54 protein-coding genes and 2 tRNA genes (2 of these 56 running past the window's edge) are annotated in these 57,671 nt (G+C 52.7%); 32 read left to right on the top strand and 24 right to left on the bottom strand.

Annotated elements, in window-relative coordinates; all coding sequences use genetic code 11:
• On the bottom strand, positions 1-165 hold the start of the coding sequence (dcuC, locus tag WN16_RS00840; protein WP_003839905.1) for an anaerobic C4-dicarboxylate transporter DcuC. It extends 1,203 nt beyond the left edge of the window; 165 of the gene's 1,368 nt are visible here — the first part of the coding sequence; the start codon lies at positions 163-165; its stop codon lies beyond the left edge, outside the window.
• A 360-nt stretch (positions 166-525) separates the two neighbouring features.
• Between dcuC (WN16_RS00840) and nanR the strand changes: the two genes are divergently transcribed.
• From nanR to nanQ, 5 genes are all read left to right on the top strand, one after another.
• Positions 526-1,317 (top strand): transcriptional regulator NanR, encoded by a 792-nt coding sequence (nanR, locus tag WN16_RS00835; RefSeq protein WP_003844825.1) that lies wholly within the window; start codon positions 526-528, stop codon positions 1,315-1,317.
• Between the two features lie 259 nt (positions 1,318-1,576).
• Complete coding sequence (gene nanA / locus WN16_RS00830; RefSeq protein ID WP_003844827.1) at positions 1,577-2,470, top strand: N-acetylneuraminate lyase; 894 nt, start codon at positions 1,577-1,579, stop codon at positions 2,468-2,470.
• Positions 2,471-2,581: 111 nt separating this feature from the next.
• The gene (locus WN16_RS00825; protein WP_044701332.1) at positions 2,582-4,072 is read left to right on the top strand and encodes an MFS transporter; all 1,491 of its coding nucleotides are present in this window, start codon (positions 2,582-2,584) and stop codon (positions 4,070-4,072) included.
• Between the two features lie 106 nt (positions 4,073-4,178).
• Complete coding sequence (nanK, locus tag WN16_RS00820; RefSeq protein ID WP_044701331.1) at positions 4,179-5,048, top strand: N-acetylmannosamine kinase; 870 nt, start codon at positions 4,179-4,181, stop codon at positions 5,046-5,048.
• Positions 5,049-5,050: 2 nt separating this feature from the next.
• The gene (gene nanQ, locus WN16_RS00815) at positions 5,051-5,518 is read left to right on the top strand and encodes an N-acetylneuraminate anomerase (RefSeq protein ID WP_003025108.1); all 468 of its coding nucleotides are present in this window, start codon (positions 5,051-5,053) and stop codon (positions 5,516-5,518) included.
• 58 nt (positions 5,519-5,576) lie between these two features.
• On the opposite strand, the gene WN16_RS00810 is transcribed toward nanQ, so the two are convergent.
• The 5 genes from WN16_RS00810 to gltB all read right to left on the bottom strand — a co-directional run bounded on the left by WN16_RS00810 (position 5,577) and on the right by gltB (position 15,408).
• Positions 5,577-6,857: a cytosine deaminase gene (locus WN16_RS00810; protein WP_003839918.1), complete on the bottom strand. Its 1,281-nt coding sequence runs from the start codon at positions 6,855-6,857 to the stop codon at positions 5,577-5,579.
• The gene (codB, locus tag WN16_RS00805; protein ID WP_003844832.1) at positions 6,847-8,097 is read right to left on the bottom strand and encodes a cytosine permease; all 1,251 of its coding nucleotides are present in this window, start codon (positions 8,095-8,097) and stop codon (positions 6,847-6,849) included. Before codB ends, WN16_RS00810 begins: the two co-directional genes overlap by 11 nt.
• A 137-nt stretch (positions 8,098-8,234) precedes the next feature.
• The gene (locus tag WN16_RS00800; RefSeq protein ID WP_044701329.1) at positions 8,235-9,317 is read right to left on the bottom strand and encodes a PDDEXK nuclease domain-containing protein; all 1,083 of its coding nucleotides are present in this window, start codon (positions 9,315-9,317) and stop codon (positions 8,235-8,237) included.
• Between the two features lie 199 nt (positions 9,318-9,516).
• The gene (locus WN16_RS00795; RefSeq protein WP_003025096.1) at positions 9,517-10,935 is read right to left on the bottom strand and encodes a glutamate synthase small subunit; all 1,419 of its coding nucleotides are present in this window, start codon (positions 10,933-10,935) and stop codon (positions 9,517-9,519) included.
• A gap of 12 nt (positions 10,936-10,947) precedes the next feature.
• On the bottom strand, positions 10,948-15,408 hold the full coding sequence (gene gltB, locus WN16_RS00790) for a glutamate synthase large subunit (RefSeq protein WP_003839922.1): 4,461 nt from the start codon (positions 15,406-15,408) through the stop codon (positions 10,948-10,950).
• A gap of 684 nt (positions 15,409-16,092) precedes the next feature.
• Here gltB and WN16_RS00785 point away from each other — a divergent pair.
• The 4 genes from WN16_RS00785 (at position 16,093) to mtgA (ending at position 21,153) form a co-directional block, all read left to right on the top strand.
• Positions 16,093-17,022, top strand: a complete 930-nt coding sequence (locus tag WN16_RS00785) for a TIGR01212 family radical SAM protein (protein ID WP_003839924.1) — start codon at positions 16,093-16,095, stop codon at positions 17,020-17,022.
• 195 nt (positions 17,023-17,217) lie between these two features.
• Positions 17,218-19,554 (top strand): aerobic respiration two-component sensor histidine kinase ArcB, encoded by a 2,337-nt coding sequence (gene arcB, locus WN16_RS00780; RefSeq protein WP_003025089.1) that lies wholly within the window; start codon positions 17,218-17,220, stop codon positions 19,552-19,554.
• Positions 19,555-19,783: 229 nt separating this feature from the next.
• Positions 19,784-20,437, top strand: a complete 654-nt coding sequence (elbB, locus tag WN16_RS00775; RefSeq protein WP_003839926.1) for an isoprenoid biosynthesis glyoxalase ElbB — start codon at positions 19,784-19,786, stop codon at positions 20,435-20,437.
• Positions 20,434-21,153: a monofunctional biosynthetic peptidoglycan transglycosylase gene (gene mtgA, locus WN16_RS00770; protein ID WP_003025087.1), complete on the top strand. Its 720-nt coding sequence runs from the start codon at positions 20,434-20,436 to the stop codon at positions 21,151-21,153. Before elbB ends, mtgA begins: the two co-directional genes overlap by 4 nt.
• 130 nt (positions 21,154-21,283) lie before the next feature.
• Here mtgA and npr read toward each other — a convergent pair whose 3' ends face one another.
• The 11 genes from npr to WN16_RS00715 form a co-directional block, all read right to left on the bottom strand.
• Positions 21,284-21,556, bottom strand: coding sequence for a PTS phosphocarrier protein NPr (npr, locus tag WN16_RS00765; RefSeq protein WP_003025086.1), 273 nt, complete (start codon positions 21,554-21,556; stop codon positions 21,284-21,286).
• The gene (gene rapZ, locus WN16_RS00760) at positions 21,553-22,407 is read right to left on the bottom strand and encodes an RNase adapter RapZ (RefSeq protein WP_044701328.1); all 855 of its coding nucleotides are present in this window, start codon (positions 22,405-22,407) and stop codon (positions 21,553-21,555) included. The genes npr and rapZ overlap by 4 nt, the downstream gene beginning before the upstream one ends.
• Positions 22,408-22,452: 45 nt before the next feature.
• The gene (gene ptsN, locus WN16_RS00755; RefSeq protein ID WP_003025083.1) at positions 22,453-22,944 is read right to left on the bottom strand and encodes a PTS IIA-like nitrogen regulatory protein PtsN; all 492 of its coding nucleotides are present in this window, start codon (positions 22,942-22,944) and stop codon (positions 22,453-22,455) included.
• An 83-nt stretch (positions 22,945-23,027) separates the two neighbouring features.
• Positions 23,028-23,315 carry a ribosome hibernation promoting factor gene (gene hpf / locus WN16_RS00750; protein ID WP_003025078.1) on the bottom strand — a complete coding sequence of 96 codons (288 nt, stop codon included), beginning with the start codon at positions 23,313-23,315 and terminating at the stop codon, positions 23,028-23,030.
• A 22-nt stretch (positions 23,316-23,337) separates the two neighbouring features.
• Positions 23,338-24,771 (bottom strand): RNA polymerase factor sigma-54, encoded by a 1,434-nt coding sequence (gene rpoN / locus WN16_RS00745; RefSeq protein WP_003025074.1) that lies wholly within the window; start codon positions 24,769-24,771, stop codon positions 23,338-23,340.
• Between the two features lie 46 nt (positions 24,772-24,817).
• Positions 24,818-25,543, bottom strand: coding sequence for an LPS export ABC transporter ATP-binding protein (gene lptB, locus WN16_RS00740; RefSeq protein ID WP_003025073.1), 726 nt, complete (start codon positions 25,541-25,543; stop codon positions 24,818-24,820).
• Positions 25,544-25,549: 6 nt separating this feature from the next.
• Positions 25,550-26,098 carry a lipopolysaccharide ABC transporter substrate-binding protein LptA gene (gene lptA, locus WN16_RS00735; protein ID WP_003025070.1) on the bottom strand — a complete coding sequence of 183 codons (549 nt, stop codon included), beginning with the start codon at positions 26,096-26,098 and terminating at the stop codon, positions 25,550-25,552.
• Entirely contained in the window at positions 26,067-26,642 is a 576-nt protein-coding gene (gene lptC / locus WN16_RS00730; RefSeq protein WP_003025068.1) for an LPS export ABC transporter periplasmic protein LptC, read from the bottom strand. Before lptC ends, lptA begins: the two co-directional genes overlap by 32 nt.
• Entirely contained in the window at positions 26,639-27,205 is a 567-nt protein-coding gene (kdsC, locus tag WN16_RS00725; protein ID WP_044701327.1) for a 3-deoxy-manno-octulosonate-8-phosphatase KdsC, read from the bottom strand. Before kdsC ends, lptC begins: the two co-directional genes overlap by 4 nt.
• Before the next feature lie 20 nt (positions 27,206-27,225).
• A complete protein-coding gene (gene kdsD / locus WN16_RS00720) occupies positions 27,226-28,212 on the bottom strand; it encodes an arabinose-5-phosphate isomerase KdsD (protein WP_044701326.1) in 987 nt (328 codons plus the stop codon).
• Between the two features lie 13 nt (positions 28,213-28,225).
• On the bottom strand, positions 28,226-29,203 hold the full coding sequence (locus WN16_RS00715; protein WP_003839941.1) for a calcium/sodium antiporter: 978 nt from the start codon (positions 29,201-29,203) through the stop codon (positions 28,226-28,228).
• A 215-nt stretch (positions 29,204-29,418) separates the two neighbouring features.
• On the opposite strand from WN16_RS00715, the gene mlaF reads away from it, so the two are divergent.
• The 7 genes from mlaF (at position 29,419) to murA (ending at position 34,267) form a co-directional block, all read left to right on the top strand.
• Positions 29,419-30,219 carry a phospholipid ABC transporter ATP-binding protein MlaF gene (gene mlaF / locus WN16_RS00710; protein WP_003025057.1) on the top strand — a complete coding sequence of 267 codons (801 nt, stop codon included), beginning with the start codon at positions 29,419-29,421 and terminating at the stop codon, positions 30,217-30,219.
• A gap of 19 nt (positions 30,220-30,238) precedes the next feature.
• Positions 30,239-31,021: a lipid asymmetry maintenance ABC transporter permease subunit MlaE gene (mlaE, locus tag WN16_RS00705; protein ID WP_003025053.1), complete on the top strand. Its 783-nt coding sequence runs from the start codon at positions 30,239-30,241 to the stop codon at positions 31,019-31,021.
• Positions 31,022-31,025: 4 nt separating this feature from the next.
• The gene (gene mlaD / locus WN16_RS00700) at positions 31,026-31,583 is read left to right on the top strand and encodes an outer membrane lipid asymmetry maintenance protein MlaD (RefSeq protein ID WP_003025050.1); all 558 of its coding nucleotides are present in this window, start codon (positions 31,026-31,028) and stop codon (positions 31,581-31,583) included.
• Positions 31,584-31,601: 18 nt separating this feature from the next.
• Positions 31,602-32,237 carry a phospholipid-binding protein MlaC gene (gene mlaC, locus WN16_RS00695; RefSeq protein ID WP_003025047.1) on the top strand — a complete coding sequence of 212 codons (636 nt, stop codon included), beginning with the start codon at positions 31,602-31,604 and terminating at the stop codon, positions 32,235-32,237.
• Positions 32,237-32,530, top strand: coding sequence for a lipid asymmetry maintenance protein MlaB (mlaB, locus tag WN16_RS00690; protein WP_003025045.1), 294 nt, complete (start codon positions 32,237-32,239; stop codon positions 32,528-32,530). The genes mlaC and mlaB overlap by 1 nt, the downstream gene beginning before the upstream one ends.
• 169 nt (positions 32,531-32,699) lie before the next feature.
• Positions 32,700-32,954 (top strand): BolA family iron metabolism protein IbaG, encoded by a 255-nt coding sequence (gene ibaG / locus WN16_RS00685; protein ID WP_003025040.1) that lies wholly within the window; start codon positions 32,700-32,702, stop codon positions 32,952-32,954.
• A gap of 53 nt (positions 32,955-33,007) precedes the next feature.
• Entirely contained in the window at positions 33,008-34,267 is a 1,260-nt protein-coding gene (murA, locus tag WN16_RS00680; protein WP_003839949.1) for a UDP-N-acetylglucosamine 1-carboxyvinyltransferase, read from the top strand.
• A gap of 56 nt (positions 34,268-34,323) precedes the next feature.
• Here the strand turns inward: murA and sfsB are convergent, their stop codons facing one another.
• Together sfsB and ispB are read right to left on the bottom strand one after the other, a co-directional pair.
• Positions 34,324-34,608, bottom strand: coding sequence for a DNA-binding transcriptional regulator SfsB (gene sfsB / locus WN16_RS00675; protein ID WP_003839952.1), 285 nt, complete (start codon positions 34,606-34,608; stop codon positions 34,324-34,326).
• 223 nt (positions 34,609-34,831) lie between these two features.
• Positions 34,832-35,803, bottom strand: coding sequence for an octaprenyl diphosphate synthase (gene ispB / locus WN16_RS00670; RefSeq protein ID WP_003025033.1), 972 nt, complete (start codon positions 35,801-35,803; stop codon positions 34,832-34,834).
• Between the two features lie 258 nt (positions 35,804-36,061).
• Here ispB and rplU point away from each other — a divergent pair, with 258 nt between their 5' ends.
• The 4 genes from rplU to cgtA all read left to right on the top strand — a co-directional run bounded on the left by rplU (position 36,062) and on the right by cgtA (position 38,931).
• On the top strand, positions 36,062-36,373 hold the full coding sequence (rplU, locus tag WN16_RS00665; RefSeq protein ID WP_003025032.1) for a 50S ribosomal protein L21: 312 nt from the start codon (positions 36,062-36,064) through the stop codon (positions 36,371-36,373).
• A gap of 19 nt (positions 36,374-36,392) precedes the next feature.
• Entirely contained in the window at positions 36,393-36,650 is a 258-nt protein-coding gene (gene rpmA, locus WN16_RS00660; protein WP_003025030.1) for a 50S ribosomal protein L27, read from the top strand.
• 127 nt (positions 36,651-36,777) lie between these two features.
• Positions 36,778-37,743, top strand: a complete 966-nt coding sequence (locus WN16_RS00655; RefSeq protein WP_003844844.1) for a DMT family transporter — start codon at positions 36,778-36,780, stop codon at positions 37,741-37,743.
• A gap of 15 nt (positions 37,744-37,758) precedes the next feature.
• Complete coding sequence (gene cgtA / locus WN16_RS00650; RefSeq protein ID WP_003025024.1) at positions 37,759-38,931, top strand: Obg family GTPase CgtA; 1,173 nt, start codon at positions 37,759-37,761, stop codon at positions 38,929-38,931.
• A gap of 105 nt (positions 38,932-39,036) precedes the next feature.
• Here cgtA and dacB read toward each other — a convergent pair whose 3' ends face one another.
• Positions 39,037-40,470 (bottom strand): serine-type D-Ala-D-Ala carboxypeptidase, encoded by a 1,434-nt coding sequence (gene dacB, locus WN16_RS00645; protein WP_003025021.1) that lies wholly within the window; start codon positions 40,468-40,470, stop codon positions 39,037-39,039.
• Between the two features lie 248 nt (positions 40,471-40,718).
• Between dacB and greA the strand changes: the two genes are divergently transcribed.
• A complete protein-coding gene (greA, locus tag WN16_RS00635) occupies positions 40,719-41,195 on the top strand; it encodes a transcription elongation factor GreA (protein ID WP_003025019.1) in 477 nt (158 codons plus the stop codon).
• A gap of 153 nt (positions 41,196-41,348) precedes the next feature.
• On the opposite strand, the gene yhbY is transcribed toward greA, so the two are convergent.
• On the bottom strand, positions 41,349-41,642 hold the full coding sequence (yhbY, locus tag WN16_RS00625) for a ribosome assembly RNA-binding protein YhbY (protein ID WP_003025016.1): 294 nt from the start codon (positions 41,640-41,642) through the stop codon (positions 41,349-41,351).
• Between the two features lie 125 nt (positions 41,643-41,767).
• On the opposite strand from yhbY, the gene rlmE reads away from it, so the two are divergent.
• The 4 genes from rlmE (at position 41,768) to glmM (ending at position 46,708) form a co-directional block, all read left to right on the top strand.
• Positions 41,768-42,397: a 23S rRNA (uridine(2552)-2'-O)-methyltransferase RlmE gene (gene rlmE, locus WN16_RS00620; RefSeq protein WP_003025015.1), complete on the top strand. Its 630-nt coding sequence runs from the start codon at positions 41,768-41,770 to the stop codon at positions 42,395-42,397.
• Between the two features lie 99 nt (positions 42,398-42,496).
• Positions 42,497-44,431 carry an ATP-dependent zinc metalloprotease FtsH gene (gene ftsH, locus WN16_RS00615; RefSeq protein ID WP_003025013.1) on the top strand — a complete coding sequence of 645 codons (1,935 nt, stop codon included), beginning with the start codon at positions 42,497-42,499 and terminating at the stop codon, positions 44,429-44,431.
• A gap of 98 nt (positions 44,432-44,529) precedes the next feature.
• A complete protein-coding gene (gene folP, locus WN16_RS00610) occupies positions 44,530-45,378 on the top strand; it encodes a dihydropteroate synthase (protein WP_103790830.1) in 849 nt (282 codons plus the stop codon).
• The gene (glmM, locus tag WN16_RS00605; protein WP_003025008.1) at positions 45,371-46,708 is read left to right on the top strand and encodes a phosphoglucosamine mutase; all 1,338 of its coding nucleotides are present in this window, start codon (positions 45,371-45,373) and stop codon (positions 46,706-46,708) included. The genes folP and glmM overlap by 8 nt, the downstream gene beginning before the upstream one ends.
• 44 nt (positions 46,709-46,752) lie before the next feature.
• On the opposite strand, the gene dcuC (WN16_RS00600) is transcribed toward glmM, so the two are convergent.
• Both dcuC (WN16_RS00600) and iadA read right to left on the bottom strand, forming a co-directional pair.
• Entirely contained in the window at positions 46,753-48,219 is a 1,467-nt protein-coding gene (gene dcuC / locus WN16_RS00600; protein WP_003025006.1) for a C4-dicarboxylate transporter DcuC, read from the bottom strand.
• A 10-nt stretch (positions 48,220-48,229) separates the two neighbouring features.
• Entirely contained in the window at positions 48,230-49,363 is a 1,134-nt protein-coding gene (iadA, locus tag WN16_RS00595) for a beta-aspartyl-peptidase (RefSeq protein WP_044701321.1), read from the bottom strand.
• A gap of 148 nt (positions 49,364-49,511) precedes the next feature.
• Between iadA and WN16_RS00590 the strand changes: the two genes are divergently transcribed.
• From WN16_RS00590 to WN16_RS00580, 3 genes are all read left to right on the top strand, one after another.
• The gene (locus WN16_RS00590) at positions 49,512-50,405 is read left to right on the top strand and encodes a LysR family transcriptional regulator (protein WP_044701319.1); all 894 of its coding nucleotides are present in this window, start codon (positions 49,512-49,514) and stop codon (positions 50,403-50,405) included.
• Between the two features lie 167 nt (positions 50,406-50,572).
• Positions 50,573-50,905, top strand: coding sequence for a preprotein translocase subunit SecG (secG, locus tag WN16_RS00585; protein ID WP_003025000.1), 333 nt, complete (start codon positions 50,573-50,575; stop codon positions 50,903-50,905).
• A 9-nt stretch (positions 50,906-50,914) separates the two neighbouring features.
• Positions 50,915-51,001, top strand: a tRNA-Leu gene (locus tag WN16_RS00580).
• Between the two features lie 202 nt (positions 51,002-51,203).
• Here the strand turns inward: WN16_RS00580 and argG are convergent.
• Complete coding sequence (argG, locus tag WN16_RS00575; RefSeq protein WP_003024998.1) at positions 51,204-52,547, bottom strand: argininosuccinate synthase; 1,344 nt, start codon at positions 52,545-52,547, stop codon at positions 51,204-51,206.
• A gap of 333 nt (positions 52,548-52,880) precedes the next feature.
• On the opposite strand from argG, the gene WN16_RS00570 reads away from it, so the two are divergent.
• The 4 genes from WN16_RS00570 to infB all read left to right on the top strand — a co-directional run.
• Positions 52,881-52,957 (top strand) — tRNA-Met (locus WN16_RS00570).
• A 207-nt stretch (positions 52,958-53,164) separates the two neighbouring features.
• Positions 53,165-53,617, top strand: coding sequence for a ribosome maturation factor RimP (rimP, locus tag WN16_RS00565; protein WP_003024996.1), 453 nt, complete (start codon positions 53,165-53,167; stop codon positions 53,615-53,617).
• Positions 53,618-53,645: 28 nt separating this feature from the next.
• Entirely contained in the window at positions 53,646-55,133 is a 1,488-nt protein-coding gene (nusA, locus tag WN16_RS00560) for a transcription termination factor NusA (protein WP_003024992.1), read from the top strand.
• A 24-nt stretch (positions 55,134-55,157) separates the two neighbouring features.
• Positions 55,158-57,671: the 5' portion of a translation initiation factor IF-2 gene (gene infB, locus WN16_RS00555; RefSeq protein WP_003844847.1), read on the top strand. The gene runs 177 nt beyond the window's last position; only the first 2,514 of its 2,691 coding nucleotides appear in the window; its start codon is at positions 55,158-55,160; the stop codon falls past the right edge of the window.

Here is a 57,671-nt window from a genome sequence, read left to right as displayed (position 1 = left end):
GCCACTGCTCTTATCGTCAGCGACCAACACGCCGTAGCCCAGCCAGACACCGCAGATCATCAGGAAGATCCCGGCGGCGGCCAGCACGACCTGCGGTTTGTAGTTTTTGAGGATCAGGTAACCCATCGTTAATAAAACGATGACAGAGATAATGATGCCGAACATTGTTTCACTCCATGCCAGAGAAGAAGATAAATCCGGTAATAACGCTGTTATCCCAACGGATGTTATATTTTTCTGGGCATTTTTTATGGAGTGAATATCTTATTTTTAATTCGAGGGTTTAATTATTTATCGTTATAAAATAGATGGTTATGATAAATTATCACGTTAATGTTCATAAATTTCATGAAGATGATATAACTCTATTCAATTAAAAATAGGCGGAAGATACTCGCTTAAAATAATATTGCTGTTACGTATGTTATCAATAAGCCAGCGGGGGCGGATCGACCATCATTTCACCCTGCTTTCGATCCTGTGTTAGGATAAACCCGCTGTTGTTTGTCACCACGACTTAGCTGAATGGACCCTATGAACGCATTTGATTCGCAAGCTGAAGACTCTCCATCCACCATTGGCCGTAGCTTACGCAATCGCCCGCTGGCGCGTAAAAAACTGTCTGAAATGGTTGAGGAAGAACTGGAGCAGATGATTCGTCGTCGGGAATTTGGCGAGGGCGAACAGTTGCCGTCTGAACGGGAGCTGATGGCCTTCTTTAACGTGGGTCGTCCTTCTGTACGAGAAGCGCTGGCCGCGTTAAAACGCAAAGGTCTGGTACAAATCAACAACGGCGAGCGCGCCCGCGTTTCGCGTCCTTCAGCTGATACCATCATCAGCGAGCTGTCTGGTATGGCGAAAGATTTCCTCGCACATCCCGGCGGCATTGCCCACTTCGAGCAGTTGCGACTGTTCTTTGAATCAAGCCTGGTTCGATACGCCGCCGAACATGCGACGGATGAGCAAATCGACAGGCTGGCGAAAGCGCTGGAGATCAACAGCCAGTCGCTCGATGACAATACGTTGTTCATCCGTTCGGACGTTGATTTTCACCGCGTACTGGCGGAGATCCCGGGCAATCCCATCTTTATGGCGATCCATGTTGCGCTGTTAGACTGGTTAATTGCTGCCCGTCCGGCCGTTGCCGATCAAGAGTTGTATGAGCACAATAACGTGAGTTATCAGCAGCATATCGCTATTGTTGACGCGATTCGTCAGCGCGATCCTGAAGAAGCAGACCGCGCACTGCAAGAACATCTCAATAGCGTTTCCGCAACCTGGCACGCCTTCAGCAAAAGTAAAAAATTGCGTAAGTAATCGCGATCCTGACGATCTTTTAAACCCAAAATCATTCAAGTTGCATCAAGGCGGCAAGAGAGCGAGTCCCCTGGAGCATAGATAACTATGTGACAGGGGTGAGCGAACGCAGCCAACGCAGAGGCGGCTCGAAGGATGAAGTGTTTAGTGAGGTAGATCGCACTATAAGCGTTCTCTATTGTATTGCTGCTTATTTGATCTGGTATAACAGGTATAAAGGTATGCAGTCAGATAACACTAATCATCGTCAGAGGTCGTTATGGCAAGAAATTTAAAAGGCGTAATGCCAGCGTTGTTAACTCCATTCGATAACCAACAGAAACTGGACATCGAGAGCCTGCGCCGTCTGGTGCGTTTCAACATTGGGCAGGGGATCGATGGGCTCTACGTTGGTGGCTCAACGGGTGAGGCCTTTGTCCAGAACCGCGCTGAAAGAGAGCAGGTTCTGGAAATTGTTGCTGAAGAAGCAAAAGGCAAGGTGACGCTGATCGCCCATGTTGGCACGGTGAGCACCGAAGAGAGCCAACAGCTGGCGAGCGCTGCGCATCGCTACGGATTTGATGCGGTTTCGGCCGTCACGCCGTTTTACTATCCGTTCAGCTTTGAAGAGCACTGCGATCACTACCGCGCAATTATTGATTCCGCCGATGGCTTACCGATGGTGGTCTATAACATCCCGGCACTGAGCGGCGTAAAACTGACGCTGGATCAGATCAACACGCTGGTGACGTTGCCGGGCGTTGGCGCACTGAAGCAAACTTCTGGCGATCTCTATCAGATGGAACAGATCCGCCGCGCTCATCCCGATCTGGTGCTTTATAACGGTTATGACGAGATCTTCGCTTCTGGACTGCTAGCAGGCGCAGATGGTGGTATCGGTAGCACTTACAACATCATGGGATGGCGTTATCAGGGAATTGTGAAAGCGCTCAAAGAAGGTGACATTCGCACGGCGCAAAAGCTGCAAACCGAGTGCAATAAGGTTATCGATCTGCTCATTAAAGTTGGCGTGTTCCGCGGCCTGAAAACAGTACTGCACTATATGGATGTGGTTTCTGTTCCACTGTGCCGTAAACCCTTTGCTCCAGTAGATGAACGCTATCTGCCGGAACTGAAAGCGCTGGCAAACCAACTGCTGGCGGAAAAGGCGTAATCGCGGGTCGCCGGGGGCGCTTCGCCTTGCCCGGCCTGGATTTTTCGACCGTAAGCCGGGTAAGGCAAAGCCACCACCCGGCACAACAACAAAGATCGTCGGGAGAGTAAAATGAGTACTTCTACCCAGAGCATCCCGTGGTATCGCCATCTCAATCGGGCACAATGGCGGGCATTCTCCGCCGCCTGGCTGGGATATTTGCTTGATGGTTTTGATTTTGTATTAATCGCCCTTGTACTGACGGAAGTACAAGGTGAATTCGGACTGACGACGGTGCAGGCGGCTAGTTTGATCTCCGCCGCCTTTATCTCCCGCTGGTTTGGCGGGTTAATGCTGGGGGCAATGGGCGACCGTTACGGACGTCGCCTGGCGATGGTCACCAGCATCATTCTGTTCTCCGTGGGGACGCTGGCCTGCGGCTTCGCACCGGGGTACACCACCATGTTTATCGCCCGTCTGGTTATCGGTATGGGAATGGCGGGTGAGTACGGCTCCAGTGCAACCTATGTTATTGAAAGTTGGCCTAAACACCTGCGAAATAAAGCCAGTGGCTTCCTGATTTCCGGTTTCTCTGTTGGCGCGGTGATCGCCGCGCAGGTCTACAGCCTGGTGGTTCCGGTCTGGGGGTGGCGTACGCTGTTCTTCATCGGCATCCTGCCAATTATCTTCGCCCTGTGGCTGCGTAAAAATATTCCGGAAGCGGAAGACTGGAAAGAGAAACACGAAGGCAAAGCGCCAGTGCGCACGATGGTGGATATTCTCTACCGGGGCGAGCATCGGGTAATTAATATTCTGATGACGATCGCCGCTGCAACCGCGCTGTGGTTCTGCTTTGCTGGCGACCTGCAAAATGCGGCTATCGTGGCGGTCCTCGGCCTGATATGTGCGTTTATTTTCATTAGCTTTATGGTGCAAAGCAGCGGGAAGCGCTGGCCGACGGGCGTCATGCTGATGGTGGTCGTACTATTCGCCTTCCTGTACTCGTGGCCGATTCAGGCACTGTTGCCAACCTATCTGAAAACCGAACTGCTGTACGATCCTTCCACGGTGGCCAGAGTGCTGTTCTTTAGCGGATTTGGCGCGGCGGTCGGCTGTTGCGTCGGCGGTTTTCTTGGCGACTGGCTGGGTACGCGTAAAGCCTATGTCTGCAGTTTGCTGGCCTCGCAGTTGCTGATTATTCCGGTGTTTGCGATAGGCGGTTCAAACGTCTGGGTACTGGGTTTGCTGCTGTTTTTCCAGCAAATGCTCGGCCAGGGGATCTCCGGGATCTTACCAAAATTGATTGGCGGCTATTTCGATACCGACCAGCGTGCGGCGGGCCTGGGCTTCACCTATAACGTGGGCGCACTGGGTGGGGCTCTGGCACCGATCATCGGCGCGCTGATTGCCCAACGTCTGGATCTGGGCACGGCGCTGGGATCGCTCTCTTTCGGTCTGACATTTGTGGTGATCCTGCTGATTGGTCTCGATATGCCGTCCCGCGTACAGCGCTGGCTGCGTCCTGAAGCGTTACGTACGCATGATGCCATTGATGGTCGACCGTTTAGCGGGGCTGTGCCGTTCGGCGGTGACAAAAGCACCATGGTGAAATCCAAAAGTTAATCCCATTGCCCGGTGTTGAACCGGGCTATTAGCGTAAGGGAAGAAGTATGTCGTTACTTGATCAACGGGATAAAAAGCGTATCACCGCGATGCAGAAGGCGGTGTCATGACCACATTGGCAATTGATATCGGCGGTACCAAACTGGCTGCCGCGCTGTTAGACAGTAATCTGCAAATTCGCGAGCGGCGTGAATTGCCGACGCCCGCCAGCAAAACGCCGGAGGCGCTGCGCGCTGCGCTGCAAGCACTGGTTACACCGCTACAGGGGCGTGCTAATCGGGTGGCGATCGCCTCGACGGGGATTATCCGTGAGGGGGCTTTACTGGCGCTGAACCCGCATAACCTTGGCGGGTTGATGCATTTTCCGCTGACACAAACGCTGGAACAAATCACCGGCCTGCCGACGCTGGCAGTCAATGACGCACAGGCAGCGGCCTGGGCGGAATACCACGCTATGGCGGATGAGATAAGCGACATGGTGTTTATCACCGTGTCGACAGGCGTCGGCGGCGGCGTGATCAGCAACGGCAAATTACTCACCGGGTCTGGTGGTCTAGCTGGACACTTAGGACATACGCTGGCGGATCTCAATGGACCGGCCTGCGGCTGCGGGCGTGTGGGCTGCGTCGAGGCGATTGCTTCCGGTCGAGGGATCGCGGCTGCAGCCGAAGGTACGCTTGCTGGATGCGACGCCAAAACCATTTTTAGCCGCGCCGGGCAAGGAGATGAGCAGGCAAGCAGGTTGATCCATCGCTCGGCGCGTACTTTGGCAAGGCTTATCGGCGATGTGAAGGCCACGACCGATTGCCAGATTGTGGTGATTGGCGGCAGCGTTGGGCTGGCTGAAGGATATCTGGCGCTGGTTGAACATTATCTGGCACAAGAGCCCTTGGCCTATCACGTGGAATTACTGGCGGCGCATTACCGCCATGACGCTGGATTACTGGGGGCCGCGCTGTTGGCCCAGGGAGAATGATGATGATATCAGATGAGTTGCGTTCACTGCCTTCTGCCGGATTACATCCGGTCTTACAGCAGGCATTAACGCTTGCCATTGCGGCGAATCCGCAGGAGAAAACGCCAGGGCGCTACGCGTTGCAGGGCGATACTATTTTTATGAATGTCATGCAGTTTGCGACGCAGAGCCCAGAGCAAAAGAAAGCGGAACTGCATCAGCAGTACATTGATATTCAGGTGCTGTTGTCTGGCGAAGAACGCATTCTGTTCGGGATGACCGATTCTGCTCGCCAGTGCGATGAGATGCATGTTGAGGATGACTATCAGTTGTGCAGCGAGATTGCCGATGAGCAGGCGATCGTACTGAAGCCGGGAAGATTTGCGATTTTTATGCCGGGCGAGCCGCATAAACCGGGCTGTATGGTGGGGGGGCCGGGGGAAATCAAAAAGGTCGTGATCAAGGTGCGCGCCAGCTTATTACAAGCCTGACGATGAGAGACCGTGTCGGATGGCAAGGCTTGCGCCATCCGACACTGGATAGAACAACTTAGCGCTTAAACGTCACCGCTTCCGGCTGCGTCAGATGCAGCGTGGTCTGGCTTGGCACTGTCTCAGCAATGACTCGCCCGTGACGAATGGAATAACGGGCAGGTGTCTGGCGACGAACCGCGTCAAACCCATTTTCTGCCGCTAAAATCACCAGATTTCCGGAGTTTCCCACGTTCAGACCGTAATCCTGCAGGTGCAAGGTTTTCGCACTGTGGGTGGTAACCAGGTTCAGCCCATCGTTGATCTGTCCGTATCCCATCAGCTGACACACATGTAATCCCATATGCAGTACCTGCAGCATATTGGCGGTGCCCAGCGGATACCACGGGTCGAAGACGTCATCATGGCCGAAGCAGACGTTGATCTCTGCTTCCAGCATCTCTTTGACGCGCGTTACGCCGCGACGTTTAGGATACGTATCAAAGCGCCCTTGCAGGTGAATATTTACCAGTGGGTTCGCGACAAAGTTAATGCCGGACATTTTCAACAGGCGAAAGAGGCGGGAAGCATACGCGCCGTTATAGGAATGCATTGCCGTGGTATGGCTGGCGGTCACGCGTTCGCCCATATTGTCACGATGCGCCAGCGCCGCGACGGTTTCAACAAAGCGTGACTGCTCATCGTCAATTTCGTCGCAGTGCACATCGATAAGCCGATCGTATTTCTGCGCCAGAGCGAAAATTTTGTGCAGCGACTCAACGCCATATTCACGCGTAAATTCAAAGTGGGGGATCGCGCCAATGACGTCTGCGCCCAAACGCACGGCTTCCTCTAATAGCGCTTCACCGTTGGGGTAAGAAAGAATGCCCTCTTGCGGGAACGCGACAATTTGCAGCTCTACCCACGGCGCGACTTCTTGCTTCACCTCCAGCATGGCTTTCAGTGCAGTCAGCGTCGGATCGGAAACGTCAACGTGCGTGCGGACATACTGGATGCCGTTGGCCATCTGCCACTTCAGCGTCTGCATGGCGCGCGCTTTGACGTCTTCGTGCGTGAGCATTGCCTTACGTTCGGCCCAACGCTCAATGCCTTCAAATAACGTACCAGACTGGTTCCAGCTCGGCTCGCCTGCGGTTTGCGTGGTGTCCAGATGGATATGTGGCTCAACGAACGGTGGAATGGCCAGGCCGCCTTCGGCATCAAGCACTTCGCCCTGCGGTAACGTGGCGGTGTCCTGTGGCTCAATCCGGCTGAAGCGCCCGTTTTCAATCGTGAGCTGCCACAATCCTTCGCGTCCCTGTAAACGTGCCTGACGAAGGGTGATGTTATTATTCTGCATGGCTGACCTCTGGTGATTTAGCAAGGCTGCGATTGAAAAGTGGATTCAGCAGGATATAGCTGAATACGCCGCCAAGTACGGCGTTGACGGGCACAATACCGGGAATATAGTGACCTGCGGCAATGCCCAATGCAACGGACAGGATCGCTATCCAGTTTACGGAAATAAATTGCGCTTTGCTGAAGTCGGCATAGCGACGATGGTTCAGCAGATAGTCGGCGATGATCACCCCGCCAATCGGGGGAATTGCTGCCGACAGAAAAGTCAGCCAACCGACAAAGTTATTGTAAAGCCATAGCGCACACAATGTGCCGATAATACCGTTAGCCACCGACAGTGTACGGCTGGAAAGGCCGGTAATATTGGCAAATCCCAGACCTGAGGCATACAGCGCATTGTCGTTAGTCGTCCAGATGTTCAGACCGAGCACTACAATCGCGGGCAGCAGCAGTCCCTGGGCAATCATCACGTCAGAGATATCCGCCTGTCCAACCGCAGCCGCGCCCGCAGCGCCGAAGATGAACATCAAGGAGTTGCCAAGGAAAAACGCCACCATGGCAATCAGCACCGCGCCTTTGGCGTTGCGACCAAAGCGAACGAAGTCGGCGGTTAATGTTCCTGCGCTGACAAACGAACCGACCACCAGCGCCAGGGCGGTGGAGAAATTCAGCGGCGTCTGCGGCACTATCGCTTTTAAATGGTCTAAACCGCCGACATCACTCACCGCCAGCCAGACGGAGTAGCTGCCAAGAACGACGATGGCAGGCACGGCGATGATAGATAAAACGGTCAGCGCCGAGATGCCAAAAAAGATGGTCAGGGTCATCAACAGACCAGAAACCGCAATCAGGATATTGACGTCAATTCCCGTCGCTTTGCCCACCGGGATAGCAAACATAGCCACACCCACGCCAAACCAGCCTACCTGCGTACCGCCTAACAACAGTGAGGGAAGCCATGAACCTTTCAAACCAAATGAGTAACGCGCCAGAAGGTGGGTTGAGAGCCCTGTTTTTGCGCCGATAAAACCGAGAAATGCAGTGTAAATACCGAGGAGAAGATTACCGAAGAGAACTGCCAGGAAGAAATCATTATAGGAAAGACCGGTACCGAGTGTGCCACCGGTCCACATACTGGCGGAAAAAAATGTAAGCCCCAACATGACAAATGTTAGTGGAACCACGCCTTTCCGCGCCGCCAGAGGGACGGGGCCCTGGCTATAATTGTTGTCCTGCGACACAACGCCTCCATGAATTTTGCCCAAAAAATCCGCCGCATAATATACAGTTCTCAGAATAAAGCAAACGATTACGTATAATCTTTACATGGTTATTATTTATGGTGTTGATGATTGCGTTGATTTTCCTTGGTCGACAGTTAACCCGCGTCTGTGAGTTGAGTTCCCAGCATGGTTTGTGAACGAATGAGCTCGTCTGCAAGTAATTTTTCATCAGGTAGCTGTACTTTGTACTCGCTCGCCTGGATGGTATTCGGTAGGCCGTTCAACGCGTAGTGCGCTTCCCCCGCCCCTTTTCCTGCGCACAGAATCAGCCCGACTGGCGGATTTTCCCCCTGTATCGTCCAATGTTCTTTGGCATAGTTCAGATACATATTCATCTGCCCGGCATCCGCATAGCTGAATTTGCCTACTTTTAGATCAACGAGCAACAGGCAGCGTAAACGACGATGAAAGAACAGCAGATCGACGCGGAACCAGTTATCGTCAATGCGCAATCGACGCTGACGGCCAACAAAAGCAAAATCGTCGCCGAGCTCCAGCATAAAGTCCATCAGGTGATTGATCAGCGCCTCTTCAAGATCCGATTCTGAATACTCATCCTTGAGGCCAAGAAACTCCAGAATGAACGGATCGCGGATGGCCTTTTCAGGCAAGACTTCAGGCTCCGTCGGGACTGCCTTCTGCAACATGGCGGATTTGTCGCGGGACAACAGCGTCCGCTCATAAAACTGAGTGGCAATTTGTCGATTGAGCTGCCGTACTGACCAGCCGTTACGGAGAGTCTCTTTCTCATAAAAAGTGCGGGCATCGGCATTTTTAACAGACAAGAGGCGGACATACGCCGACCAGGGTAGTGGGAATGTTTTGGCGAGTTGTATGAGATTTTGAGATTCACCAGACAGTGTCTGCTGAATCTCAATTTGTTGAAAATAAAGATAAAACATACGCATTTGCCGTATGTTTACCATGGAAAACCCCCGTTTATAGCGTTGGTTTAGATCCACTGACAACCGTTCAATAAGCTGAGCGCCATAGGCTGCCCGGGATTCACCACCTTGCTCAAATTCAACAATTCGTCGACCAATTTCCCAGTAGGTCGCCGTCATTAGTGCATTGATACTACGGACAGTTTCTGTCCGCGCGGTGTCCAGTAGTCGAACAATTCCGTTATGGATTTGCTGATAGTCATCTGCATCCTGAAGTGACGTCGGCGTGGTCATACTTCATCCCTTTCGTGAAAGTTACGGTGTAAAAATATTCCGCGATCAATACGCCCGGGTGCTGAAGTGGTCAATCCACATTCTACTAATTACAAAGACTTGCAGTCTTAATTGCGAGTAGCTTTCAAAGAATGGTGGAGAAATACGGAGAAAAAAAGCCCCTGTCGACAAACGTGAACAGGGGCCAGAGAAGGCTCTTTTACACTTCCAGGTAATTCAGAATCCCGTCTGCCGCTTTACGACCTTCGGCAATCGCGGTGACCACCAGATCCGAACCGCGCACGATGTCGCCACCGGCGAAGATTTTCGGGTTGCTGGTCTGGAAAGCGTTGTCGCTACGTTCCGGGGCAATAATGCGCCCCTGTGAATCCAGTTCGACGCTGTGCTCTTTCAACCATTCCATGCTGTGTGGGCGGAAACCAAACGCCAGGACCACGGCATCAGCCGGAACAACGTGCTCGGAGCCAGCGACGATCTCCGCACGGCGACGTCCCTTCGCATCCGGTTCGCCCATTTCAGTGCGCGCCATTTTCACGCCGCACACTTTCCCGTTGGCATTCACTTCCACACCTAAAGGCTGGACGTTGAACTGGAACTCGACGCCTTCTTCGCGCGCGTTTTTCACTTCGCGTTTCGAACCCGGCATGTTCTCTTCATCGCGACGATAGGCGCAGATAACGTGCGATGCTTCCTGACGTACGGAGGTGCGCACGCAGTCCATCGCGGTATCGCCACCGCCGAGCACGACGACACGTTTGCCTTCCATGCTGATATATGGCTCATTGCTGCTTTCGCCAAAGCCCATCAACTGTTTGGTATTGGCAATCAGGAACGGCAGGGCATCAAACACGCCATCAGCGTCTTCGTTTTCCAGCCCGCCGCGCATCGACTGATAGGTTCCTACGCCAAGGAACACGGCGTCGTAATCCTTCAGCAAATCATTGAGCTGTACGTCACGGCCTACTTCCACGTTGAGTTTGAACTCAATGCCCATGCCGGTGAAGATTTCACGGCGACGGGTCATGACCTCTTTTTCCAGCTTGAAGGCTGGGATACCGAAGGTCAGCAAGCCGCCGATTTCCGGGTGACGGTCAAATACCACCGCCTTTACGCCGTTGCGGGTCAGCACATCAGCGCACGCCAGACCTGCAGGACCGGCACCGATAATGGCGACGCGCTTGTCCGTCTGGCGAACACCGGTCATATCCGGACGCCAGCCCATCTCAAACGCTTTATCGTTGATATAGCGCTCAATATTGCCGATAGTTACCGCGCCAAACTCATCGTTCAGCGTACAGGATCCTTCACACAGTCGATCCTGCGGGCATACACGGCCACAGACTTCCGGCAAGGTGTTGGTCTGGTGCGAAAGCTCTGCCGCTTCAAAAATACGTCCCTCATTCGCCAACTTCAGCCAGTTCGGGATGTAGTTATGCACCGGACACTTCCACTCGCAGTACGGGTTACCGCAGGACAGGCAGCGATCTGCCTGTGCTTTGGCCTGACCTTCAGAAAACGGCTCGTAGATCTCGATAAATTCGATCTTACGGATCTTCAGCGGCTTCTTCGGCGGATCAACACGCTGCAGGTCGATAAATTGGTATACGTTCTGACTCATTGCTGCTACCCCTTACTGCGCCTGCACACGCAGCTCTGCTGCGCTACGACTACGGTGACCCAACAGTGCTTTCACATCACTGGATTTTGGTTTTACCAGCGCGAATTTCGCCGAGAATGCTGGCCAGTTCGCCAGGATCTCTTCGCCGTGAGAAGAACCGGTATGCTGTACGTGCTCGGTAATCAGGCCGCGCAGGTGCTCTTCGTGGATCGCCAGCGAGTCCACGCTCAGCACTTCGACCAGTTCCGGGTTTACGCGTTTGCGGAATTCACCGTCTTCGTCGAGTACGTAGGCGAATCCGCCGGTCATGCCCGCGCCGAAGTTAACGCCGGTTTTGCCGAGAATACAGACGATGCCGCCGGTCATGTATTCACAGCCGTTGTCGCCAATACCTTCAACCACGGTGATTGCGCCAGAGTTACGCACTGCAAAGCGCTCACCCGCACGACCCGCAGCAAACAGGCGACCACCGGTGGCGCCATACAGGCAGGTGTTACCGATGATGCTCGCTTCATGGCTACGGAAAGCAGAGCCAACCGGAGGACGCACTGCCAGCAGACCACCCGCCATGCCTTTACCGACATAGTCGTTGGCATCGCCGGTCAGATACAGCTCCACACCGCCCGCGTTCCACACGCCAAAGCTCTGGCCTGCAGTACCGCTGAAGTGCGCTTTGATCGGGTCAGACGCCAGCCCCTGATCGCCATGCGTCTGAGCGATATAGCCCGACAGCGATGCGCCGACGGAACGGTCGGTGTTGCGGATATCGAACCAGAAGGTTTTGCTCTGGCGCTCGTCGACGAACGGCTTCGCCTGCTGTAACAGCTGGGCGTTCAGCACGCCATTATCAAACGGCGGGTTGTTCTCGGTGCAATGCAGCGCTTTACCAGGATGCGGTTCGGCGGTTTCCAGCAGACGAGACAGCTCCAGCTTTTGCTGCTTGGCGGTAAACCCTTCCAGCTCTTTGAGCAGGTCGGTGCGACCAATCAGATCCACCAGGCGGGTAACGCCCAGCGAGGCCATCAGCTCGCGCACTTCACGGGCGATAAATTCAAAGTAGTTGGTCACTTTGAACGGCAGGCCGTGATAGTGATTCTTACGCAGTTTCTCATCCTGAGTTGCAACACCGGTTGCGCAGTTGTTCAGGTGGCAAATACGCAGATATTTACAGCCCAGCGCCACCATCGGGCCGGTACCGAAGCCAAAGCTTTCTGCACCCAGAATTGCCGCTTTAATGATATCGACGCCGGTTTTCAGACCGCCATCGACCTGCAGACGAATCTTGTGACGCAGACCGTTAGCCACCAGCGCCTGCTGGGTTTCCACCAGGCCGAGTTCCCACGGGCAGCCCGCATATTTCACTGATGAGAGCGGGCTTGCGCCAGTGCCGCCATCGTAGCCAGCAATGGTGATCAGATCCGCATAGGCTTTCGCTACGCCAGTAGCGATGGTACCAACGCCTGGTTCGGAAACCAGCTTCACCGAGATCATCGCCTTCGGGTTGACCTGTTTCAGGTCGAAAATCAGCTGCGCTAAATCCTCGATAGAGTAGATATCGTGGTGCGGCGGCGGGGAGATCAGCGTCACGCCCGGCACTGAATAGCGTAGTTTGGCGATGTACGGGGTGACTTTATCACCTGGTAACTGACCGCCTTCGCCAGGTTTCGCGCCCTGAGCGACTTTAATCTGAATGACATCGGCATTGACCAGGTATGCCGGGGTTACGCCAAAGCGACCGGAAGCAACCTGCTTAATGCGTGACACTTTATTGGTGCCGTAGCGCGCCGGGTCTTCGCCGCCTTCACCGGAGTTCGAGTTGCCGCCGATGCTGTTCATCGCTTCGGCCAGCGCTTCGTGTGCTTCGGGGCTTAATGCGCCGATAGACATGGCGGCGGTATCAAAGCGTTTAAACAGTTCGGTCGCGGGTTCTACTTCGCTAATGCTTACGGCTTCATCGCCAGGCGTAATCGCCAGCAGATCGCGCAGCGTGGCCGCCGGACGCTCATTAACCAGCTTGGCGTATTCCTGATAGTCGCTGTACTCGCCGCTTTGTACCGCCTGCTGCAGAGTGCGTACCACGTCCGGGTTGTAGGCGTGGTATTCGCCGCCGTGGACGTACTTCAGCAAACCGCCCTGGCTGATAGGTTTACGCGCCAGCCATGCATGTTTGGAGAGGTTCAGCAGATCCTGCTGGAAGTCGGTAAACCCTGCACCGCTAATACGGCTGACCACGCCCTGGAAGCACAACGCAACCACATCATCGTGCAGACCAACGGCTTCAAACAGCTTCGAGCAGCGGTAGGAGGCAATGGTCGAGATGCCCATTTTGGACATGATTTTGTACAGACCTTTGTTGATGCCGTTACGGTAGTTCAGCATCACGGTCCGGTAATCTTTGGCAATCGCCTGAGTGTCGATCAGACGTCCCAATGTTTCATACGCGAGATACGGATAGATTGCCGTCGCGCCAAAACCGAGCAGGACGGCAAAATGGTGCGGATCGCGGGCACTGGCGGTTTCAACGATGATGTTGGCGTCGCAGCGCAGGCTTTGTTCTACCAGACGCGTTTGCACTGCGCCCACGGCCATCGGCGCCGGAACCGGCAGACGATTTTTGGCGATGTTGCGGTCAGAGAGTACCAGCAGTACCGTGCCGTTGCGCACCATCTGTTCCGCCTTATCGCACAATGCTTTGACGGTCTCTTCGAGCGTAGTTTCGGTCGCGTCGAAGGTGATATCCAGACGGTCAGCGCGATAATGCTCCTCTTTCATGGTGGTAAGCTGGGTGAAATCGGAGTACAGCAGGATCGGCGATTTAAAGCTCAGGCGGTGTGCCTGACCTTCGGCTTCGCAGAAGACGTTCATCTCACGACCGATGCTGGTGGCCAGCGACATAACGTGCGCTTCACGCAGCGGATCGATCGGCGGGTTAGTCACCTGCGCGAACTGCTGGCGGAAGTAGTCATAAATGATGCGCGGCTGGCTGGAGAGTACGGCAAACGGGGTATCGTCACCCATTGAACCGACCGCTTCCTGGCCATTTTCGCCGAGCACGCGGATCACGGAATCCAGCTCTTCAGCGCTGTAGTTAAACTGTTTCTGATAGCTGGCGAGGGTGTCATCGTCCAGTTCACGGCTGCCGACCTGATCGTCAGCCAGGTCTTCGAACGGCACCAGACGGCGGACGTTTTTCTCCATCCACTCTTTGTATGGGTGACGGCTTTTCAGGTCATCATCGGTTTCGGCGGAGTGGAGAATGCGCCCGCTGCGAGTATCGATAACCATCAGCTCGCCAGGGCCGACGCGGCCTTTCTCTACCACTTCATCCGGCTGATAATCCCAGATCCCGACTTCAGAGGCGCAGGTAATCAGCTTGTCTTTGGTGATGACGTAGCGTGCCGGACGCAAGCCGTTACGGTCAAGGTTACAGGCGGCAAAGCGGCCGTCGGACATGACGATGCCCGCCGGGCCGTCCCACGGTTCCATGTGCATGGAGTTAAAGTCAAAGAACGCGCGCAGCTCCGGATCCATATCCGGGTTGTTCTGCCATGCCGGTGGAACCAGTAAGCGCATGGCGCGGATGATGTCCATCCCGCCTGCCAGCAGCAGTTCCAGCATGTTATCCATCGAACTGGAGTCTGAGCCGGTTTCGTTAACAAACGGCGCGGCGTCGTGCAGATCCGGGATCAACGGGGTCTGGAACTTATAGGTACGGGCGCGCGCCCATTGGCGGTTGCCGGTGATGGTGTTGATTTCACCGTTGTGCGCCAGATAGCGGAACGGCTGCGCCAGCGGCCAGCGCGGTACGGTGTTGGTGGAGAAGCGCTGGTGGAACAGGCAGATGGCCGATTCCAGACGCAGGTCTGCCAGGTCCAGGTAGAAGCGCGGCAGATCCGCCGGCATACACAGACCTTTATAGATATTGACCAGATTCGACAAGCTACAGACGTAGAAATCTTTGTCTTGCAGGAGGCGTTTTTCGATACGACGACGCGCGATGAACAGGCGACGCTCCATATCACGCGGACGCCAGCCCGCAGGGGCGTTAACAAAAATTTGCTCGATACGAGGCAGGGAGGAGAGCGCAATTTCACCGAGAACACCTTCGTTGGTCGGCACGTCGCGCCAGCCGACAATCGACAGGGTTTCCTGCTGTAATTCTTCTTCAACAATGCGACGAGAAGCCGCAGCCAGCTCAGGGTCTTTATTTAAAAAGATCATGCCGACGGCGTAGTTTTTGGCTAAACGCCAGCCGCGCTCTTGCGCCACGATGCGGAAAAAGCGGTCAGGTTTTTGTAACAGCAGGCCGCAACCATCGCCGGTTTTTCCATCGGCAAGAATTGCGCCACGGTGCTGCATACGGGCCAGTGCGTGTATGGCGGTACGCACTACCTTGTGGCTAGGTTCGCCTTCTATGTGGGCGATCAGGCCGAAACCACAGTTATCCCTCTCAAGGGATTTATCGTACAACATATCAGTGAACCTCCCCAGGCTCTGAGGGATTCCCATCTGGACCGTTGCGCACGGGCACACCAAGAGCATGGCGACGGGGTTTGCGTGTCATACGCTTACCTCGCATTCGCCCTCTTTATCCTTTTCGCACAGGTCAAACAAGTTTGAGGACTTGCTTCAGAGGGAATCTCAATTACTGCATAAATATGATGAGCAGACTGCTCATCCAGAAAGCTTCCAGCGGATTTCCAAGTTATCGGGAATCCACACACAGGTCAAATGGCAATCTTATTTATGCAAAAATGTGCTATAGGGCAATTAACTTTATGAAAATATTGAAATAAAAGGATTTTTTACATTGATTTAACCTAAGGGGAATCCCCCAGGAAGTGTGATCTGTCTCACTGTCAGAAAGGCTGGATATCCCTCGTCCTCCCTTTATTTATCGAGATGACTGGCATTTTATGCTGGTTTTTAGAGTTCAGGCGTCTTAAAGATACTGTTTTTACGCTGAGAGTATAAGAAGATAAAAAAAACCGCTGAATATAAGGAAAAGTAATTAAATTTTGAGTGAATGAAATTTCAATTATTTTGATTTGTTATGCAATAAATAAAGGCTCGCCAGGGCGATTGATCCAGGTCATCGCCGACTGGGGCAAAAAATGGCAGGCTTTGGCCTCTTTTCAAGGCGCGGTCTACCAGATTATGCAGTTACAGAAATTAGTCAATATGTTTGGTGGGGATCTTTCTCGCCGTTATGGGCAAAAGGTTCATAAACTCACGCTGCACGGCGGCTTTAGCTGTCCAAATCGTGATGGCACCATCGGACGTGGCGGATGTACTTTCTGTAATGTCGCCTCGTTTGCCGATGAAACTCAGCAGCATCATTCCATTGCCGAGCAGCTTGAGCATCAGGCGCAATTGGTCAATCGCGCCAGACGCTATCTGGCCTATTTCCAGGCCTATACCAGCACCTTTGCTGAAGTACAGGTGCTGCGGTCGATGTATCAGCAGGCGGTCAGCCAGGCCAGTATCGTCGGGTTATGCGTTGGGACGCGCCCCGACTGCGTGCCGGATGCGGTACTCGATCTGCTTTGCGAGTATAAAGACCTGGGTTATGAGGTATGGCTGGAACTTGGTCTGCAAACCGCACATGACAAAACCCTGCACCGTATTAACCGCGGTCATGATTTTGCCTGCTACCAGAACACCACGCGACTGGCGCGTGAACGCGGGCTGAAAGTCTGTTCGCACCTGATTGTCGGTCTGCCGGGAGAAGGGCAGGCAGAATGCCTACAAACCATGGAGCGTGTGGTGGAGACGGGTGTCGACGGTATTAAGCTGCATCCGCTGCATATTGTGAAAGGCAGTACGATGGCGAAAGCCTGGGAAGCCGGGCGGCTGAACGGAATTGAACTGGACGATTATACGGTTACCGCCGGGGAGATGATCCGCCATACGCCGCCAGAGGTGATTTATCATCGCATTTCCGCCAGCGCGCGTCGCCCAACGCTGTTAGCACCGCTATGGTGTGAAAATCGCTGGACTGGGATGGTTGAACTGGATAAGTACCTTAACGAGCACGGCGTGCAAGGCTCGGCGCTGGGTACGCCATGGGTGCAGCCGGGGATCTAACCCTCCGTAGGCCGGATAAGGTAAAGCCGACATCCGGCAATCTGCGCCTGCTTGCCTGATGGCGCTTCGCTTATTAGGCCTACGATTAACCTTCTACGGTCATTTCACTGATAACCTCCGCATTTCTTGCACATTCTCAAACGTCACGCCAAGAATTGAGTATTATTGTGCCAAGTTGTCGTGAAGGAACCCTCTATGAAGCAAATCCGTATGCTGGCGCAATATTACGTCGACCTAATGATGAAGTTGGGTCTGGTGCGCTTTTCGCTGCTGTTGGCGCTGGCTCTGGTCGTGTTGGCAATTGTGGTGCAGATGGCTGTCACCATGGTGCTGCATGGCCAGGTAGAAAGCATTGATGTTATCCGTTCTATCTTTTTTGGTCTGTTAATTACCCCTTGGGCTGTCTATTTCCTGTCAGTGGTGGTGGAGCAACTGGAAGAGTCCCGGCAACGCCTGTCACGACTGGTACAAAAGCTGGAAGAGATGCGCGAGCGCGATCTCAAGCTCAATGTGCAATTGAAAGATAATATAGCCCAGCTCAATCAGGAAATTGTTGAGCGCGAAAAAGCCGAAGCGGAGCGCCAGGAAACGTTCGAGCAACTGAAGGTTGAAATCAAAGAGCGCGAAGAAGCGCAGATCCAGCTCGAGCAACAGTCTTCCTTTTTACGCTCTTTCCTTGATGCCTCGCCGGATCTGGTTTTTTATCGCAATGAAGATAAAGAATTTTCCGGCTGTAACCGTGCCATGGAACTGCTGACTGGCAAAAGCGAAAAGCAGCTGGTGAACTTAAAACCGGCTGACGTTTACTCTCCTGAAGCGGCTGAAAAGGTAATTGAAACCGACGAGAAGGTATTCCGTCATAACGTCTCACTCACCTACGAACAGTGGCTGGACTACCCGGACGGGCGCAAAGCCTGCTTTGAAATTCGTAAAGTGCCGTACTATGACCGCGTAGGTAAGCGACATGGCCTGATGGGTTTTGGGCGCGATATTACCGAGCGTAAGCGCTATCAGGACGCGCTTGAACGTGCCAGCCGTGATAAGACCACCTTCATTTCCACCATCAGCCACGAGCTGCGCACTCCGCTTAACGGCATTGTCGGCTTAAGCCGGATCCTGTTGGATACAGACCTGACCGCTGAGCAGGAAAAATACCTGAAAACCATCCATGTCTCTGCCGTGACGCTGGGGAATATTTTCAACGATATCATAGATATGGATAAGATGGAGCGACGTAAAGTCCAGCTCGATAACCAGCCTGTTGATTTCACCAGCTTTATGGCGGATCTGGAAAACCTTTCTGGCCTGCAGGCGCAGCAAAAAGGGCTGCGTTTTGTACTTGAGCCAACGTTACCGCTACCGCATAAGGTCATTACCGACGGCACGCGTTTGCGCCAGATTCTGTGGAATCTGATCAGCAACGCCGTGAAGTTCACTCAGCAGGGACAGGTGACCGTGCGGGCGCGCTATGACCAAGGCGATATGCTGCATTTCGAGGTTGAAGATTCTGGGATCGGCATTCCGCAGGATGAGCAGGATAAAATCTTCGCCATGTATTATCAGGTGAAGGACAGCAACGGCGGTAAACCGGCCACAGGAACCGGGATTGGTTTGGCCGTGTCGAAGCGTCTGGCGAAAAATATGGGCGGCGATATTACGGTTTCCAGCCAGGCAGGTAAAGGCTCCATCTTTACGCTGACCGTACATGCGCCTGCGGTAGCGGAAGAGATTGAAGACGCCTTTGAAGACGATGACATGCCGCTGCCAGCCCTGAATGTGCTGCTGGTGGAAGACATTGAACTAAACGTTATTGTTGCGCGTTCCGTGCTGGAAAAATTAGGCAACAGCGTGGATGTCGCGATGACCGGGAAAGCCGCGCTGGAAATGTTTACGCCGGGTGAATATGACCTGGTGCTGCTGGATATTCAGCTACCGGATATGACCGGTCTGGATATCTCGCGGGAGCTCACGCAAAAATACGCTCGTGAGGACCTTCCGCCGCTAGTTGCACTCACCGCCAACGTACTGAAAGATAAAAAAGAGTATTTGGACGCGGGGATGGATGACGTGCTGAGTAAGCCGCTGTCGGTTCCGGCGCTAACCGCCATGATCAAAAAATACTGGGATACCAGAAACGAAGAGGAGAGCACTGTGACATCTGAAGAAAGCAGTAAATCGCAAGCGCTGTTAGATATTCCTATGTTGGAACAATACCTCGAGCTGGTGGGACCGAAGTTAATTACCGACGGGCTGGCGGTGTTTGAGAAGATGATGCCGGGATATTTGAGCGTGCTGGAGTCAAACTTGACCGCACGGGATAAAAAAGGCGTGGTTGAGGAAGGTCATAAAATTAAAGGCGCAGCAGGTTCAGTGGGGCTGCGTCACCTGCAACAGTTAGGTCAGCAAATCCAGTCGCCGGACCTTCCCGCCTGGGAAGATAACGTTGCTGAATGGATTGAAGAGATGAAGCAGGAGTGGCAGCACGACGTGGCGGTATTAAAAGCCTGGGTGGCGAGCGTGGAAAAAAAATGACCCCGGCTTGACCGGGGTGCGCGAATACTGCGCCAACACCAGGGAAATCGTGGCTGCGCCGTAAATTATTATCATTGTTTACAAGGGCGCAGCCCTAATTTTCAGGCCGCACGCAGTTAAGATAGCAAATCTTAAATAATTTGTTACATGAATCAGTTAAATGTGTGAAGCGTAGCATTTAAATCATAATAACTAATATGTTTCAGCCAGTTGAGAAAGGAGTATCACGATGAAAAAAGTGGGTGTAGTGCTCAGCGGATGCGGCGTGTATGACGGTGCAGAGATCCATGAAACTGTTCTCACGCTTCTGGCCATTGCCCGCAACGGCGCTCAGGCCGTCTGCTTTGCTCCGGATAAACAGCAAGCGGATGTGATTAATCATCTAACCGGCGAGCCGATGCTGGAAACGCGTAATGTACTGATTGAAGCCGCACGTATAACACGCGGTGAAATTCGCCCGCTCGCTCAGGCAGTCTCAGCGGAACTGGATGCGTTGATCGTGCCGGGCGGGTTTGGTGCGGCCAAAAATCTGAGCAATTTTGCCAGTCAGGGCAGCGAATGCCGGGTTGACAGCGATTTAGCCGCGCTGGCGGTGGCTATGCATCAGGCGGGTAAGCCGCTGGGATTTATGTGCATTGCGCCCGCTATGTTACCTAAAATTTTTGATTTCCCGCTGCGTCTGACCATTGGTACTGATATCGATACGGCAGAGGTGCTGGAAGAGATGGGCGCTGAGCATGTGCCTTGTCCGGTTGATGACATTGTCGTCGATGAAGACAATAAAATCGTCACCACGCCCGCCTATATGCTGGCGCAGGATATCGCTCAGGCTGCGAGTGGCATCGATAAACTGGTATCGCGTGTGCTGGTGCTGGCTGAATGAGAACAGGAGTTACCGCCTTTCTGCGACGTATCTTTCTGCGGGCGGTCATTGTCCTCGGCGTATTCTGGGGCGGGGGCATCGCACTTTTCAGCGTGATGCCTGTGCCTTTCTCGGCGGTGATGGTTGAACGGCAACTGGGCGCATGGCTGTCCGGTGATTTTGGTTATGTGGCGCACTCAGACTGGGTGAGTATGGACGAGATCTCACCGTGGATGGGACTGGCCGTCATTGCCGCGGAGGACCAGAAGTTTCCCGAGCACTGGGGATTCGATGTCTCCGCCATAGAGAAAGCGCTGGCGCACAATGAACGCAATGAAAACCGTATTCGCGGGGCGTCGACGTTATCGCAACAGACGGCGAAAAACCTCTTTCTGTGGGATGGACGTAGCTGGGTACGTAAAGGTCTTGAAGCCGGGCTAACGCTGGGTATGGAAACCGTCTGGAGCAAGAAACGTATTCTGACCGTTTACCTGAATATCGCTGAGTTTGGCGATGGGGTTTTCGGCGTGGAGGCGGCGGCGCAGCGCTATTTCCATAAACCTGCCAGTCGGTTGAGTCTGTCTGAAGCGGCCTTGCTGGCGGCGGTATTACCTAATCCTTTGCGTTTTAAAGCGAATGCGCCTTCTGGTTATGTGCGTAGCCGCCAGGCGTGGATCATGCGTCAAATGCGCCAGTTAGGCGGTGAGTCGTTTATGCGGGAAAATAAGTTGTATTAGTCGCTACTGTCGCTGTTTTTGTTGGCCTGATTTAAGTGCAGCGCATCAGGCACAATACGACACAATGGCATTGCCGGATGCGGCGTAAACGCCTTATCTGGCCTACTGGCTACGTGTTAAAACCACTTGACTAATCTTCATCAAAACCTGAATTAAACAGGGCAACCACTGCGGCAAGGGCTTCAACTTCCTGTGGACCCGTGGCTTCAACTTCTATCTGACGCCCTTTGGCGGAATCCAGCATCAGCAGAGCGATAACGCTGTTGGCCTCAGCTTCCGTTCCTTCATCATTACGCAGCAACACTTCTGCTTCGAAGCCCTGCATCAATTCAAACAGTTTCATGGCTGGGCGGGCATGCATACCCAGCTTATTCGTGATTTCAACGGTTTGCTTCACGGTCATGATTTACGTTTTTCCAGCGTACGATGGCGTGACTGCACGTTTTTACCGCGTGAGCGGAAGTAGTCTGCCAGCTGCTCTGCAATATACACCGAACGGTGCTTCCCGCCGGTACAACCGATGGCTACGGTGAGATAGCTGCGGTTGTTGGTCTCCAGCATGGGTAACCATAGCTCAAGATAGCTGCGCGTCTGGTAGATAAAATTGTGTACTTCTGTGTGCCTGTCGAGGAACGCGGCGACGGGGCGGTCAAGACCGGTCATTGGGCGCAGCTTCGGATCCCAGTGCGGGTTAGGCAGGAAGCGCACGTCAAAGACGTAATCCGCATCAATCGGGATACCGTGTTTGAAACCAAAGGATTCGAAAACCATCGTCAATTCACGTTCACGTTTGCCCAACAGTCGGGTACGCAACATTTCCGCCAGTTCGTGCACGGACATTTCGGAGGTATCAACGATCAGGTCAGCGCGAGAGCGCAAAGGCTCAAGCAAATCGCTTTCCTTATCAATAGCGCTTTCCAGAGACAAGTTCTTGCTGGAGAGTGGGTGCAGGCGACGCGTGTCACTGTAACGACGAATCAGCGTGTTACGGTCAGCATCAAGGAACAGCAGTTGTGGTGAGAAGCCTTCAGGCAGATTGTTCATTGCCTGCTCGAAAATCTCCGGGGACTCAGGCATGTTGCGCACATCAATGCTGACGGCCGCAGAAATCTGGCGTTCGGCCAGAGTACGAGCCAGATCGGGCAACAGCACTACGGGAAGGTTATCCACGCAGTAAAAACCCATATCTTCCAGCGCACGCAGAGCGACAGATTTACCTGACCCTGAACGGCCGCTGACGATCATCAGTACCATGTACTGTTTCTCCTCACAACGACAAAAAAGGATGCCATTGGGTTGTTATGCTTCATCCTGTCCACCTTCGGTGTCCGTGATGATTTGATACAACTCCTGGTCACTCTGTGCGGCGCGCAGACGACGACAGATGGTTTTATCCGCCAGACGTTTTGCGACCAGTGACAACGTATGCAAATGCGTCTTGGTTTGGTCCGCCGGAACCAGCAGGGCGAACAGCAGATCGACTGGCTGATTATCAATAGCGTCGAAGGCGATAGGCGTTTCAAGTTGCACAAACACACCAACCGCGCGCATCGTGTCTTCTTCCAGCTTTCCATGCGGGATAGCAATACCATTACCGATGCCGGTACTGCCCATTTTTTCACGCGTCAGAATGGCCTCAAATACCACCTGAGAAGGCAAGCTGAGCTGTTTTGCCGCCAGTTCACTGATGATTTCCAGTGCGCGTTTCTTGCTTTGGCAGTGAACACCTGCGCGTGTACATTCCTGGTTAAGAACAGTGCTCAGTTGTAGAGTCGTATCGTTATTTGTCATAATTTCACCTAAGCGCTAACTGTACAAATGGCCCGTTGTGCTACACAACAGGCCGTCCTGCACCCGCTAACTGCCCGGACAAGTTAGTGCTGTTTCAGTTTATCTTTATGTTTTGTTAACTGCCGAGCCAGTTTATCAATTAAACCGTCAATGGCGGCGTACATATCCTGACCTTCCGCGCTGGCATGAATTTCGCCACCGTTCACATGCAGCGTTGCATCCGAGATATGTGTAACCTTCTCCACTTTCAACACAATATAGACCTGATTAATCCGGTCGAAATATTGTTCAAGCTTGGCAAATTTTGTATTAACAAAATCGCGCAGGGCTTCAGTGATTTCGACGTTGTTTCCAGTGATGTTGAGCTGCATAGTGTCTTCCTTATCGGTTGGGTCAGACCAGCTGTTTGCGCTGGTTAGACGGCGGAATGGATAAAGACTCTCGGTACTTCGCAACGGTGCGGCGTGCCACCATGATACCCTGTTCTGACAGCATAGAGGTTAACTTGCTGTCACTCAGTGGTTTCGCGGGGTTTTCCGCAGCAATTAATTTCTTCACCAGCGCACGGATCGCCGTGGATGAGGCTTCGCCTCCACCTTCAGTGTTAACGTGACTGGAAAAGAAATACTTCAATTCAAAAATGCCGCGCGGACTGTGCAGATACTTTTGCGTGGTCACACGGGAAATGGTCGATTCGTGCATCTCGACGGCCTGGGCGATATCCGCCAGCACCATCGGTTTCATAAACTCTTCACCTTGCTCAAAGAAGGCTTGCTGTTGCTCCACGATGCAGCGACTTACGCGCAGCAGTGTATCATTGCGGCTTTCCAGGCTTTTAATCAGCCACTTCGCATCCTGTAGATTGCTACGGATAAACTGACTGTCGGCATCGTTGCGCGCGCTATTGCACATAGCGGCGTAGTGCTGGTTAATCTGCAGTCGTGGGATGCTGTCGCTGTTGAGTTCGACCACCCAGCGATCGTTATGCTTACGCACCAGCACATCCGGAATAACGTATTCTGGTTCGCCAGTCTGGATCGACTGCCCAGGCCTTGGATCCAGTGACTGAATAAGATTGACGGCTTCTTTTAGCACGTCTTCTTTTAGTCGGGTCACGCGCATCAGCGTGCGGAAGTCATGGTTGGCTAACAGATCGAGATGATCGCTGATGATCAGGCGCGCTTCTTCCAGCCACGGTGTGGCTTTATCAAACTGCGAAAGTTGGATCAGTAAGCAGTCGCGGAGATCTTTAGCGGCCACGCCTACGGGATCAAAGCGCTGAACGCGTTTAAGCACGGCTTCGATTTCGTCCATACCGACGTCGTCATCGCCCATGCTTTCGAGAATATCGTCCAGGGTCACGGTGAGATAACCGGTTTCGTCTACCGCATCCACAATGGATGTCGCAATGGCGCGATCGGTATCCGAGAACGGGGTCAGTTCCACTTGCCACATCAGGTAATCCTGTAGTGATTGCGTGGTCTCACCTTGATACACAGGCAGCTCGTCGTCGATGTAATCTCCGCTGGTGCCCGAAGGCGTCCCGGCGGTATAAATTTCATCCCAACTGGCATCGAGTGGCAGCTCCTCAGGCATCTCTTTTTGTTCGAGAGCATCAGCGGTGTCGAGGGTTTCGCTGTCCTGTTTTTCCTGGGTATCAATTTCGTCGTGAAGATCGGTTTGCTCGAGCAGTGGGTTACTTTCCAGCGCTTGCTGAAGTTCTTGCTGAAGTTCCAGCGTGGACAGCTGCAACAGACGGATAGCCTGTTGTAGCTGAGGCGTCATCGCCAGTTGTTGGCTAAGCCTGAGTTGCAAACCTTGCTTCATGTTCAGAGTTGTTTTCTCCTGCGGTGACGTGAAGTCTTCTACCCTATCAGAGTCTGAAGTCTTCCCCAAGGTATACGCGCTTAACGTGCTCATCCTGCAGTATTTCTGTTGGCGTGCCGTGCGCGATCAGGTGCCCCTGACTCACGATATAGGCGCGCTCACACACTGCCAGCGTTTCGCGGACGTTATGGTCGGTAATCAGCACGCCAAGGCCGCTGTCGCGCAGGTGTTCGATGATCCGTTTGATATCAATAACGGAAATCGGGTCAACACCGGCAAATGGTTCATCCAGCAGGATAAATTTCGGATTAGCGGCCAGTGCGCGGGCGATCTCCACGCGGCGTCGTTCACCACCGGAGAGCGACTGCCCCATACTGTCACGCAGGTGCTCGATGTGGAATTCTTCCATCAGCTCGTTGGCGCGATCTTCCCGCTGCTCGCTGGTCAGATCGTCACGAATTTGCAGTACCGCCATCAGGTTATCAAACACGCTCAGGCGACGGAAAATCGATGCTTCCTGCGGTAAGTAGCCGATGCCGCGACGCGCGCGCGCATGCAGAGGCAGCAGGCTGATGTCTTCGTCATCAATGATAATGTTACCCGCATCGCGCGGGACAATGCCGACCACCATGTAAAAGGTTGTTGTCTTGCCTGCACCGTTAGGACCGAGCAGACCGACGATCTCCCCGGAGTTGACGGTCAGACTGACATCTTCCACCACACGACGGCCTTTATAGGCTTTTGCAAGGTTCTTTGCAGTTAATGTTGCCATAACGAATCAGTTACCTTTTTTCTCTGCCGGAGCCTTGTTTTTGTCCTGCAACTGCGACGGAACCAGAACGGTGGTGACGCGTTTGCCTTTATCGCTGAAGGCCTGCATTTTCTGCTCTTTTACCAGATAGGTGATCTTATCGCCCGTGATGTTGCTATCGAGCTGTTCCAGATACGCCTTGCCGGTTAGCACGACAAAGTCTTTCGCCAGTTCATAGTGCATCTGCGAGGCGCGGCCTTTAACCGGTTTACCGTTGTCCTGCATCTGGTAAAACGTCGCTGGATTGCCATAGCCGTCAATCACTTCTTTGCCGTCTTCGCCGCCAGGACGGGTCACGACGACTTTATCGGCGTTAATTTTGATGGTGCCCTGAGTCACAATCACGTTGCCAGTAAACGTTACCACGTTGCCCTGCATATCCAGGGACTGCTGGTCCGACTCAATGTGAATCGGCTGCTCGGTATCGCCGGTGACGGCAAATGCCGGAATGCTGGCGGCCAGAAGTGAGCTGGCAAGTACAAGATTAAGGCTGAGTTTGTTTGTTTTGGATTTCATATGAGGTTCTAACCTTTTCAATCAGCTCGGCGTTCTTGCTGCGTAAGTTGCCGCGCATCTTCAGTCCGCTGGAGTTAAATGTTGTGCCATACAACGTTACCAGATCATCGGAAGTGACATCTTGTGTCACCAGGTTAATCTGCGCGTTATCGGTCGTAATTCTGCGTAGTTGAGAGTCAGGCACCAGGGCGTTAACCTCAACATGGCCGTACAGATACAGCATCCGATCGTTGGTCAATTTGGCTTTATCGGCCTTGATTGTCCAGGTCGGTACTTTATCCTTATCAAATGTGGTTAATACTGGTTGAGTAAACCATGAAACCGCTTGTTCCGAATAATATTCAACGTGTTGTGCGATCAAGTGATAGCTCAGCGCGCCTTCCGGACTATACACGACGGTATCAGTATGTTCGCTCTTATAGGTTGGCTCGTTGTTATTGACGACGACCTGAGCGGTGTCCTCTTTGTCTGCCAGATTAATACCAATCATCACAAGGACAGCCAGCGACAGTAGAATGATAACCCAACGTCTGGTTTTGCTCATATCGATTGCCCTTTGGCCTCGTCCAGTTTGCCCTGCGCCAGGAGTAATAAATCGCAGACTTCACGCACAGCGCCACGTCCCCCATTAATACGGGTGACATAATCGGCCCGTGGGATCAGCAAAGGGTGGGCATCTGCCACCGCGACGCTCAATCCCACTTGTGCCATCACCGGCCAGTCGATCAGGTCATCGCCAACGTAGGCGACATTCTCCGGTGCGATCGCCAGTTTGCTAAGGAGATCGCCAAAGGCAATCAGTTTGTCTGACTGCCCCTGATACAGGTGGGTGATCCCCAAAGTGGCACAGCGATCTTCTACAAGTTTAGCCTTTCGTCCGGTAATAATGGCAACCTCAATACCGGAAGTGAGCGCACAGCGAATTCCGTAACCATCGCGGACGTTAAAAGCCTTCAGCTCTTCACCGTTGTTGCCCATATAAATCAGACCATCAGACAGTACGCCATCCACATCCAGGATCAGCAAACGGATGTTTTCTGCCCGGGTGATAACGTCTGCGCTGACGGGTCCATAACAGGTCGCAAGCGACGCACCTGCTTTACTCATTTTCGTTATCCTTGAGTTTCTTACACTACACCTGCACGTAGCAGATCATGCATATGTAACACACCGAGTAACTGGTCGCCATCAGCAACCATTACCGAGGTGATATGGCGGGACTGCATTAAGTTCAGGGCATCGACGGCAAGAATACCCGGACGCACGCGAATGCCTCCAGGGGTCATCACATCGGCAATGCCTAACTGGCGTACATCAACGCCCATATCGAAGACACGACGTAAATCACCATCGGTGAAAATACCGTCAATCTTCATGGCATCATCGCAAATGACGGTCATGCCGAGATTTTTACGCGTGATCTCAATTAAGGCGTCACGCAGGCTGGCGTTTTTGGTTACATGCGGGATCTCGTCGCCCGTATGCATAATATCGTTAACGCGCAGTAAAAGCTTACGGCCCAGTGCCCCACCGGGATGAGACAACGCAAAATCTTCCGCGGTAAAGCCGCGCGCTTTTAATAATGCCACCGCAAGGGCATCGCCCATCACCAGTGTTGCTGTCGTGCTGCTGGTCGGCGCCAGGCCTAACGGACAAGCTTCCTTGGGCACTTTAACACACAGATGCACATCTGCTGCACGCGCCATACTGCTTTCCGGACGACCGGTCATGCAGATAAGCGGTACATGAAGACGTTTTAATACCGGGATCAGCGCCGCTATCTCATTGGATTCACCGGAGTTAGAGATGGCGATGACCACATCCTGCGGCGAGACCATACCCAGATCGCCATGTGCAGCTTCGCCTGGGTGTACAAAAAATGAGGGGGTGCCGGTGCTGGCAAATGTGGCTGCTATTTTCCGCCCAATATGGCCGGATTTCCCCATTCCCATCACCACGACTTTGCCCGGGCAACTGAATATTTTCTCGCATGCGAGGGTAAAATTTTGGTTGATGTACTGATCAAGCTCCGCCAGGCCTTCACGTTCAATTGCCAGGACTTCCTTGCCTGCTTGCTGAAAGTCAAAACCCGGTTGCAACTCTAAGTGCGACATAATGCGTTTCCAGTTATCCAACGAGAAGTGGCGATAACCAATACAGCATCGCCAGCCATATGATAAAACCGCCGGTCAGCAGCGCGCCCGCGCCGCGACCAATCTGGCGCGGACGTCGCCAGCAGAGTAATGCAAAAATAACGCTCACCAGCAGCATGACGCTGTAGTCCCGGACGAAGGCCATAGGATTGACTTCGCCCGGCGTAATCAGCGCCGGTAGCCCGAGGACGATAACAATATTAAAAATGTTCGCGCCGATAATGTTACCGACGGCAATATCGTTTTCACCTTTACGCAGACCCGCAATCGCCGTTGCCAGTTCCGGCAGGCTGGTACCAATGGCGACCACCGTCAACCCGATGGTGAGTTCGCTCATGGCGAAATAGTTCGCCAGTACGGTAGCGTTATCTACCACCATACGCGTAGCCATAGGCATAATAATCAGCGCAATACCCAACCACAAAAATGCGACGGGTAACCCGCCTTCGCGCGGCAGCTCAGCTATCTGCTCGCGTGTCAGGCTGTCATTGCCTTGTCGCTCGGCCAGACGGGCGATTTTAACAATGAATAGCAGCCATAGCACGGCCAGGAGCAGAAGAAAGAAACCGTCGCTGCGGCTCAACTGCCCGTCATACAGGACGGATGCAGCTAAAATACTTACCAGCAACATTAGCGGTAATTCACGACGCAGAACATCAGAATGCACGGTAAAAGGATGAATCAGCGCCGACAGGCCTAAAATAAGCAGAATGTTGGTGATGTTAGAACCTATGGCGGTCCCGACAGCCAGATCGAGTTGCCCATTCATCGATGCGGCAACGGAGACAATGATCTCGGGTAACGACGTACCAATGCTGACCACGGTCATTCCGATGATAATGGGGGGAATACCGACGTTTCGACATAAAATGGATGCGGCAAATACCAGACGGTCGGCACCGTAGACCACCAGAAGTAAACCAATTATTAACAGCGCCGTCGCTAAAAGCATCTAAAGTCCTTTCTTCAGGTATACTCGCCGGTCCTCTTGAAGGATCTTCTGGAAGCCGTAACGAAGTCTTAATTTTGACTTTATGCGGCTAAAAAGTAAAACAAATGCCAGCTTTCGCTAACCAGGACAGGCAATAATCTGTAAATATGTTGAGTTCAGGGCTAAATTGAGCGCCAAACTCTTCGATCAACAAGGCAATAGTAAAGGATGAATCAATGGGGCAGTCTGTGGCGAATCTAGTCGATATGCGCGATGTCAGCTTTTCCCGGGGTGACCGCTGCATCTTTGATAATATTTCCCTGACGGTACCGCGCGGTAAAGTGACGGCAATCATGGGGCCATCAGGCATCGGCAAAACGACGCTGTTGCGTCTGATTGGCGGACAGATCTCACCGGATAAGGGCGAGATTCTGTTTGATGGTGAGAACGTCCCGGCCATGTCCCGTTCGCGTTTATTTACCGTGCGTAAGCGCATGAGTATGCTGTTTCAGTCAGGTGCGCTATTTACCGACATGAATGTGTTTGACAACGTTGCGTACCCTCTGCGCGAGCATACGACGTTGCCAGCGCCGTTGCTGAAGAGCACGGTGATGATGAAGCTCGAAGCCGTCGGTCTGCGGGGTGCGGCCAAATTAATGCCTTCTGAATTATCCGGCGGGATGGCGCGCCGCGCTGCGTTAGCGCGTGCTATCGCGCTGGAGCCTGACCTCATTATGTTTGATGAGCCGTTCGTCGGTCAGGATCCCATCACCATGGGCGTGCTGGTGAAGTTGATTTCAGAACTGAACAGTGCGCTGGGTGTCACCTGTGTGGTGGTATCCCATGATGTGCCTGAAGTACTGAGTATTGCGGATTACGCCTATATAATGGCGGACAAAAAAATAGTGGCCTACGGTAGTGCTCAGGCACTACAAGAAAATGCCGATCCGCGCGTACGCCAGTTCCTTGACGGCATTGCCGATGGACCGGTTCCGTTCCGTTACCCGGCGGGTGACTACCATATCGATTTACTCTAAACAGGGAGTTAAGCCACCCATGTTGTTAAATGCGCTGGCATCACTCGGACATCGAGGAATAAAAACCCTCAGGACGTTCGGGCGAGCCGGATTAATGTTGTTCAATGCGGTTGTCGGCAAACCGGAGTTTCGCAAACATGCGCCGCTGCTGATACGCCAGCTTTATAATGTCGGTGTCTTATCGATGCTGATCATTATTGTGTCAGGCGTATTCATCGGTATGGTGTTGGGATTGCAGGGATACCTGGTGCTGACGACCTACAGTGCGGAAACCAGCCTCGGTATGCTGGTGGCACTGTCATTGTTACGTGAGCTGGGGCCGGTTGTTGCGGCGCTGCTGTTTGCCGGGCGAGCCGGATCGGCCTTAACCGCAGAGATTGGTCTGATGAGAGCGACCGAGCAGCTTTCCAGCCTGGAAATGATGGCCGTCGATCCACTGCGCCGGGTGATCTCTCCGCGTTTTTGGGCCGGTGTCATTTCATTGCCGCTGCTAACGATTATATTTGTCGCCGTGGGGATCTGGGGTGGTTCACTGGTTGGCGTAAGCTGGAAGGGTATTGATGCGGGCTTTTTCTGGTCGGCTATGCAAAATGCCGTCGACTGGCGTCTGGACCTGGTCAACTGTCTGATTAAGAGCGTGGTGTTCGCCATTACGGTCACCTGGATTGCATTGTTCAATGGTTATGATGCGATCCCGACCTCTGCCGGGATTAGCCGGGCAACGACACGCACCGTTGTGCACGCCTCTCTTGCCGTTCTGGGGCTGGATTTTGTGCTGACCGCACTGATGTTTGGGAATTGAGTTCATGCAAACGAAAAAAAATGAAATTTGGGTCGGGTTATTCCTGCTGGTTGCGCTGCTGGCTGCGCTGTTTGTCTGCCTGAAGGCGGCGAACGTTACCTCAATGCGTACTGAGCCGACTTACACGATTTATGCGACCTTTGATAATATCGGCGGCCTGAGAGAGCGTTCTCCGGTGCGGATTGGCGGGGTGGTAGTTGGACGCGTATCGGACATCTCGTTAGATCCGAAAACGTACCTGCCGCGCGTGACGCTGGAAATCGAATCGCGTTTTAACCATATCCCTGACACCAGTTCTCTGAGCATCCGTACTTCCGGTCTGCTGGGCGAACAGTATCTGGCATTGAACGTGGGTTTTGAAGATCCTGAGCTGGGAACGTCTATCCTCAAAGATGGCGGTACGATTCAGGACACGAAATCCGCGATGGTGCTGGAAGATATGATTGGTCAGTTCCTTTACAACAGCAACAGCAAAGGTGATGACAATAAGAATTCTGGCGATGCGCCAGCCGCAACTGAAGGCAATAATGAAGCCACTACGCCTGCGGGCGCAACGAAATAATATCAGGAGAATCGACGTATGTTTAAACGATTGATGATGGTGGCTATGCTGGTGATTGCTCCACTTAGCGCGGCAACCGCAGCAGACCAGACTAACCCGTACAAACTGATGGATGAGGCGGCGCAAAAGACCTTTGACCGTCTGAAAAACGAGCAACCAAAAATCCGTTCCAACCCCGATTACCTGCGTCAGGTCGTCGATCAGGAACTGCTGCCTTATGTGCAGGTTAAGTATGCCGGTGCGCTGGTGCTGGGCCGTTACTACAAAGATGCGACTCCTGCCCAACGTGAAGCCTATTTTGCTGCATTCCGTGAATATCTGAAGCAGGCTTACGGCCAGGCACTGGCGATGTACCACGGCCAGACTTATCAGATTGCCCCTGAGCAGCCGTTGGGTGATGCGACCATCGTACCTATCCGCGTAACCATCATCGATCCAAACGGTCGTCCTCCGGTACGTCTGGATTTCCAGTGGCGTAAAAACTCCCAGACCGGTAACTGGCAGGCGTATGACATGATCGCCGAAGGCGTAAGTATGATCACCACCAAACAAAATGAGTGGAGCGACCTGCTGCGTACCAAAGGTATTGATGGCCTGACGGCACAGCTGAAATCTATTTCTCAGCAGAAAATCACTCTGGAAGAGAAAAAATAATGACGCAGTCACTCACCTGGACGCGCGAAGGCGACAAGCTGGTGCTGGTGGGAGAACTGGATCAGGACGTGTTAAATCCCTTATGGGATGCGCGAATTGAGGCGATGAAAGGGGTATCCTGCATCGATCTGAACCAGGTATCCCGGGTAGATACCGGCGGTCTGGCGTTACTGTTGCATCTGATTAATCAAGGCAAGCAGCAGGGAAACAGCGTTTCGCTCACTGGTGTTAACGATAAAGTGTACACGCTGGCGCAGCTTTACAATTTGCCTGACGACGTCCTTCCGCGTTAATTTTTCCAGGCCGGATAAGGTCTTGTGCCGCTATCCGGCAAAACCCCTGAGGGGGATCTGCCACTAAAGCCTTGTCTGATTTATCAGCGAGGCTTTTTGCTTATTTATGACAGCGCCACTTTGCTCTAAGATGTTGGGCTGTTTTCACTATCTGACGAATGAAGAGCCCATGGAAAATAATGAAATTCAGAGCGTGCTGATGAATGCACTCTCCCTCCAGGAAGTCCACGTTTCTGGCGACGGCAGTCACTTTCAGGTTATTGCCGTGGGTGAGATGTTTGAAGGCATGAGCCGGGTCAAGAAGCAGCAATCGGTCTATGGCCCGTTGATGGAGTACATTGCGGACAACCGCATTCATGCCGTGTCGATTAAGGCGTTTACCCCAGCGGAATGGGCGCGCGATCGCAAACTTAACGGTTTTTGAGCTACGGGTGATGTGCCGGTAGCGAAGATAAATTCTAAACAGAGAACAGAATAATGGATAAATTTCGTGTTCAGGGGCCAACCAAGCTCCAGGGCGAAGTCACAATTTCAGGCGCTAAAAACGCCGCACTGCCGATCCTGTTTGCGGCGCTGCTGGCTGAAGAACCTGTAGAGATCCAAAACGTCCCGAAACTGAAGGACGTTGACACATCAATGAAGCTGTTGAGCCAGTTGGGTGCGAAAGTTGAGCGTAATGGTTCCGTGCACATTGATGCGCGTGATGTGAACGTCTTCTGTGCGCCGTACGATCTGGTGAAAACCATGCGTGCATCCATTTGGGCGCTCGGGCCGCTGGTTGCCCGCTTTGGTCAGGGCCAGGTTTCGCTGCCGGGCGGCTGCACCATCGGCGCGCGTCCGGTGGACCTGCACATTACCGGTCTGGAGCAGTTAGGCGCGACTATCAAGCTGGAAGAAGGCTATGTGAAAGCGTCCGTTGATGGCCGTCTGAAAGGCGCGCATATTGTCATGGACAAAGTGAGCGTCGGTGCGACTGTCACCATCATGTGTGCAGCAACGCTTGCCGAAGGCACCACCATCATCGAAAACGCTGCGCGCGAGCCGGAGATTGTGGATACCGCGAACTTCCTGATTGCGCTGGGCGCGAAGATCACTGGCCAGGGCACCGATCGTATTACGATCGAAGGCGTTGAGCGTCTCGGCGGCGGTGTGTATCGCGTTCTGCCAGACCGCATCGAAACCGGTACCTTCCTGGTGGCGGCGGCAATTTCTCGTGGCAAAATTATCTGCCGTAATGCACAACCGGACACACTGGATGCCGTTCTGGCGAAACTGCGTGATGCGGGTGCGGATATCGAAGTCGGCGACGACTGGATCAGCCTTGATATGCACGGCAAACGTCCGAAAGCGGTTAATGTGCGTACTGCGCCGCATCCGGCGTTCCCTACCGATATGCAGGCCCAGTTCACGCTGCTGAACCTGGTGGCAGAAGGGACCGGCTTCATCACGGAAACCGTGTTTGAGAACCGCTTTATGCACGTGCCTGAGCTGAGCCGTATGGGCGCTCACGCAGAAATCGAAAGCAATACCGTGATTTGCCACGGCGTGGAAACACTCTCAGGCGCACAGGTTATGGCGACCGATCTGCGTGCATCTGCAAGTTTAGTGCTGGCAGGTTGTATTGCTGAAGGTACAACAGTGGTCGATCGTATTTATCACATCGATCGCGGCTATGAGCGCATCGAAGATAAACTGCGTGCGCTGGGCGCAAACATTGAGCGCGTGAAAGGCGAGTAATCGTCAACGTCTCTTGTAACCCCCAGTTCAGTTGGCCGGGGGTTACAGCTCAATGTTCATTCCGGATTCTTTTTCTCTCTGCGACTCCTCATCATCCGCGTTCTGTCGATGAACTCATGCGTTTTGGCATCGTGATAGCGTGACGGCCAAATCACCCAGGGATCAGTTCCCAGTGCCCGGGCGATAATCAACTCACCTTTTGGCCATGGTCTCGTTAACGCATTTGCCAGCGTTGATGAACTCAATCCATTTTTACGTGATTCAGCGGCCATTGAGGTCCCTTTCTTGCGCAGTCCGGCGATGATGTCGGCCGGATGCCAGTCAATCAGCTTGTTTTCCATAAATTCATCTCTCCTTTGGTTAACGACTTACGGTTCCACGATCGGTTGTGGCGACACTATAACGCCCGAAGAACGAATGTTCTAAAATGTTCATGTAAAGTGTCTGTATATTCAGAATATGCCAAGGTTCTGCGTGATTATCCGGAGGAGAGTGGGGGGGGGTACTAGAACTTATAAAAAAATCCCGTGCAGAGCACGGGATGAGGGAGGATGCTGTAGGGAATTAACGGTCGCGCTGTACGGCGATATGTGCCAGACCAATCAGCGCTTCTCTCCACGGCGTATCAGGCAGCACCTGCAACGCAGCGATGGCCTTATCTGCCTCTTCTTCTGCACGTTGGCGCGTCCACTCCAGGGAACCACAGGCGTTCATCGCTTCAAGAACCGGCTCCAGAAGGTGACGACCATTACCTTGCTCAATGGCCTGGCGGATCATTTGCGCTTGTTCTGGAGTACCGTGGCGCATGGCATGCAGCAGCGGCAGCGTAGGTTTACCCTCGTTGAGGTCATCACCGACGTTTTTACCCAACTGCTCGCCATCTGCGCTGTAATCCAGCAAATCGTCAATTAACTGGAAAGCTGTGCCGAGATAACGGCCATAATCCTGCAACCCTTTTTCTTGTTCTTCGCTACAGCCAGCCAGAATGCCTGAACATTGGGCTGCCGCTTCAAACAACCGCGCCGTCTTACTGTAGATGACGCGCATATAGTTTTCTTCGGTGATGTCTGGGTCGTTGACGTTCATCAGCTGCAAGACTTCACCTTCGGCGATGACGTTGACTGCTTTCGACATGACTTCCAGCACTTTCAACGAGCCAAGGCTAGTCATCATCTGAAATGCGCGGGTATAGATAAAATCGCCAACCAGCACGCTGGCCGCATTACCAAACGCCGCATTTGCCGTAGCTTTCCCACGGCGCATGTCTGACTCATCCACAACATCATCGTGCAGCAGGGTCGCTGTGTGGATAAACTCGATGAGGGCCGCAATCGTAACGTGCGCATTTTCCTGGTAACCAACGGCCCGCGCTGCGAGGACGGCGATCATTGGGCGAATGCGTTTTCCGCCACCGCTAACGATGTAGTACCCCAGTTGATTGATCAACTGAACGTCAGAATTGAGCTGTTCAAGGATTGTCGCATTGACCCCCGCCATATCTTGCGCGGTTAACTCATTGATTTTTTCTAAATTCATCGCAAAAGCCGGGCTTCTCGCCCCGATTACCTTACTGTATGAGAAGGTAACGTCGGGTTTAGGGTTATAAATATATGCTGATTGTACTGAAAAAACGCCGTAGATAAACGTTACCGTACGTGTTGTGTTTTTTTTCTTCATGTATTGACGGTAGCACTTGTCAAAGGCTCGCGTTTTGCGTAATATTCGCGCCCTATTGTGAATATTTATAGCGCACTCTGAATCATCAAAAAGGTGTGCGCGGAAGCGGAGTTTTTTATGTACGCGGTTTTCCAAAGTGGTGGTAAACAACACCGAGTAAGCGAAGGTCAGACCGTTCGCCTGGAAAAGCTGGACATCGCAACTGGCGAATCTGTTGAATTCGCAGAAGTTCTGATGATCGCAAACGGTGAAGAAGTCAAAATCGGCGTTCCTTTCGTTGATGGCGGCGTTATCAAAGCTGAAGTTGTTGCTCACGGTCGTGGCGAGAAAGTTAAAATTGTTAAGTTTCGTCGTCGTAAACACTACCGTAAGCAGCAGGGCCATCGTCAGTGGTTCACTGATGTGAAAATCACTGGCATCAGCGCTTAAGTTAAGGGGAGCAGATTAAATGGCACATAAAAAGGCTGGCGGCTCGACTCGTAACGGTCGCGATTCAGAAGCTAAACGTCTGGGCGTAAAACGCTTCGGCGGTGAAACAGTTCTGGCTGGTAGCATCATCGTTCGTCAACGTGGTACTAAATTCCACGCTGGCTCTAACGTTGGTTGCGGCAAAGACCACACTCTGTTTGCTAAAGCAGACGGTAAAGTGAAATTTGAAGTGAAAGGCCCGAAAAACCGTAAATTCATCAGCATCGTTGCTGAATAAGTTTTTCGCGTCCCGGTAACGGATAAAAGCCCCGCAACACGTTGCGGGGCTTTTTACATTCGACGGCCGGTAAATACGCTCGTCACGCCGTGACAACCCGGAAACGAGCCCTTGCAGGGAATACGGCATGAAGCAACAGGCAGGCATTGGTATTCTGTTAGCACTCACAACGGCAGTATGTTGGGGGGCTTTGCCAATAGCAATGAAGCAAGTGCTGGAGGTGATGGAGCCTCCTACCGTGGTGTTCTACCGTTTTTTAATGGCAAGCGTTGGCCTTGGCGCTATTCTTGCGGTTAAAAAAAAGCTCCCTCCATTGCGTATTTTTCGCAAAGCGCGTTGGCTGGTGTTGCTGGCTATCGCAACCGGTGGGCTGTTCGGTAACTTCATTCTGTTTAGTTCATCCTTGCAGTATTTGAGCCCAACGGCTTCGCAGGTTATCGGTCAGCTGTCACCGGTTGGTATGATGATCGCCAGCGTCTTTATCCTCAAAGAAAAGATGCGTGGCACGCAAGTGATTGGCGCCATTATGCTTCTGAGCGGCCTGGTCCTGTTTTTTAATACCAGTCTGATCGAAATTTTTACCCGACTCACCGATTACACCTGGGGCGTTATCTTTGGTGTCGGTGCGGCGATGGTTTGGGTGAGCTATGGGGTCGCGCAAAAGGTGTTATTGCGCCGCCTGGCATCACCGCAGATCCTGTTTTTACTGTACACTTTATGTACGATTGCGTTGTTGCCGCTGGCTAAACCCGGTGTCATCACGCAGCTCAGCGACTGGCAACTGGCATGCCTGGTATTCTGCGGCCTGAATACGCTGGTAGGATACGGCGCTCTTGCGGAAGCGATGGCGCGTTGGCAGGCGGCGCAGGTGAGCGCTATTATCACGCTCACACCGCTGTTTACGTTGTTATTTTCAGATTTATTATCACTGGCCTGGCCCGATTTCTTCGCCAGACCGATGCTAAACCTATTAGGTTATCTCGGTGCGTTTATCGTGGTTGCGGGCGCGATGTATTCCGCCATTGGTCATCGAATTTGGGGCGGTTTACGTAAGCATGAAACGGTGGTTTCGCAACCCCGCTCAGGCGAATGATTTACGGAGAGTAAAATGAAGTTTGTTGATGAAGCATCGATTCTGGTCGTTGCAGGTGATGGCGGTAATGGTTGCGTCAGCTTCCGCCGCGAAAAGTACATCCCAAAAGGCGGTCCGGACGGTGGTGATGGTGGTGACGGTGGTGACGTTTGGCTGGAAGCCGACGAAAACCTGAACACACTAATCGATTACCGTTTTGAAAAATCATTCCGTGCGGAACGTGGTCAGAATGGCGCGAGCCGTGATTGCACCGGTAAGCGTGGCAAAGACGTCACGATTAAAGTGCCTGTTGGTACGCGTGTTATCGATCAGGGCACGGGCGAAACCATGGGCGACATGACCAAACACGGTCAGCGTCTGATGGTCGCTAAAGGCGGCTGGCATGGTCTGGGCAACACCCGTTTCAAATCATCGGTTAACCGTACTCCGCGTCAGAAAACAATGGGTACGCCGGGTGATAAGCGCGATCTGATGCTGGAGCTGATGCTGCTGGCAGACGTGGGTATGCTGGGTATGCCAAACGCCGGGAAATCGACGTTTATCCGTGCAGTATCTGCGGCGAAGCCGAAAGTCGCTGATTATCCGTTCACCACCCTGGTGCCGAGCCTGGGCGTGGTGCGTATGGACAACGAAAAGAGCTTCGTGGTTGCCGACATTCCGGGTCTGATTGAAGGTGCGGCTGAAGGCGCAGGCCTGGGTATCCGCTTCCTGAAGCATCTGGAACGTTGCCGCGTGTTGCTGCACCTCATCGATATCGATCCGATTGACGGTTCCGATCCGGTAGAAAACGCCCGTATCATTATTGGCGAACTGGAAAAATACAGTCAGGATCTGGCATCTAAACCGCGCTGGTTAGTGTTCAACAAAATTGATTTGATGGACAAGGCTGAAGCGGAAGAGAAAGCGAAAGCGATCGCCGAAGCGCTGGGCTGGGAAGGTAAATATTACCTGATCTCTGCCGCCAGCCAGTTGGGCGTGAAGGATCTTTGCTGGGATGTGATGACCTTTATCATCGAGAACCCGATTGTTCAGGCTGAAGAAGCGAAACAGCCAGAGAAAGTTGAGTTCATGTGGGATGATTATCACCGCCAGCAGCTCGCTGAAGTCGAAGACGAAGCGGAAGATGACTGGGATGACGATTGGGACGAAGAAGACGACGAAGGCGTCGAGTTCATCTACAAGCGTTAATCGCATGAAAAACCCCGGCCAAGTTGCCGGGGTTATTGTTTTCAGGTTTCTCTGTAGGCCGGATAAGGCACGTTAGTGCCACCATCCGGCAATCAAACTACCCATCTAATTGTTCTGATAAATATCCTTGTACAACCGGCTCTCGAAGCGCACCAACGGAATACGGCGATTACGCTGGTCAGCCGGCTCTACCGCATAACCAGACAAATACTGCACGAATGCCATGCGTTGGCCGCTTGCCGTGGTAATGAAGCCGGCAAGGTTATAGACTCCTTGCAGCGAACCTGTCTTCGCCGATACTTTGCCATCCACACCAGCCTGATGCAGACCCGCACGGTATTGCAGGGAGCCGTCGTGCCCCGCCAGAGGCAGCATAGTGATAAAGTTCAGCTCGTTATCGTGTTGAGCGATATATTGCAGCACCTGCATCATGGTTGCCGGGGCAATCAGGTTATGCCGGGAGAGGCCTGAACCGTCGGCAATAATGGTGTTGCCGATATCAACGCCCGCCTGCTGACGCAAAATCTGGCGTACGGCATCAGAACCCGCCCGCCAGGTGCCTGGCACGTTAAATCGGGCATGACCAATCATACGGAAAACGGTATCGGCAATCATGTTGTCCGATTTTTTCAGCATAATCTTAAGCAGGTCATGCAGTGGCGCTGACTGCTTACTGGCGACCACCGTTCCCGGCTCGTTGACCAGCGTCTGGCGCAGCAGCGTACCGCTGTAGGTGATACCTGCTTGTTTTAGCTCATCTTTGATAATCGCCCCGGCATAGCTGGCTCCGTCCTGAATGGCGAACGCCAGCGGCAGCGGATCGGCTCGTTGGGGCAGGCATCCGGTCAGCGTATAGCGGTTGAGATCGCCGGGAACCACATCCAGTTCACAATATTGCGCTTCCGCAGAACCTCGGGCGAGAGTACGCACCTGACTGAACATGGTGACCGGGTAATAAGATGCCACGCGAATAAAGGCGAGATCGTTGGGTTTTTGCGCGCTGTAGAGTGAAACCGAGAAACAGTTTCTATCGACAATAGCCGCTGCGGGCGGTGCGCTAAAACACTGCGTCATGTCGTTCCAGGGCCAACCGGGCGCTTTATCATGACTGGCGAAAATAGAGGTGTCGATCAGGACATTTCCGGCAATTTGCGTCACGCCTGATTTTTTCAGGGTTGCCACCATATTGCGAATATCCTGGCGTTTTAGCGTCGGATCAGCACCAAATCGTGCCACTAAGTCACCTTTCAATACGCCGCCTTCCACGTTGCCTTTAGTCTCAAGCGTAGTGGTAAAACGAAAGTCAGGCCCGAGCTGAATCAATGCCGCCAGCGCGGTGATCACTTTCTGGGTACTGGCCGGCAGCGCCATCTGCTGGCTATGAAAATCAATAGCGGGTGCAGGTGCGCCAACCTTCTGTACCATAAGGGCGAGGTTGGCCCCGGCAGGGAGCTGATTGATATACTCGTCGACGTTCGCAGCCTGAACACTGAACGCTATACTGGCAGTCAATCCGATGGTAAATCTGGAAAATCGCATAATCTCGCGCTAACAACCTGGAAACAGGCCGTCATACTACGGCGCAACGCCCCAAAAAGTAAACGATGACCCATAAGGAACTCCAGGGTAAAATGATCATCAAATAGAGAATTGTAGCTGACCTGGGACCTTGAGCCCCGGGTCGGTATTTTTTTGCTTCTGACTCTGGCATGACATTCGCCAGGGTGGGCTTAGCAGCCGGGGTGAGAGCAACTGCCCCCTACAGGAATGTTCAAGAGGTATAACAAATGCAAGCTATCCCGATGACCTTACGTGGTGCTGAAAAACTGCGCGAAGAGCTGGATTTTCTGAAATCTGTGCGCCGTCCTGAAATTATTGCCGCTATCGCTGAAGCGCGTGAGCACGGTGACCTGAAAGAGAACGCGGAGTATCACGCGGCGCGCGAACAGCAGGGTTTCTGCGAAGGACGCATTAAAGATATCGAGGCTAAACTGTCCAACGCGCAGGTAATCGACGTTACTAAAATGCCGAACAATGGCCGCGTTGTTTTCGGCGCGACGGTTACCGTGTTGAATCTCGATAACGATGAAGAGCAGACCTGGCGTATTGTCGGCGATGATGAAGCCGATTTTAAACAGAACCTGATTTCAGTGAACTCGCCTATCGCTCGTGGCCTTATCGGTAAAGAGCAGGATGACGTCGTGGTTATCAAAACGCCGGGCGGCGAAGTGGAATATGAAGTGACGAAGGTAGAATACCTGTAATTCGCATCTTGGTTAAGATGTTGATACATTGTAAAGAAAGGAAAAAGGCCGCATAGCGGCCTTTTATCAACGAAGAGAGCGTGGCATTTTGCTCTCCTGCTAGCGGAAAACCCCGCGTTTTACACAAACTTCGTGTTCAACTTTGGGATATTCTTAGCGTGGCAGCGAGATTTTACGTTCTTTAGTCGGGCGATACAGTACCAGCGTTTTGCCGATGACCTGCACATTACAGGCGCCGGTTTCGCGTACGATAGCTTCCACGATCAAGGTTTTAGTATCGCGATCTTCCGAGGCGATTTTCACCTTGATAAGTTCATGGTGCTCTAACGCTTGTTCAATCTCGGCCAGTACCCCTTCGGTCAAACCATTGTTGCCAAGCATAACTACAGGCTTGAGCGGATGTGCCAGACCTTTCAGGTGCTGTTTTTGTTTAGTACTCAGATTCATCGTATATTTTTGCTTACGTTGGGATTGAAAACGGGTCATTCTACCGCCATCTCCCATATATCACCAAATAGCTGTGTAGAAATTTACACCATTGGTTACGATGAACTGCCCTTTGGGAATGTGAAATGACAGGTAAAAAGCGTTCTGCCAGCTCGAGTCGCTGGCTTCAGGAACACTTTAGCGATAAATATGTTCAACAGGCGCAGAAAAAGGGGTTACGTTCCCGTGCCTGGTTTAAACTTGATGAAATACAGCAAAGTGACAAAATTTTTAAACCGGGGATGACGATAGTTGATCTCGGTGCTGCACCCGGTGGCTGGTCGCAATATGCAGTTACGCAGATCGGCAACACCGGCCGCATTATCGCTTGCGATCTTTTACCTATGGATCCAATCGTTGGTGTGGACTTCCTTCAGGGCGACTTTCGTGATGAATTAGTCCTGAAAGCGTTACTTGAACGCGTAGGTGACAGTAAAGTACAAGTTGTCATGTCTGATATGGCGCCAAATATGTGTGGAACACCGGCGGTGGATATTCCCCGGGCCATGTATCTGGTAGAGCTGGCGCTTGGAATGGCTCGTGATGTATTAGCGCCAGGTGGTAGTTTTGTAGTGAAGGTGTTCCAGGGCGAAGGCTTCGATGAGTATCTAAGAGAGATTCGCTCCCTGTTTACGAAGGTCAAAGTTCGTAAGCCGGACTCTTCTCGCGCCCGTTCGCGTGAAGTGTATATTGTAGCGACCGGGCGTAAACCATAACCGGCAGATTTCAAACGAAAGTTTGAAAGAAACTGGATATAGAGTATCCTGACGCTGTTTTTAACACAGTTGTAATATGAGGTTAATCCCTTGAGTGACATGGCGAAAAACCTAATTCTCTGGCTGGTCATTGCCGTTGTGCTGATGTCAGTATTCCAGAGCTTTGGGCCCAGCGAGTCTAATGGCCGTAAGGTTGATTACTCTACCTTCCTGCAAGAGGTCAATCAGGACCAGGTTCGTGAAGCGAAGATCAACGGACGTGAGATTAACGTTACCAAGAAAGATAGTAACCGTTACACGACCTACATCCCGGTTAACGATCCGAAGCTGCTTGATAACCTGCTGACCAAAAACGTCAAGGTTGTTGGCGAACCACCTGAAGAGCCGAGCCTGCTGGCTTCTATCTTCATTTCCTGGTTCCCAATGCTGCTGCTGATTGGTGTCTGGATCTTCTTCATGCGTCAGATGCAGGGCGGTGGTGGCAAAGGTGCCATGTCGTTCGGCAAGAGCAAAGCGCGCATGCTGACGGAAGATCAGATCAAAACGACTTTTGCTGACGTTGCGGGTTGTGACGAAGCAAAAGAAGAAGTCGCTGAGCTGGTTGAGTATCTGCGCGAACCGAGCCGTTTCCAGAAACTGGGCGGTAAAATCCCGAAAGGCGTCCTGATGGTCGGTCCTCCGGGTACGGGTAAAACCCTGCTGGCGAAAGCTATCGCTGGTGAAGCGAAGGTTCCATTCTTCACAATTTCCGGTTCTGATTTCGTGGAAATGTTCGTGGGTGTCGGTGCATCTCGTGTGCGTGACATGTTCGAACAAGCTAAAAAAGCGGCACCGTGCATCATCTTCATCGATGAAATCGACGCCGTAGGCCGCCAGCGTGGCGCAGGTCTGGGCGGTGGTCACGATGAACGTGAACAGACGCTGAACCAGATGCTGGTTGAGATGGACGGCTTCGAAGGTAACGAAGGTATTATCGTTATCGCAGCGACTAACCGTCCGGACGTTCTTGACCCTGCGCTGCTTCGTCCAGGCCGTTTCGACCGTCAGGTTGTGGTTGGTCTGCCGGACGTTCGCGGTCGTGAACAGATCCTGAAAGTGCATATGCGTCGCGTGCCGCTGTCTCCGGATATCGATGCGGCAATCATTGCACGTGGTACGCCTGGCTTCTCCGGTGCGGACCTCGCGAACCTGGTCAACGAAGCGGCGCTGTTTGCTGCTCGTGGCAACAAGCGCGTAGTGTCGATGGTTGAGTTCGAAAAAGCGAAAGACAAAATCATGATGGGTGCGGAACGTCGCTCCATGGTGATGACGGAAGCGCAGAAAGAATCTACCGCGTATCACGAAGCAGGCCACGCGATTATCGGTCGCCTGGTGCCGGAACACGATCCAGTGCACAAAGTGACGATTATCCCGCGCGGTCGTGCGCTGGGTGTGACCTTCTTCCTGCCTGAAGGCGATGCAATCAGTGCCAGCCGTCAGAAACTGGAAAGTCAGATCTCCACATTGTACGGTGGCCGTCTGGCGGAAGAGATCATCTACGGTGCTGAACATGTTTCTACCGGTGCGTCGAACGACATTAAAGTCGCGACTAACCTGGCGCGTAACATGGTTACTCAGTGGGGCTTCTCCGATAAACTCGGTCCGTTGCTGTACGCTGAAGAAGAAGGCGAAGTGTTCCTGGGACGTTCTGTGGCGAAAGCGAAACACATGTCCGATGAAACCGCTCGCATTATCGATCAGGAAGTTAAACTGCTGATTGAGCGTAACTATGACCGTGCACGTCGTTTGCTGAACGAAAACATGGACATTCTGCACTCAATGAAAGATGCGCTCATGAAATATGAGACTATCGATGCGCCGCAGATTGACGATCTGATGGCTCGCCGCGATGTGCGTCCGCCTGCGGGTTGGGAAGAACCGGGTTCTTCTAACAACAACTCTGGCAGCACCGGCAAGCCGAGTGCACCGCGTCCGGTTGATGAACCGCGTGCGCCGGACTCTGGCACTATGTCAGAGCAGCTGGGCGACAAATAAGTTATCGTTGATGATGACAGTGTTTTAATTGAAAACCCTGGGGCTTGCTCCGGGGTTTTTCTTATCTGCATATTCAAGATTTTACCAGGGATAAAACTATGAAACTCTTTGCTCAGGGTTCTTCACTGGATCTCAGCCATCCGCACGTCATGGGGATTTTGAACGTCACGCCAGACTCATTTTCCGATGGTGGAGCGCACAACTCTTTGGTTGAGGCGGTAAAACACGCAAACCTGATGATTAACGCCGGGGCGACTATCATTGATGTGGGTGGTGAGTCCACGCGTCCGGGCGCGGCTGATGTGAGTGTTGAAGAAGAGTTGCAGCGAGTGATCCCTGTGGTAGAGGCGATTGCTCAGCGTTTTGAAGTGTGGATTTCGGTTGATACCTCAAAGCCCGAAGTGATCCGCGAATGCGCCAGGGTTGGCGCGCATATCATCAATGACATTCGCTCACTCTCGGAGCCTGGAGCGTTGGAAGCCGCAGCGGAGACCGGATTGCCAGTTTGCCTGATGCATATGCAGGGGCAGCCGAAAACCATGCAGGAAGCGCCAAAGTATGAGGATGTTTTTGCTGAGGTAGATCGTTACTTTGTTGAGCAAATAGCACGTTGCGAGCGGGCTGGAATCACAAAAGATAAATTGTTGCTCGACCCCGGGTTCGGATTCGGTAAAAATCTCACTCACAACTACACATTACTGGCACGTCTGGCGGAGTTTCATCATTTTAATCTGCCGCTGCTGGTTGGGATGTCACGAAAATCAATGGTCGGTCAGTTACTGAATGTGGGGCCATCTGAACGTCTGAGCGGTAGTTTTGCGTGCGCGGTGATTGCCGCAATGCAGGGGGCGCAGATCGTTCGTGTCCATGACGTCAAAGAAACCGTAGAAGCGATGCGTGTGGTGGAAGCCACATTGTCTGCAAAGGAAAAAAAACGCTATGAGTAATCGTAAATATTTTGGCACTGATGGGATCCGCGGTCGCGTAGGTGATGCCCCAATTACTCCTGACTTTGTGCTCAAGCTGGGCTGGGCTGCAGGGAAAGTGCTGGCTCGTCATGGTTCACGTAAAATTATTATCGGTAAAGATACGCGTATTTCCGGCTACATGCTGGAGTCCGCGCTGGAAGCGGGCCTGGCAGCCGCCGGACTCTCAGCCTCATTCACAGGGCCAATGCCAACACCTGCCGTTGCTTATTTGACGCGTGCTTTCCGTGCTGAGGCCGGGATTGTTATCTCCGCTTCGCACAACCCATTCTATGACAATGGGATTAAATTCTTCTCCATCGATGGGACCAAACTGCCGGATGCGGTTGAAGAAGCTATCGAAGCCGAAATGGAAAAAGCGATCACCTGCGTGGACTCGGCTGAACTGGGTAAAGCTACCCGTATCGTTGATGCTGCCGGTCGCTATATCGAGTTTTGCAAAGGCACCTTCCCGAACGAACTGAGTCTGAGTGAGCTTAAAATTGTGGTGGATTGCGCTAACGGTGCAACGTACCACATTGCACCAAATGTACTGCGTGAGCTGGGTGCAAACGTGATTGCCATTGGCTGTGAGCCAAACGGTGTGAACATCAATGAAGAAGTCGGCGCCACTGACGTCCGTGCCCTGCAGGCGCGCGTGATTGCGGAAAAAGCCGATCTGGGTATTGCGCTGGACGGCGATGGCGACCGCGTTATTATGGTTGACCACGAAGGCAATAAGGTCGATGGCGATCAGATCATGTACATCATCGCCCGTGAAGCCCTGCGTCAGGGACAGCTGCGTGGTGGTGCGGTAGGTACGCTGATGAGCAACATGGGCCTCGAGCTGGCGCTGAAACAGCTGGGTATTCCTTTTGCTCGGGCGAAAGTTGGCGACCGCTATGTGCTGGAAAAAATGCAGGAAAAAGGCTGGCGTATCGGTGCCGAAAACTCTGGTCATGTGATCCTGCTGGACAAAACCACCACTGGTGACGGCATCGTGGCGGGCCTGCAGGTGCTGGCGGCGATGGTGCGTAACCATATGAGTTTGCACGACCTGTGCAGCGGCATGAAAATGTTCCCACAGCTGCTGGTTAACGTACGTTACACCGCAGGTAGCGGCGATCCGCTGGAACATGAAAATGTGAAAGCGGTGATGGCGGAAGTGGAAGCGGCACTGGGTAACCGTGGACGCGTCCTGCTGCGTAAGTCTGGTACCGAACCGTTAATTCGTGTGATGGTTGAAGGTGAAGACGAAGCGCAGGTGACTGAATTCGCCCACCGTATTGCCGATGCTGTGAAAGCGGCGTAATCCCGAAGAAAGTGAGAGCCGGAGTCTGAGACTCCGGCTTTTTTTTACTGTACGGCAAGCGGCTGTTTACGTCGGCGCTGCCAGAAGTAACCACCGACCATCAGTAGTACAAGGACTGCCAGCCACGGCAGAACCGCCAGCAAATGCCCAGACCGGGCAAAGGTTAGCGCAATCATCAGTAGCCAACCGCCCAGCATCGGAATCGCGGTGCGCTTAACAATATCCACAGGCGAGACGCCTGCAATCCCTGCGATAGCAATGATGACGCCGGCAATCGGCGATAACGTACGACCAATACCCGCCGATATCTGGATAGGCAACATCATGACTGCGATATCGCTACCGATATGACGGCTGATGTCCGGCACCATGGGTGCGAAGGAGAAAAATGCCGCATTCCCGGAGCCCATCAGCGCTGAAATTGCGAAGGTGATTAGGGTCATCAGCAGGATAATAGAGGCGGCGCTGAGGCCAAATTCGCCAGAAAGCGACAGCAGCGCGTCGACGGCGCCAATGGCTTTCAGCCCGGCGGAAAAAACTTCACCGGCGATAATCAGCGTCACGACGGTGGCAAAAACGCTGCCCATGCTGTCGAAAACCTTTTGTACGCCAGCCATCACCTCGCGCGCCTTGCGATGACGGCAGTACTCACAAACCAGCGTAATAGCGAGGCTTATCAGTACGGCGGTATCCAGCGTAATCTTAAGCGAGCTAAATACTAAATCGCTACACACCAACATCAATACCAGCGGCAGCATGGGCAGAAACAGCCACGCGATAGGTGCGTCGGCTTCATCAGTTGCCGTTAATGTCTGCATCTGCTGAGCTGCATTGTCGCCACTTTCCCGACGGTCAAAAAAGCGTTGCACAACAATATGCAACAGGGCGATGAAAAGAATGACGGGCACAACGATCGGCAACTGATCCTGCACAAAATAGTTCACCACCTCAATACCTGCGGTTTTGGCGGCGAGAACCGAGTTGCCGGATCCTGGGCCAAACTCAACCGCACAGGTACTGGCGATAACTGCGGCAACTGCGGCGCGGCTACAGCCAAGACGGGTAAGCAATGGGTAAAGCGTCGCCATCAACAGCAGACCCAATCCGGTGGCGCTGCTGATAAACAGCGACAGGAATTGGCCTAATAGCAGTGCCAGTCCCAGCAGCAGATAAGGCGAGTTCAGCCGTTGTAAAGGACGAGATGTTACCCGAACCAGTACCTGGCTTGCGCCAATGGCTGACATGTACGTGGCGAAACCACCAATCAGCATAATTTGCAGCCCGAGGCCGCCGAGACGCACGCTCAGGGTATCGCGGATAAACTCAAAGGCGTCAAAGGGGCCAAATCCGGTGCTCTTTTTCACCAGGCCACTGAGTGAGGTCATTCCGCTAAAATGCGCGATAAGCAACAGCACAATCCCGGTCAATAACAGTACCGACTGGGGGTGATATTTTTTGAGGATCAGACGTCCGGCAAAAATGATGGCGATTAGCGCCAGTAGTAATGACATTCTTGCCCCCTTACTCGAAGTTGCCGGTAACCAGGCACTCGCCATCCCGCAGCAACGGTTTACCCGCGGCAAACAGATGGGCCAGCGAGAGGTCATCATTGAGTACACAGATATCGGCACGTTCTCCGGCGCAGAGCACGCCCCCGGAAATACCCAGCGAGCGTGCAACGTTTGCCGTCAGCATTGCGATGGCCTGCGGCACCGGAATACCGACATCAATCAGGCGAGGAAGTAGGTTAAGATTGCCTGCGACCGGTGCCGCGCTTAAACCTTCAACGATACCCTGAGCGTTAAAGCGCGGAACGCTGCCATTGCCGTCAGAACTGATCGTGATGCGCTCCGCCGGAACCTGTGCTTCGAGTGCGTGGATAATCGCTTGCTCCTGAGGCATAAAACGACTGCCACCAGACGTAACATCGATATGGCCGCCACGATGGGCGAAAGCAATAGCCTGTTCGAACAAGGGCTCTGTTCTTGCAACATGGGTCGGTGAAATATGGTGAATCGGAATACCCGCATCACACAACTCAATAAGTTGCGACATCCCTTCCGGCAGATTCCCCAGGTGCACATGCAGCAAGCCTTTTTTCCCTGCCAGCAGGGAAGCGACGCGAATATCGCTCACTATCCTCAGCAACTCCTGGAAAGAGGGGTAAGAGCCGCGGTGATCGGCGAGGGCGATTTTTACACCAAGAATTGCCGGAATGAAGGCCATATCATCGCGGATGGATCGCGTAATGGTTGGGCTGGGAACGGCGTAGGCTCCCGTATGCATAAACGCGCGTAATCCCTCAAGGTTGAGAGACTGCATTTTAGCGTAGAGGTCTTTGGGCGAACGAGAAATGGCATCGGTGCCTAACACGCCAACCACCGTGGTAATACCCGCCTGAATCAGATCGCGCAGCTTGACGGCGGGTGTCCGACTGGCAAATCCGGCTTCGCCACCGCCACCGGTAAGATGAACATGCTGATCGATGATGCCAGGGATAACCCATTTACCCCGACAATCGATGACCTCGTTGACGCCATCAAACAATGAAATATCTTTTTCTACCGCCACAATTCGGTCGGCATGAATGAGCAGGGAGCAGAGGCCTAAATCCTCAGGAGAAAAAACACGGGCATTGGTCAATAAAGTAAACATAGCGGTCCTGTCAAACGTCGAAGGTGAGAGTCGGCAGGTGAAACGGAATATTGTTGTTATGATGCCCACCATAAAGCCATTACTATAACTATGACTATTACCGATTTGTTATTGGAGGATGCGGTTATGGCATGGCGGAGAGCACAACGTGGATTGTAAGTGGCTGGAAGATTTTCTGGCCTTGAGCCAGCATGGAAACTACTCTCAGGCCGCGGCGCAGCGGCATATTACTCAACCTGCGCTGAGTCGGCGTATAAAGGCGCTGGAAGAGGTGCTGGGCGTGCCTTTGTTTGATCGGACAACGACCCCCGTCACGCTGACGCGCTATGGTGAACGCTTTGAACCTTATGCCCGGCACGTCCTCAGTACGTTAACAGAGGCACGCCATGAGCTGTCGGCGATGACGCCAGCAACGGATAACACGCTGGTGATGGTCAGCCTGCATACGCTGTCGGTGAATATCCTGCCGGATATGATCAACTACCTGCGACAGAGTGAGCCGCAGTTAAACTTTACGGTAAACGCCAGTATCCAGGGGATAGACAACCACTTCAATGCCCTGATAAACCGGCAAATTGATATGCTGGTGACTTACGATTTACCCTCTTCACAACCAGGGCTGGAGATTGCCGGAGGGTTAAAACGTTCACTATGGCGGTATGAGCGATTTATTCCTGTGATTTCTGCACAGTTGGTGGATACGCTTGACGATCCGCATACCCCGATCCCCTGGCTATGTTACAGCGACTATACCTTTGTCAGACGTATTATTGATCTGGCAGAACAACGAGTGCGACCACGGTTGAAAAAAGTGTTTGAGAGTGGTTTAAGCGAAACGATACGAGAAATGGTGTTGCGTCATATGGGAATGGCCTGGTTACCTGAATCGATGGTGGCGGAAGAGTTGGTGAATCAGCAAATTATTCACTGCTGGCCAGAAAATGCAGATCTGATTTGTGAAATCCCTGTTGTGGTATGGGCGAATCTTGACGATCAACGCGCCGTCATGCAGAGATGCTGGGAGAAATTGCTGCGTTTTTGATTGATGTGGCGATTTTTTCCGCAGTTGATACAATGCTAACAAATTGCCCTTGCGAAGGTTATTCGCTTTGGTTAGTATTCACACCCGCTTCAGTGGGAAACAGTAAATATTCCCGCTTTAATGGTCGAAGCATTGTACGCGGCAACTCCGCAAGGAACAGGTTGATTATGCACGAAGCTCTTTTAGTAGTTTTCCTTATTGTGGCAATTGGCCTGGTAGGCTTGATCATGCTGCAGCAAGGCAAAGGCGCTGATATGGGAGCCTCTTTTGGCGCAGGCGCTTCTGGTACTCTGTTTGGTTCAAGTGGTTCTGGTAACTTCATGACCCGTATGACAGCTGTATTGGGAACCTTGTTCTTCATCATCAGTCTGGTGCTGGGTAACATGAACAGCAATAAGACCAATAAAGGAAGTGAGTGGGAAAATCTGAGTGCACCGGCGAAAACCGAGCAAACTCAGCCAGCTGCTCCGGCTCAGCCGACCAGCGATATCCCACGCTAAGTATTCTGTACCGAGGTGGTGGAATTGGTAGACACGCTACCTTGAGGTGGTAGTGCCCTAACGGGCTTGTGGGTTCGAGTCCCATCCTCGGTACCAAATTCCAAAAAAAAGACGCTGCAAAGCGTCTTTTTTTTCGTCTGTTATTTTTGGCTGTCCTGTAGGTCGGATAAGCATAGCGCCATCAGGCGTTGTAATAATGTCGGATGGCGGCGTAAACGCCTTATCCGACCTACAGGGCCGCAGAGCTATATTCCGCACATAAAAAAGGCCGCTTTCGCGGCCTTAAGATGGTGTATCTTTACTTCGCCTTATTTTCCAGATTCTCAACCTGCGGCAGGCCGGTTGTGGAAGAAGCGGTCAGCAGACCAGACTGCGCATAGCCGAACAGCTTCTCGCGGGTATCGGTGATATCCAGATTACGCATGGTCAACTGACCGATACGGTCGTCCGGAGAGAATACGGAATCGCCTTTTTCCATCGTCAGACGTTCTGGTTTATAAGTCAGATTGTCAGATACGGTGTTGAGGATCGAGTAGTCATTACCACGGCGCAGTTCCAGCGTCACTTCACCGGTAATCTGGCTGGCAACCCAACGCTGCAGACCGTCACGCAGCATCAGCGCCTGAGAGTCGAACCAGCGACCCTGATACAGCAGACGACCAAGCTGGCGACCATGTGCGTGATACTGCTCGATGGTATCCTCGTTGTGAATACCGGTCAGCAGACGCTCGTATGCGATATGTAACAATGCCATCCCCGGGGCTTCGTAGATGCCACGGCTCTTCGCTTCAATGATGCGGTTTTCAATCTGATCGCTCATACCCAGACCGTGACGACCGCCGATACGGTTGGCTTCCAGCATCATCTCAACGTCGTCGCTGAAGGTTTTACCGTTCAGTGCAACCGGATGACCCTGTTCAAAACGCACGGTCACTTCTTCTGCCGGGATCTTCACGCTCTCATCCCAGAACTTCACGCCCATAATTGGGTTGACGATTTTGACGCTTGAGTTCAGGAATTCCAGATCTTTTGCTTCGTGGGTCGCCCCGAGCATATTGGAGTCTGTTGAGTACGCTTTCTCAACGGACATCTTGTAGTCGAAACCACAGGCAATCATAAATTCGGACATCTCATGGCGACCGCCGAGTTCATCGATAAAATCGGTATCCAGCCATGGTTTATAAATCTGCAGTTCGGCGTTGGTCAGCAGACCGTAACGATAGAAACGTTCAATATCGTTACCTTTATAGGTGCTACCGTCACCCCAGATATTTACGCCATCTTCTTTCATGGCGGCAACCAGCATGGTGCCGGTCACGGCACGGCCCAGCGGGGTGGTATTGAAGTAGGTCAGTCCGCCAGTGGTGTTGTGGAATGCACCGCACTGAATGGCAGCGATCCCTTCGGCAACGAGCTGCTTACGGCAATCTACCAGGCGAGCATTCTCAGCACCATATTCCATTGCACGGCGAGGAATGGCGTCATAGTCATCCTCATCCGGCTGGCCCAAATTCGCAGTATATGCATATGGGACAGCCCCTTTTTGTCGCATCCACAGCAGTGCTGCACTGGTGTCCAGGCCGCCGGAAAAAGCGATACCAATACGTTGACCTACCGGGAGATGCTTGAGAATCGTCGTCATAAAATAAAACCCTGCTTGATAGACTGGTGAAGAGGTCGCTTATTATGTTAATTGCATTTTTATGCAAAATAAATGAGTTTTCATTTAATCATCTTTTCTGGATGACAGGAAGAGTTTAGTGATAATTTCGTTAAATAACGGCGTGGGTGGAATATTTATCTTGCTGGGCTAGCGCTGGGCAGCATTCATTGATTTGCATAGTCGTAACAAGGTTGACATAACGCATAGTGAATCAATATACTGTGCGCAGATTTTACGTCCCGTCCTCGGTACCAAATCCCAGCAGTATTTGCATTTTTTACCCAAAACGAGTAAAATTTGCCACGTTTCAGGCGCGGGGTGGAGCAGCCTGGTAGCTCGTCGGGCTCATAACCCGAAGGTCGTCGGTTCAAATCCGGCCCCCGCAACCACTTTCCCTTAGAGTTCTTTTTCAAATATACTGTGAAGACTTAGGCCTTCGTAGCTGGATTTGAAAAAAATTCTTTCGGAAGGTTCTCCGAACCGCAGGTGCGGTTATAGGGTTCAGTTATCTAAAGCCCCGATTTATCGGGGTTTTTTGTTATCTGACTACAGAATAACTGGGCTTTAGGCCCTTTTTTTATGTCTTGGGGGTGGGCTTGTCCACATTAGAGCAAAAATTAACAGAGATGATTACAGCGCCAGTTGAAGCCCTGGGCTACGAACTGGTCGGCATCGAATTTATTCGTGGTCGCACATCCACACTGCGCATCTATATTGATAGTGAAGATGGCATCAATGTTGATGATTGTGCTGATGTGAGCCATCAGGTAAGCGCCGTGATGGATGTCGAAGACCCAATCACCGTTGCCTATAACCTGGAAGTCTCCTCTCCGGGTCTCGACCGTCCTCTGTTCACAGCTGAACACTACGTGCGTTTCCTGGGTGAAGAAGTCACGCTGGTTCTTCGTATGGCGGTACAAAACCGTCGTAAATGGCAGGGCGTTATCAAAGCGGTGGACGGTGAGATGATCACGGTCACAGTCGAAGGCAAAGATGAAGTGTTCGCGCTGAGTAATATCCAGAAGGCGAACCTGGTTCCCCACTTTTAACAGTCTGGATTGAGGTGAAAAGCCCGCGATGAACAAAGAAATTTTGGCTGTTGTTGAAGCCGTATCCAACGAAAAAGCGCTGCCACGCGAGAAAATTTTTGAAGCACTGGAAAGTGCGCTGGCTACAGCAACAAAGAAAAAATATGAGCAAGAGATCGACGTTCGCGTAGAAATCGATCGTAAAAGCGGTGATTTCGATACCTTCCGTCGTTGGGTAATCGTAGAAGAAGTTACTCAGCCGACCAAAGAAATTACGCTGGAAGCGGCACGCTTCGAAGACGAAAGTCTGAACGTGGGCGAATATGTTGAAGATCAGATTGAATCTGTCACCTTTGACCGTATCACCACCCAGACCGCGAAACAGGTTATCGTACAGAAAGTACGTGAAGCTGAACGCGCAATGGTTGTCGATCAGTTCCGCGAACACGAAGGCGAAATCGTCACCGGTGTGGTAAAGAAAGTAAACCGCGACAACATTTCTCTGGATCTGGGCAGCAATGCTGAAGCTGTTATCCTGCGTGAAGACATGCTCCCGCGTGAAAACTTCCGCCCAGGTGACCGTATTCGTGGTGTTCTGTACTCTGTACGCCCGGAAGCGCGCGGTGCGCAGCTGTTTGTAACCCGTTCCAAACCGGAAATGCTGATTGAGCTGTTCCGCATTGAAGTACCGGAAATTGGCGAAGAAGTTATCGAAATTAAAGCGGCTGCCCGTGATCCGGGATCGCGTGCGAAAATCGCCGTTAAGACCAACGACAAGCGTATTGATCCGGTCGGCGCCTGTGTTGGTATGCGCGGTGCGCGCGTTCAGGCGGTTTCTACCGAACTGGGCGGCGAGCGTATCGATATCGTCCTGTGGGATGATAACCCGGCGCAGTTCGTGATTAACGCAATGGCGCCAGCAGACGTTGCTTCTATCGTGGTGGATGAAGACAAGCACACCATGGATATCGCGGTTGAAGCCGGTAACCTGGCTCAGGCGATTGGACGTAATGGTCAGAACGTCCGCCTGGCTTCACAACTGAGCGGTTGGGAACTCAACGTGATGACCGTTGATGACCTGCAGGCGAAGCATCAGGCTGAAGCACATGCAGCCATCGATACCTTCACCAAATATCTCGATATCGATGAAGATTTCGCGACCGTTCTGGTGGAAGAAGGTTTTGCGACGCTGGAAGAACTGGCCTACGTGCCAATGAAAGAGCTGCTGGAAATTGACGGCCTGGATGAACAGACCGTTGAAGCGCTGCGCGAGCGTGCTAAAAACGCACTGACCACTCTGGCACTGGCCCAGGAAGAAAGCCTCGGTGATAACAAACCGGCTGACGATCTGCTGAATCTGGAAGGATTGGATCGTGAGATGGCCTTCAAACTGGCGGCCCGTGGTGTTTGTACGCTGGAAGATCTCGCTGAACAGGGCATTGATGATCTGGCTGATATCGAAGGGTTGACCGACGAAAAAGCCGGTGAGCTGATTATGGCTGCCCGTAATATTTGCTGGTTCGGCGACGAAGCGTAATAAACTGTAGCAGGAAGGAACAGTATGACAGATGTAACCGTAAAAACGCTGGCTGCAGAGATACAGACTTCCGTGGATCGCCTGGTACAGCAATTTGCTGATGCCGGTATCCCGAAGTCTGCTGACGACTCTGTGTCTGCACAAGAGAAACAAACCTTACTGGCGCATTTGAACCGTGAAAACGGCTCAGCGCCGGATAAGTTGACATTGCAGCGTAAAACGCGCAGTACTCTCAATATTCCAGGTACCGGTGGAAAAAGCAAATCGGTACAAATCGAAGTCCGCAAGACACGCACCTTTGTGAAACGCGATCCGCAAGAGGCTGAACGCCTTGCCGCGGAAGAGCAGGCGCAGCGTGAAGCGGAAGAGCAAGCCCGTCGTGAGGCAGAAGAAGCTGCCAAACGCGAGGCGCAACAAAAAGCCGAACGTGAGGCCGCAGAACAAGCTAAGCGTGAAGCCGCTGATAAAGCGAAACGTGAAGCTGCGGAAAAAGACAAAGTGAGCAATCAACAGACCGACGATATGACTAAAACCGCCCAGGCCGAAAAAGCCCGCCGTGAAAATGAAGCCGCAGAACTGAAGCGTAAAGCGGAAGAAGAAGCACGTCGCAAGCTTGAAGAAGAAGCGCGCCGCGTAGCGGAAGAAGCTCGCCGTATGGCGGAAGAAAACGAGAAAAATGGTGTGAATAACGTTGAACCTGTCGAAGACACCAGCGATTATCACGTCACCACTTCTCAGCATGCTCGCCAGGCTGAAGACGAGAACGATCGTGAAGTCGAAGGCGGTCGTGGTCGTACTCGCAGCACTAAAGCAGCGCGTCCGGCGAAGAAAGGCAACAAACACGCTGAATCTAAAGCTGACCGTGAAGAAGCGCGTGCAGCGGTTCGCGGCGGTAAAGGCGGTAAGCAGCGTAAAGGTTCCGCTCTGCAGCAGGGCTTCCAGAAGCCAGCTCAGGCCGTTAACCGTGACGTTGTGATCGGCGAAACCATCACCGTTGGCGATCTGGCGAACAAAATGGCAGTTAAAGGCTCTCAGGTCATCAAAGCGATGATGAAACTGGGCGCAATGGCTACCATTAACCAGGTCATCGACCAGGAAACCGCACAGCTGGTTGCCGAAGAGATGGGCCACAAAGTTATCCTGCGTCGTGAAAACGAGCTGGAAGAAGCGGTAATGAGCGACCGTGACACCGGTGCTGCGGCTGAACCGCGCGCACCAGTTGTGACCATCATGGGTCACGTTGACCACGGTAAAACCTCCCTGCTGGACTACATTCGTTCCACGAAAGTGGCTTCTGGTGAAGCGGGCGGCATTACTCAGCACATCGGTGCGTACCACGTTGAAACTGACAACGGTATGATCACCTTCCTGGATACCCCGGGTCACGCCGCGTTTACCTCCATGCGTGCTCGTGGTGCTCAGGCAACGGATATCGTTGTTCTGGTTGTTGCAGCAGACGACGGCGTGATGCCACAGACCATCGAAGCTATCCAGCACGCGAAAGCGGCGGGTGTGCCGGTGGTGGTTGCAGTCAACAAAATCGATAAGCCGGAAGCGGATCCGGATCGCGTTAAAAACGAACTGTCCCAGTACGGCATCATGCCGGAAGAGTGGGGCGGCGAGAGCCAATTCGTTCACGTTTCTGCGAAAGCGGGTACCGGTATCGACGAGCTGCTGGACGCTATCCTGCTGCAGGCCGAAGTACTGGAACTGAAAGCTGTGCGTAAAGGTATGGCGAGCGGTGCGGTTATCGAATCCTTCCTGGATAAAGGTCGTGGTCCGGTTGCTACCGTACTGGTGCGTGAAGGTACGCTGCACAAAGGCGACATCGTACTGTGTGGCTTCGAATACGGTCGCGTTCGTGCTATGCGTAACGAACTGGGTCAGGAAGTACTGGAAGCAGGTCCGTCCATTCCGGTGGAAATCCTCGGTCTGTCCGGTGTTCCGGCTGCAGGTGACGAAGTTACTGTCGTTCGTGACGAGAAGAAAGCCCGTGAAGTTGCACTGTATCGTCAGGGCAAATTCCGTGAAGTTAAACTGGCTCGTCAGCAGAAATCTAAACTCGAGAACATGTTCGCTAACATGACCGAAGGCGAAGTTCACGAAGTGAACGTCGTCCTGAAGGCTGACGTTCAGGGTTCTGTAGAAGCGATTTCCGACTCTTTACTGAAACTGTCTACCGACGAAGTCAAAGTGAAGATCATCGGTTCTGGCGTAGGTGGTATCACCGAAACCGACGCGACCCTGGCTGCGGCATCCAACGCGATTCTGGTTGGCTTCAACGTCCGTGCTGATGCCTCTGCACGTAAAGTTATCGAATCTGAAAGCCTGGATCTGCGTTACTACTCCGTCATCTATCATCTGATCGACGAAGTGAAAGCAGCGATGAGCGGCATGCTGTCTCCGGAACTGAAACAGCAGATCATTGGTCTGGCTGAAGTTCGTGATGTGTTCAAATCACCGAAATTCGGCGCTATCGCAGGCTGTATGGTTACCGAAGGCACGATTAAACGTCACAACCCAATCCGCGTTCTGCGC

Source organism: Citrobacter sp. ABFQG (genome assembly GCF_004322975.1).
GTDB classification, from domain to species: Bacteria; Pseudomonadota; Gammaproteobacteria; order Enterobacterales; family Enterobacteriaceae; genus Citrobacter; species Citrobacter freundii.
Note: the sequence above shows the minus strand (reverse complement) of the source record. Positions and strands in the feature narration are given on the sequence as shown.

Bases quoted from the DNA above. Each gene is read 5' to 3' on its own strand.
- WN16_RS00825 (WP_044701332.1), top strand. From the start codon at position 2,582: ATGAGTACTTCTACCCAGAGCATCCCGTGGTATCGCCATCTCAATCGG.
- WN16_RS00715 (WP_003839941.1), bottom strand. From the start codon at position 29,203: ATGCTTTTAGCGACGGCGCTGTTAATAATTGGTTTACTTCTGGTGGTC.
- ispB (WP_003025033.1), bottom strand. From the start codon at position 35,803: ATGAATTTAGAAAAAATCAATGAGTTAACCGCGCAAGATATGGCGGGG.
- lptC (WP_003025068.1), bottom strand. From the start codon at position 26,642: ATGAGCAAAACCAGACGTTGGGTTATCATTCTACTGTCGCTGGCTGTC.
- nusA (WP_003024992.1), top strand. From the start codon at position 53,646: ATGAACAAAGAAATTTTGGCTGTTGTTGAAGCCGTATCCAACGAAAAA.
- rplU (WP_003025032.1), top strand. From the start codon at position 36,062: ATGTACGCGGTTTTCCAAAGTGGTGGTAAACAACACCGAGTAAGCGAA.
- dacB (WP_003025021.1), bottom strand. From the start codon at position 40,470: ATGCGATTTTCCAGATTTACCATCGGATTGACTGCCAGTATAGCGTTC.
- kdsC (WP_044701327.1), bottom strand. From the start codon at position 27,205: ATGAGTAAAGCAGGTGCGTCGCTTGCGACCTGTTATGGACCCGTCAGC.
- WN16_RS00800 (WP_044701329.1), bottom strand. From the start codon at position 9,317: ATGACCACGCCGACGTCACTTCAGGATGCAGATGACTATCAGCAAATC.
- elbB (WP_003839926.1), top strand. From the start codon at position 19,784: ATGAAAAAAGTGGGTGTAGTGCTCAGCGGATGCGGCGTGTATGACGGT.
- greA (WP_003025019.1), top strand. From the start codon at position 40,719: ATGCAAGCTATCCCGATGACCTTACGTGGTGCTGAAAAACTGCGCGAA.
- ftsH (WP_003025013.1), top strand. From the start codon at position 42,497: ATGGCGAAAAACCTAATTCTCTGGCTGGTCATTGCCGTTGTGCTGATG.
- mlaC (WP_003025047.1), top strand. From the start codon at position 31,602: ATGTTTAAACGATTGATGATGGTGGCTATGCTGGTGATTGCTCCACTT.
- rpoN (WP_003025074.1), bottom strand. From the start codon at position 24,771: ATGAAGCAAGGTTTGCAACTCAGGCTTAGCCAACAACTGGCGATGACG.
- mtgA (WP_003025087.1), top strand. From the start codon at position 20,434: ATGAGAACAGGAGTTACCGCCTTTCTGCGACGTATCTTTCTGCGGGCG.
- gltB (WP_003839922.1), bottom strand. From the start codon at position 15,408: ATGTTGTACGATAAATCCCTTGAGAGGGATAACTGTGGTTTCGGCCTG.
- folP (WP_103790830.1), top strand. From the start codon at position 44,530: ATGAAACTCTTTGCTCAGGGTTCTTCACTGGATCTCAGCCATCCGCAC.
- ibaG (WP_003025040.1), top strand. From the start codon at position 32,700: ATGGAAAATAATGAAATTCAGAGCGTGCTGATGAATGCACTCTCCCTC.
- mlaB (WP_003025045.1), top strand. From the start codon at position 32,237: ATGACGCAGTCACTCACCTGGACGCGCGAAGGCGACAAGCTGGTGCTG.
- rapZ (WP_044701328.1), bottom strand. From the start codon at position 22,407: ATGGTACTGATGATCGTCAGCGGCCGTTCAGGGTCAGGTAAATCTGTC.
- secG (WP_003025000.1), top strand. From the start codon at position 50,573: ATGCACGAAGCTCTTTTAGTAGTTTTCCTTATTGTGGCAATTGGCCTG.
- argG (WP_003024998.1), bottom strand. From the start codon at position 52,547: ATGACGACGATTCTCAAGCATCTCCCGGTAGGTCAACGTATTGGTATC.
- hpf (WP_003025078.1), bottom strand. From the start codon at position 23,315: ATGCAGCTCAACATCACTGGAAACAACGTCGAAATCACTGAAGCCCTG.
- arcB (WP_003025089.1), top strand. From the start codon at position 17,218: ATGAAGCAAATCCGTATGCTGGCGCAATATTACGTCGACCTAATGATG.
- lptA (WP_003025070.1), bottom strand. From the start codon at position 26,098: ATGAAATCCAAAACAAACAAACTCAGCCTTAATCTTGTACTTGCCAGC.
- WN16_RS00810 (WP_003839918.1), bottom strand. From the start codon at position 6,857: ATGCAGAATAATAACATCACCCTTCGTCAGGCACGTTTACAGGGACGC.
- rlmE (WP_003025015.1), top strand. From the start codon at position 41,768: ATGACAGGTAAAAAGCGTTCTGCCAGCTCGAGTCGCTGGCTTCAGGAA.
- yhbY (WP_003025016.1), bottom strand. From the start codon at position 41,642: ATGAATCTGAGTACTAAACAAAAACAGCACCTGAAAGGTCTGGCACAT.
- lptB (WP_003025073.1), bottom strand. From the start codon at position 25,543: ATGGCAACATTAACTGCAAAGAACCTTGCAAAAGCCTATAAAGGCCGT.
- cgtA (WP_003025024.1), top strand. From the start codon at position 37,759: ATGAAGTTTGTTGATGAAGCATCGATTCTGGTCGTTGCAGGTGATGGC.
- WN16_RS00795 (WP_003025096.1), bottom strand. From the start codon at position 10,935: ATGAGTCAGAACGTATACCAATTTATCGACCTGCAGCGTGTTGATCCG.
- glmM (WP_003025008.1), top strand. From the start codon at position 45,371: ATGAGTAATCGTAAATATTTTGGCACTGATGGGATCCGCGGTCGCGTA.
- sfsB (WP_003839952.1), bottom strand. From the start codon at position 34,608: ATGGAAAACAAGCTGATTGACTGGCATCCGGCCGACATCATCGCCGGA.
- kdsD (WP_044701326.1), bottom strand. From the start codon at position 28,212: ATGTCGCACTTAGAGTTGCAACCGGGTTTTGACTTTCAGCAAGCAGGC.
- nanK (WP_044701331.1), top strand. From the start codon at position 4,179: ATGACCACATTGGCAATTGATATCGGCGGTACCAAACTGGCTGCCGCG.
- WN16_RS00655 (WP_003844844.1), top strand. From the start codon at position 36,778: ATGAAGCAACAGGCAGGCATTGGTATTCTGTTAGCACTCACAACGGCA.
- npr (WP_003025086.1), bottom strand. From the start codon at position 21,556: ATGACCGTGAAGCAAACCGTTGAAATCACGAATAAGCTGGGTATGCAT.
- iadA (WP_044701321.1), bottom strand. From the start codon at position 49,363: ATGTTTACTTTATTGACCAATGCCCGTGTTTTTTCTCCTGAGGATTTA.
- mlaD (WP_003025050.1), top strand. From the start codon at position 31,026: ATGCAAACGAAAAAAAATGAAATTTGGGTCGGGTTATTCCTGCTGGTT.
- WN16_RS00785 (WP_003839924.1), top strand. From the start codon at position 16,093: ATGCAGTTACAGAAATTAGTCAATATGTTTGGTGGGGATCTTTCTCGC.
- rpmA (WP_003025030.1), top strand. From the start codon at position 36,393: ATGGCACATAAAAAGGCTGGCGGCTCGACTCGTAACGGTCGCGATTCA.
- ptsN (WP_003025083.1), bottom strand. From the start codon at position 22,944: ATGACAAATAACGATACGACTCTACAACTGAGCACTGTTCTTAACCAG.
- nanA (WP_003844827.1), top strand. From the start codon at position 1,577: ATGGCAAGAAATTTAAAAGGCGTAATGCCAGCGTTGTTAACTCCATTC.
- mlaE (WP_003025053.1), top strand. From the start codon at position 30,239: ATGTTGTTAAATGCGCTGGCATCACTCGGACATCGAGGAATAAAAACC.
- nanQ (WP_003025108.1), top strand. From the start codon at position 5,051: ATGATATCAGATGAGTTGCGTTCACTGCCTTCTGCCGGATTACATCCG.
- dcuC (WP_003025006.1), bottom strand. From the start codon at position 48,219: ATGTCATTACTACTGGCGCTAATCGCCATCATTTTTGCCGGACGTCTG.
- murA (WP_003839949.1), top strand. From the start codon at position 33,008: ATGGATAAATTTCGTGTTCAGGGGCCAACCAAGCTCCAGGGCGAAGTC.
- mlaF (WP_003025057.1), top strand. From the start codon at position 29,419: ATGGGGCAGTCTGTGGCGAATCTAGTCGATATGCGCGATGTCAGCTTT.
- nanR (WP_003844825.1), top strand. From the start codon at position 526: ATGGACCCTATGAACGCATTTGATTCGCAAGCTGAAGACTCTCCATCC.